Source organism: Fictibacillus sp. S7 (assembly GCF_004127935.1).
Classification (GTDB): Bacteria; Bacillota; Bacilli; order Bacillales; family Fictibacillaceae; genus Fictibacillus_C; species Fictibacillus_C enclensis.
In genome coordinates this window covers 1-57671 of sequence record NZ_QJKL01000001.1, presented here as the reverse complement: position 1 = coordinate 57671, position 57671 = coordinate 1, and the positions used below count along the sequence as shown (strand labels likewise).

The 57671-nt window shown below is 44.9% G+C and carries 56 protein-coding genes, 1 riboswitch and 3 other annotated features (1 of these 60 running past the window's edge); of the genes, 8 read left to right on the top strand and 48 right to left on the bottom strand.

Annotated elements, in window-relative coordinates; translation table 11 throughout:
• Positions 1-362, bottom strand: the 5' portion of a protein-coding gene (locus DMO16_RS00275) for a succinate dehydrogenase cytochrome b558 subunit (RefSeq protein WP_061972564.1). Its footprint begins 247 nt before the window's first position; the window shows 362 of its 609 coding nt (coding positions 1-362); the start codon lies at positions 360-362; the stop codon falls past the left edge of the window.
• A gap of 288 nt (positions 363-650) precedes the next feature.
• Here DMO16_RS00275 and DMO16_RS00270 point away from each other — a divergent pair, with 288 nt between their 5' ends.
• Complete coding sequence (locus tag DMO16_RS00270) at positions 651-1163, top strand: YslB family protein (RefSeq protein ID WP_241840399.1); 513 nt, start codon at positions 651-653, stop codon at positions 1161-1163.
• Between the two features lie 124 nt (positions 1164-1287).
• Positions 1288-2277 (top strand): biotin synthase BioB, encoded by a 990-nt coding sequence (gene bioB, locus DMO16_RS00265; RefSeq protein ID WP_129474686.1) that lies wholly within the window; start codon positions 1288-1290, stop codon positions 2275-2277.
• Positions 2278-2314: 37 nt separating this feature from the next.
• On the opposite strand, the gene DMO16_RS00260 is transcribed toward bioB, so the two are convergent.
• The 9 genes from DMO16_RS00260 to DMO16_RS00220 all read right to left on the bottom strand — a co-directional run bounded on the left by DMO16_RS00260 (position 2315) and on the right by DMO16_RS00220 (position 12067).
• Positions 2315-3550 carry an aspartate kinase gene (locus tag DMO16_RS00260; RefSeq protein WP_061972562.1) on the bottom strand — a complete coding sequence of 412 codons (1236 nt, stop codon included), beginning with the start codon at positions 3548-3550 and terminating at the stop codon, positions 2315-2317.
• 189 nt (positions 3551-3739) lie between these two features.
• Positions 3740-3930: riboswitch (Lysine riboswitch) on the bottom strand.
• A gap of 76 nt (positions 3931-4006) precedes the next feature.
• A complete protein-coding gene (gene uvrC / locus DMO16_RS00255) occupies positions 4007-5728 on the bottom strand; it encodes an excinuclease ABC subunit UvrC (RefSeq protein WP_241840644.1) in 1722 nt (573 codons plus the stop codon).
• A gap of 193 nt (positions 5729-5921) precedes the next feature.
• Entirely contained in the window at positions 5922-6233 is a 312-nt protein-coding gene (gene trxA, locus DMO16_RS00250) for a thioredoxin (protein WP_061972561.1), read from the bottom strand.
• A gap of 106 nt (positions 6234-6339) precedes the next feature.
• A complete protein-coding gene (locus DMO16_RS00245; RefSeq protein ID WP_164988824.1) occupies positions 6340-6939 on the bottom strand; it encodes a histidine phosphatase family protein in 600 nt (199 codons plus the stop codon).
• A gap of 90 nt (positions 6940-7029) precedes the next feature.
• Positions 7030-8007 (bottom strand): electron transfer flavoprotein subunit alpha/FixB family protein, encoded by a 978-nt coding sequence (locus tag DMO16_RS00240; RefSeq protein WP_129474680.1) that lies wholly within the window; start codon positions 8005-8007, stop codon positions 7030-7032.
• Between the two features lie 13 nt (positions 8008-8020).
• Positions 8021-8791 carry an electron transfer flavoprotein subunit beta/FixA family protein gene (locus DMO16_RS00235; protein ID WP_129474678.1) on the bottom strand — a complete coding sequence of 257 codons (771 nt, stop codon included), beginning with the start codon at positions 8789-8791 and terminating at the stop codon, positions 8021-8023.
• A gap of 21 nt (positions 8792-8812) precedes the next feature.
• Positions 8813-9583 (bottom strand): enoyl-CoA hydratase, encoded by a 771-nt coding sequence (locus DMO16_RS00230; protein ID WP_129474676.1) that lies wholly within the window; start codon positions 9581-9583, stop codon positions 8813-8815.
• 39 nt (positions 9584-9622) lie between these two features.
• Positions 9623-10216 carry a TetR/AcrR family transcriptional regulator gene (locus DMO16_RS00225; protein ID WP_061972556.1) on the bottom strand — a complete coding sequence of 198 codons (594 nt, stop codon included), beginning with the start codon at positions 10214-10216 and terminating at the stop codon, positions 9623-9625.
• A 144-nt stretch (positions 10217-10360) separates the two neighbouring features.
• Positions 10361-12067, bottom strand: a complete 1707-nt coding sequence (locus DMO16_RS00220) for a long-chain-fatty-acid--CoA ligase (protein ID WP_129474674.1) — start codon at positions 12065-12067, stop codon at positions 10361-10363.
• Between the two features lie 180 nt (positions 12068-12247).
• On the opposite strand from DMO16_RS00220, the gene DMO16_RS25305 reads away from it, so the two are divergent.
• Positions 12248-12415 (top strand): DUF6254 family protein, encoded by a 168-nt coding sequence (locus DMO16_RS25305; protein ID WP_164988823.1) that lies wholly within the window; start codon positions 12248-12250, stop codon positions 12413-12415.
• A gap of 672 nt (positions 12416-13087) precedes the next feature.
• Here DMO16_RS25305 and DMO16_RS00215 read toward each other — a convergent pair.
• From DMO16_RS00215 to zapA, 5 genes are all read right to left on the bottom strand, one after another.
• On the bottom strand, positions 13088-13492 hold the full coding sequence (locus DMO16_RS00215; RefSeq protein WP_061972553.1) for a DUF350 domain-containing protein: 405 nt from the start codon (positions 13490-13492) through the stop codon (positions 13088-13090).
• A gap of 12 nt (positions 13493-13504) precedes the next feature.
• The gene (locus DMO16_RS00210; RefSeq protein WP_129474672.1) at positions 13505-15874 is read right to left on the bottom strand and encodes an endonuclease MutS2; all 2370 of its coding nucleotides are present in this window, start codon (positions 15872-15874) and stop codon (positions 13505-13507) included.
• Positions 15875-15902: 28 nt separating this feature from the next.
• Complete coding sequence (gene polX, locus DMO16_RS00205; protein WP_129474669.1) at positions 15903-17624, bottom strand: DNA polymerase/3'-5' exonuclease PolX; 1722 nt, start codon at positions 17622-17624, stop codon at positions 15903-15905.
• A 66-nt stretch (positions 17625-17690) separates the two neighbouring features.
• Positions 17691-18230, bottom strand: a complete 540-nt coding sequence (locus DMO16_RS00200; protein ID WP_061972550.1) for a CvpA family protein — start codon at positions 18228-18230, stop codon at positions 17691-17693.
• Positions 18231-18512 (bottom strand): cell division protein ZapA, encoded by a 282-nt coding sequence (gene zapA / locus DMO16_RS00195; protein ID WP_061972549.1) that lies wholly within the window; start codon positions 18510-18512, stop codon positions 18231-18233.
• A 141-nt stretch (positions 18513-18653) separates the two neighbouring features.
• On the opposite strand from zapA, the gene rnhC reads away from it, so the two are divergent.
• Positions 18654-19598 (top strand): ribonuclease HIII, encoded by a 945-nt coding sequence (gene rnhC / locus DMO16_RS00190; protein ID WP_129474667.1) that lies wholly within the window; start codon positions 18654-18656, stop codon positions 19596-19598.
• Between the two features lie 56 nt (positions 19599-19654).
• Here the strand turns inward: rnhC and pheT are convergent, their stop codons facing one another.
• The 3 genes from pheT to DMO16_RS00175 all read right to left on the bottom strand — a co-directional run bounded on the left by pheT (position 19655) and on the right by DMO16_RS00175 (position 24247).
• The gene (pheT, locus tag DMO16_RS00185; protein WP_129474665.1) at positions 19655-22084 is read right to left on the bottom strand and encodes a phenylalanine--tRNA ligase subunit beta; all 2430 of its coding nucleotides are present in this window, start codon (positions 22082-22084) and stop codon (positions 19655-19657) included.
• 13 nt (positions 22085-22097) lie between these two features.
• On the bottom strand, positions 22098-23132 hold the full coding sequence (gene pheS / locus DMO16_RS00180; RefSeq protein WP_061972546.1) for a phenylalanine--tRNA ligase subunit alpha: 1035 nt from the start codon (positions 23130-23132) through the stop codon (positions 22098-22100).
• 39 nt (positions 23133-23171) lie between these two features.
• Positions 23172-23411 (bottom strand) — a binding site (T-box leader).
• A gap of 71 nt (positions 23412-23482) precedes the next feature.
• A complete protein-coding gene (locus tag DMO16_RS00175) occupies positions 23483-24247 on the bottom strand; it encodes a TrmH family RNA methyltransferase (protein WP_129474663.1) in 765 nt (254 codons plus the stop codon).
• A gap of 133 nt (positions 24248-24380) precedes the next feature.
• On the opposite strand from DMO16_RS00175, the gene sspI reads away from it, so the two are divergent.
• Positions 24381-24587: a small acid-soluble spore protein SspI gene (gene sspI / locus DMO16_RS00170; protein WP_061972544.1), complete on the top strand. Its 207-nt coding sequence runs from the start codon at positions 24381-24383 to the stop codon at positions 24585-24587.
• A 34-nt stretch (positions 24588-24621) separates the two neighbouring features.
• Here sspI and DMO16_RS00165 read toward each other — a convergent pair whose 3' ends face one another.
• Together DMO16_RS00165 and DMO16_RS00160 are read right to left on the bottom strand one after the other, a co-directional pair.
• A complete protein-coding gene (locus DMO16_RS00165) occupies positions 24622-25107 on the bottom strand; it encodes a dUTP diphosphatase (RefSeq protein ID WP_061972543.1) in 486 nt (161 codons plus the stop codon).
• A 99-nt stretch (positions 25108-25206) separates the two neighbouring features.
• On the bottom strand, positions 25207-25797 hold the full coding sequence (locus DMO16_RS00160) for a TVP38/TMEM64 family protein (protein ID WP_061972542.1): 591 nt from the start codon (positions 25795-25797) through the stop codon (positions 25207-25209).
• 158 nt (positions 25798-25955) lie between these two features.
• Between DMO16_RS00160 and DMO16_RS00155 the strand changes: the two genes are divergently transcribed.
• Together DMO16_RS00155 and DMO16_RS00150 are read left to right on the top strand one after the other, a co-directional pair.
• Positions 25956-27302 carry a cytochrome ubiquinol oxidase subunit I gene (locus DMO16_RS00155; protein WP_129474661.1) on the top strand — a complete coding sequence of 449 codons (1347 nt, stop codon included), beginning with the start codon at positions 25956-25958 and terminating at the stop codon, positions 27300-27302.
• Positions 27303-27322: 20 nt separating this feature from the next.
• Positions 27323-28348: a cytochrome d ubiquinol oxidase subunit II gene (locus tag DMO16_RS00150; protein ID WP_061972540.1), complete on the top strand. Its 1026-nt coding sequence runs from the start codon at positions 27323-27325 to the stop codon at positions 28346-28348.
• Positions 28349-28353: 5 nt separating this feature from the next.
• On the opposite strand, the gene DMO16_RS00145 is transcribed toward DMO16_RS00150, so the two are convergent.
• From DMO16_RS00145 to DMO16_RS00010, 28 genes are all read right to left on the bottom strand, one after another.
• Entirely contained in the window at positions 28354-28644 is a 291-nt protein-coding gene (locus DMO16_RS00145; RefSeq protein WP_241840397.1) for a DUF1294 domain-containing protein, read from the bottom strand.
• Positions 28645-28680: 36 nt separating this feature from the next.
• Positions 28681-29040, bottom strand: coding sequence for a 50S ribosomal protein L20 (gene rplT / locus DMO16_RS00140; RefSeq protein ID WP_061972538.1), 360 nt, complete (start codon positions 29038-29040; stop codon positions 28681-28683).
• 33 nt (positions 29041-29073) lie between these two features.
• The gene (gene rpmI / locus DMO16_RS00135) at positions 29074-29277 is read right to left on the bottom strand and encodes a 50S ribosomal protein L35 (protein WP_061972537.1); all 204 of its coding nucleotides are present in this window, start codon (positions 29275-29277) and stop codon (positions 29074-29076) included.
• Positions 29278-29302: 25 nt separating this feature from the next.
• Positions 29303-29806: a translation initiation factor IF-3 gene (infC, locus tag DMO16_RS00130; RefSeq protein ID WP_061972536.1), complete on the bottom strand. Its 504-nt coding sequence runs from the start codon at positions 29804-29806 to the stop codon at positions 29303-29305.
• 65 nt (positions 29807-29871) lie between these two features.
• Positions 29872-29994 (bottom strand) — a sequence feature (ribosomal protein L20 leader region).
• A 413-nt stretch (positions 29995-30407) separates the two neighbouring features.
• Positions 30408-32339, bottom strand: coding sequence for a threonine--tRNA ligase (thrS, locus tag DMO16_RS00125; protein ID WP_129474657.1), 1932 nt, complete (start codon positions 32337-32339; stop codon positions 30408-30410).
• Positions 32340-32414: 75 nt separating this feature from the next.
• Positions 32415-32640: a binding site (T-box leader), on the bottom strand.
• Between the two features lie 53 nt (positions 32641-32693).
• On the bottom strand, positions 32694-33533 hold the full coding sequence (gene ytxC / locus DMO16_RS00120) for a sporulation protein YtxC (protein WP_061972534.1): 840 nt from the start codon (positions 33531-33533) through the stop codon (positions 32694-32696).
• A gap of 108 nt (positions 33534-33641) precedes the next feature.
• Entirely contained in the window at positions 33642-34298 is a 657-nt protein-coding gene (locus DMO16_RS00115) for an amino acid ABC transporter permease (RefSeq protein ID WP_061972533.1), read from the bottom strand.
• Between the two features lie 26 nt (positions 34299-34324).
• Positions 34325-35086, bottom strand: a complete 762-nt coding sequence (locus DMO16_RS00110; protein WP_061973031.1) for a basic amino acid ABC transporter substrate-binding protein — start codon at positions 35084-35086, stop codon at positions 34325-34327.
• Between the two features lie 181 nt (positions 35087-35267).
• On the bottom strand, positions 35268-36374 hold the full coding sequence (gene mqnC, locus DMO16_RS00105) for a cyclic dehypoxanthinyl futalosine synthase (RefSeq protein WP_061972532.1): 1107 nt from the start codon (positions 36372-36374) through the stop codon (positions 35268-35270).
• A 149-nt stretch (positions 36375-36523) separates the two neighbouring features.
• Positions 36524-37312, bottom strand: a complete 789-nt coding sequence (locus DMO16_RS00100) for a glucose-1-dehydrogenase (protein WP_061972531.1) — start codon at positions 37310-37312, stop codon at positions 36524-36526.
• 15 nt (positions 37313-37327) lie between these two features.
• Positions 37328-38179: a GRP family sugar transporter gene (locus DMO16_RS00095; protein WP_061972530.1), complete on the bottom strand. Its 852-nt coding sequence runs from the start codon at positions 38177-38179 to the stop codon at positions 37328-37330.
• Between the two features lie 119 nt (positions 38180-38298).
• A complete protein-coding gene (gene dnaI, locus DMO16_RS00090) occupies positions 38299-39237 on the bottom strand; it encodes a primosomal protein DnaI (protein WP_061972529.1) in 939 nt (312 codons plus the stop codon).
• Between the two features lie 14 nt (positions 39238-39251).
• Positions 39252-40622 carry a replication initiation and membrane attachment family protein gene (locus DMO16_RS00085; protein WP_129474655.1) on the bottom strand — a complete coding sequence of 457 codons (1371 nt, stop codon included), beginning with the start codon at positions 40620-40622 and terminating at the stop codon, positions 39252-39254.
• 93 nt (positions 40623-40715) lie between these two features.
• Positions 40716-41177, bottom strand: coding sequence for a transcriptional regulator NrdR (gene nrdR, locus DMO16_RS00080; protein ID WP_061972527.1), 462 nt, complete (start codon positions 41175-41177; stop codon positions 40716-40718).
• Between the two features lie 75 nt (positions 41178-41252).
• Positions 41253-41648, bottom strand: coding sequence for a cytosolic protein (locus tag DMO16_RS00075; RefSeq protein ID WP_129474653.1), 396 nt, complete (start codon positions 41646-41648; stop codon positions 41253-41255).
• Positions 41649-41736: 88 nt separating this feature from the next.
• Positions 41737-42120, bottom strand: a complete 384-nt coding sequence (gene speD / locus DMO16_RS00070; protein ID WP_061972525.1) for an adenosylmethionine decarboxylase — start codon at positions 42118-42120, stop codon at positions 41737-41739.
• Positions 42121-42430: 310 nt separating this feature from the next.
• On the bottom strand, positions 42431-43468 hold the full coding sequence (locus tag DMO16_RS00065) for a glyceraldehyde-3-phosphate dehydrogenase (RefSeq protein ID WP_129474651.1): 1038 nt from the start codon (positions 43466-43468) through the stop codon (positions 42431-42433).
• A gap of 133 nt (positions 43469-43601) precedes the next feature.
• Entirely contained in the window at positions 43602-44192 is a 591-nt protein-coding gene (coaE, locus tag DMO16_RS00060) for a dephospho-CoA kinase (RefSeq protein ID WP_129474649.1), read from the bottom strand.
• A gap of 17 nt (positions 44193-44209) precedes the next feature.
• A complete protein-coding gene (gene ytaF, locus DMO16_RS00055; RefSeq protein WP_061972522.1) occupies positions 44210-44842 on the bottom strand; it encodes a sporulation membrane protein YtaF in 633 nt (210 codons plus the stop codon).
• A 59-nt stretch (positions 44843-44901) separates the two neighbouring features.
• Positions 44902-45723: a DNA-formamidopyrimidine glycosylase gene (gene mutM, locus DMO16_RS00050; RefSeq protein WP_129474647.1), complete on the bottom strand. Its 822-nt coding sequence runs from the start codon at positions 45721-45723 to the stop codon at positions 44902-44904.
• 60 nt (positions 45724-45783) lie between these two features.
• Positions 45784-48423 (bottom strand): DNA polymerase I, encoded by a 2640-nt coding sequence (polA, locus tag DMO16_RS00045; RefSeq protein ID WP_129474646.1) that lies wholly within the window; start codon positions 48421-48423, stop codon positions 45784-45786.
• A gap of 216 nt (positions 48424-48639) precedes the next feature.
• Complete coding sequence (pnpS, locus tag DMO16_RS00040; protein WP_129474645.1) at positions 48640-50379, bottom strand: two-component system histidine kinase PnpS; 1740 nt, start codon at positions 50377-50379, stop codon at positions 48640-48642.
• Positions 50379-51089 carry a response regulator transcription factor gene (locus DMO16_RS00035; RefSeq protein ID WP_061972518.1) on the bottom strand — a complete coding sequence of 237 codons (711 nt, stop codon included), beginning with the start codon at positions 51087-51089 and terminating at the stop codon, positions 50379-50381. Before DMO16_RS00035 ends, pnpS begins: the two co-directional genes overlap by 1 nt.
• A gap of 240 nt (positions 51090-51329) precedes the next feature.
• The gene (locus DMO16_RS00030; protein ID WP_061972517.1) at positions 51330-51806 is read right to left on the bottom strand and encodes a MaoC/PaaZ C-terminal domain-containing protein; all 477 of its coding nucleotides are present in this window, start codon (positions 51804-51806) and stop codon (positions 51330-51332) included.
• A gap of 87 nt (positions 51807-51893) precedes the next feature.
• Complete coding sequence (mdh, locus tag DMO16_RS00025) at positions 51894-52835, bottom strand: malate dehydrogenase (protein WP_061972516.1); 942 nt, start codon at positions 52833-52835, stop codon at positions 51894-51896.
• An 86-nt stretch (positions 52836-52921) separates the two neighbouring features.
• Positions 52922-54193 (bottom strand): NADP-dependent isocitrate dehydrogenase, encoded by a 1272-nt coding sequence (gene icd, locus DMO16_RS00020; protein ID WP_061972515.1) that lies wholly within the window; start codon positions 54191-54193, stop codon positions 52922-52924.
• 105 nt (positions 54194-54298) lie between these two features.
• Positions 54299-55414: a citrate synthase gene (gene citZ / locus DMO16_RS00015; RefSeq protein ID WP_061972514.1), complete on the bottom strand. Its 1116-nt coding sequence runs from the start codon at positions 55412-55414 to the stop codon at positions 54299-54301.
• A gap of 189 nt (positions 55415-55603) precedes the next feature.
• Positions 55604-56062 carry a DUF441 domain-containing protein gene (locus DMO16_RS00010; protein ID WP_129474644.1) on the bottom strand — a complete coding sequence of 153 codons (459 nt, stop codon included), beginning with the start codon at positions 56060-56062 and terminating at the stop codon, positions 55604-55606.
• Between the two features lie 48 nt (positions 56063-56110).
• Here DMO16_RS00010 and ytvI point away from each other — a divergent pair, with 48 nt between their 5' ends.
• A complete protein-coding gene (gene ytvI / locus DMO16_RS00005) occupies positions 56111-57223 on the top strand; it encodes a sporulation integral membrane protein YtvI (protein WP_061973028.1) in 1113 nt (370 codons plus the stop codon).
• Positions 57224-57671: the final 448 nt, after the last annotated feature.

The window sequence follows — 57671 nt, the reverse complement described above, 5'->3', positions numbered from 1 at the left end:
GCTGCAATTCGAGTTTCCCAAACATGCCAGGAAACGTAGATTAGAGTAATAACTCCAGTTACACGCTGTAAAAGATACATCCAGTTACGGAAATACCCATAACGGCTTGTGTTGTTCTTTGCCGTAAAAGTAATATAAAGACCGTAAATTGCATGGAAATAGAGAGGAATAAAAATAACAACCGCTTCCAGAATATAACGGAATGGTAAGTTGCCCATAAAATCTGCTGCATTATCAAACGATGCTGCCCCTTTTGTTGCAAAGTAGTTTACAACGAGATGCTCTAGTAGAAATAGTCCTACCGGGATTACACCGAGTAATGAGTGTAGCCTTCTTGTGTTAAAACTTCGACTGCCTGCCATTCAATTTGCCCCTTTCTAAATTACCTCTGTCTTTTTTGAAACCACTGGTTTCTCTCCGTCCCTTTTTGAAAGCTATTCCTCAGCGCTTGAAGTAAAAAAGATGATCGTTCATGCGTTAACTTAATAACATGTTTCATTTTACTCCCATCGTTTGACACCGTCAAGAAAACGTTAACATAAAAATTTCAAAAAAGTCTTGATTTAAAAGGGTTTTTTCAACGTTATCGCTCGCGGAAAATTCGACAAATATGTGACTTTTTATAGAGTTCTCGTATTATTCAGGCTATAATGGAAAACGTAGAAAGCGGGGAGATCGAAATGGAACAACATGAGAACATCCAGCAAAGCGAGGAAAAGGCAACAAAAGAAACTCCACCTGCTGGAGGTGTTCCGGTTTTCGGCTATGAACTTTTGAAAAACATTCTGCTGCCGGAATTGCTTGGTAAAGAAGAACGCAACATCCTGTATTGGGCCGGACGCAGCCTGGCAAGGAAGTTTCCTTTAAGCTCAACGGAAGAACTGGTTCACTTTTTTGCAGAAGCCGGTTGGGGAAGCTTGATTATTGCCGAAATGAACAAGAATGAGATGATATTGGAACTGTCTTCTCCACTCATTGACAAACGCTTTGAACTACAGGAAAACCCCACCTTCGGCCTGGAAGCAGGGTTTATTGCAGAACAAGTACAAAATCAGCGAAAGTGCATCTCGGAAACCTATGAAACGGTAAAGCGTAAAAATAAAATTCAATTTACTGTACAATGGGACCGAAAAGACGAAACATCCACCGAAAAACTAGCTTAAGTCCACTCACTATGAAACCGGCATGCCGGTTTTTTTTATTTTTACTTCCTAATTGACAACTTTATGGCCCGTCCCTTAATGTTAACTTGTAAATTATTTAAGTTGACAATCAGGAGGGAATTCTATGGACTGGACCCAGCTTGGAAAAGATGTGATCAACGGAAAAGTGCTTACCCATCAAGAAGCCATGAGCATTCTGAAGTCTTCGGATGATGAACTGCTTCCCCTTCTTCAAGGCTCATTTATCGTGAGAAAGCATTACTTTGGAAAGAAGGTAAAATTGAATAAAATCATCAATACAAAATCCGGCATGTGCCCCGAAGACTGCGGATATTGCTCGCAATCTTCTGTTTCATCTGCATCAATTGAAAAATACACAATGATGGATAAAGAAACCATTGTCGCCGGGGCAGAGAAAGCCTATCAGCAAAATGTCAGAACGTATTGTATTGTCTCAAGCGGGCGCGGACCACTCCAGAGAGACTTGACAACCGTGATCGAAGCCGTAAAGGAAATCAAATCCTCGTATACTATGAAAATATGCGCCTGCCTGGGCATTGTCAGTGAAACTCAAGCACAGCAGCTTAAGGAAGCAGGCGTAGAACGATACAACCATAACATCAACACATCGGAAGACCACCACAGTGTCATCACGAACACCCATACATATGCAGACAGGGTCTCCACCCTAGACAAAATAAAAGAAGCCGGCCTTTCACCTTGTTCGGGAGTCATCATCGGCATGGGAGAAAGCAACAAGGATATTATATCTATGGCCAAGTCGCTCCGGGAGATCGATGCGGATTCGATTCCCGTCAATTTCCTTCATGCCATTCCGGGCACTCCTCTTGAAAACATGGACAATCTGAATCCACGTTTCTGCTTAAAGGTACTGGCTTTGTTCAGGTATATGAACCCTGCGAAGGAAATCAGAATATCCGGCGGCAGGGAAGTTAATCTTCGCAGCCTTCAGCCGCTGGGGCTTTACGCGGCGAACTCCATTTTTGTCGGGGATTATCTGACGACAGGCGGACAGGAAACTACTGCAGATCATCAAATCCTTGAGGACCTCGGGTTTGAGATCGACTTTTTGAACGATAAGGCAAACGTATAGAAAAATAAAACGTCCGGGCAAAATGGCCCGGACGTTATTATGCGTGTTGAACTGGTACTCTCGCGTCCAGTTCAAATACATCATGAAGTGTCTCAATAGCATTAATCATATCCTGCTGCCCAACTACAGTGGATACTTTGATCTCTGAGGTACTTACCATTTTGATCATAATATTCTGATCAGATAAAGCCTTAAACATTTGTGCCGCGACACCAGGATTGGAGATCATCCCTGAGCCGACAATAGAAACCTTCGCCAGTCCATCTTCGTGGAGAATTTGGCTGAAACCAAGCTGTCCTTTGTTCTGCTCCAAAAGCTGGACCGTCTCATCAAAAATGGCACTGTCAATGGAGAAGGAAATGTTGGTTTTTTCCTGCTTGTTTACACTTTGAATAATAATATCAACATTAATGTTATTGTCCGCGAGCAAAGAAAATACAGACGAAAGTGTATTCAATCCGTTCGGGAGATTCTCAATTGTGATTTTGGTAACATTGCCTTCAAAAGCCAGTCCTCTTACCACTAGATTGTTTTCCATTTCTGCTTCCTCCTCAACGATTGTTCCACGTTCCTCTTCCATACTTGAACGAACTTCAAGCTTTACTCCGTAATTCTTGGCAAATTCAACAGCTCTTGGATGCAGGACCCCTGCCCCCAAATTGGCCAGCTCAAGCATTTCATCATAAGAAATGGCAGCCAGTTTCCGCGCATGCTTCACAACCCTGGGATCGGTGGTAAACACACCGGTCACATCCGTATAAATTTCGCACTTGTCCGCACGAAGGGCTGCAGCTATAGCAACAGCTGTTGTGTCCGAGCCTCCCCGACCTAGAGTCGTAATCCTTTGCGACGCTGTCCACCCTTGAAATCCGGCAACGACTGCTATTTTCCCTTCATTTAAGAGCGTTTCGATTCTTTTCGTATCAATGTCCAATATTCTCGCATTGCCATGAAGGCTCTCCGTTTGGATACCCGCCTGCCATCCGGTGAGAGATTCCGCCGGGTGACCGGCCTCCTCAAGAGCCATGGCTAACAATGATATGGTAATTTGTTCACCTGTGGTGAGCAGCATGTCCATTTCCCGTTTGGATGGTTTGCTTGTGATTTCTCCTGCCAGCTTTACCAAATCGTCGGTTGTCTTGCCCATGGCAGAAACAACCGCAATCACCTGATTTCCTTCATTTGCTGCCTGAATAATCCGTCTGGCCGCATTCCTGATTTTTTCGGGAGTACCTACACTTGTCCCTCCGAATTTTTGAACGATTAACGCCACAATGGTCCATCCTTTCTCATCCGCAAAAAGTTGTTATGCTAAAAAGACACCCAGATATGGCCAGCCAAGTCCTGGCTTCCACTTTTTCAACAGACTGTAAAACTGTTTATGAATACAAAAAAGCAGCAATAAGGAAAAGACCTTATTGCTGCTTGAATAGGCAACAGTAAGCCAGCATGTTTTCCCCTCATGTGAGATAGTCCTCCACACATCCTCCGGGCAAGGAATGTGTGACAGCCCTGCATTTATTCAATGCAGGTCCAGCCTTAAGAAAAAGGAAGTTTCCTAAAGCTTCGGCAAAAATCCCCTTTCAGCCACCGTCATAAGAGCTCCTTCTCTTCCGGTTGCCTACTATTGGTTTTTGCTCCTCTACCATCACTTCAAAAACTGAAGTATGGCGCTCTATTAAAATTTGTATTTAGTGTAGCAAAGCAGATTTTAAAAATCAACCCTTTTTTATGATGGATCCTTTTGCAGCGCCTGCATGATTTCTTCTGCTACCCCCATGGGGATGCCTGCTGCCCGGAAATCCTCCATAGTCGCCTCTTTCATCTTTTTTATGGATCCAAATTTTCTCAGCAGCAGTTTTTTTCTTTTTTCACCGACACCCGGGATATTATCAAGGCTGGAACGAAACATGCCCTTATCCCTGACCTGACGGTGGAACGTGATGGCAAAACGGTGCACCTCATCTTGTATGCGCTGCAGAAGATAAAACTCCTGGCTGTTTCTCGGCATTTCCATAATTTCCGGAGGGTCTCCCATTAACAATTGAGACGTGCGGTGTTTTTCATCCTTCGCTAATCCGCCCACCGGGATAAAGAGATTTAATTCATTTTCAAGAACATCCTGCGCTGCGGCAATCTGGCCTTTTCCGCCATCAATGATTATCAGATCCGGAAGCTGTCCATTTTCCTTCAGAATCCGTGAATACCTTCTCCGCACGACCTCTTTCATGGAAGCATAATCATCAGGACCGGTTACCGTTTTAATCTTGTATTTCCGGTACTCTTTTTTGTTTGGTTTACCATCCTCGAAAACAATCATCGCCGACACCGGGCTGGTGCCGTGGATATTTGAATTATCAAATGCTTCTATCCGGTAAGGGGCCGGGATGTTCAGCTGCTTTCCAAGGCTTTCGACCGCTTTGATTGTCCGTTCTTCATCACGCTCGATAAGTGCAAACTTTTCTTTCAGCGCATTTTGGGCATTCTTCGTGGCAAGATCAACAAATTCTTTCTTTTGCCTTTGTTTTGGCTGCGACACCTTCACCTGAAGCAGCTCGTTCACCATATCCCCGTTTACCTCTTGAGGCAAAATAATTTCTTTGGGGAGGATATGGCTTTTTTGCAGGTAAAACTGACCGATAAACGTTAAGAAATCCTCGGAGGCTTCTCCATAGAACGGAAAAAGGGAAACGTCTCTCTCGATCAGTTTGCCCTGCCTGATGAAGAAAACCTGAACACACATCCACCCTTTGTCGTAATGATAGCCAAACACGTCTTTGTCGGCCATATCAGCGGTCATCATTTTCTGCTTCTGCATAACGGCATCGATATGCTGGATCTGGTCCCTGAGTTCCTTTGCGCGTTCAAAATTAAGCTCTTCTGATGCCGCAAGCATTTTTTTCGTTAATTCTTCCCTAACTTCGGGAAAACCGCCATTTAAAAACTTCACGATCTCATCGACCATCTTTTTATTCTGTTCCTTCGTAATATCATACACACAAGGCCCCAGACATTGTCCGATGTGGTAGTACAGGCACACTTTATTTGGCATATGATCGCATTTGCGCAGCGGATACAAACGGTCCAGCAGCTTCTTGGTCTCCTGGGCGGCATAGGCATTGACAAAGGGCCCGAAATACTTGCCCTTATCTTTTTTTACCTTTCTGGTATATAACAGCCTTGGCTGTTCCTCTCCGGTTATTTTCAGATAAGGATAGGTTTTATCATCTTTCAGCATGACATTAAACTTCGGATCGTATTTTTTGATCAGGTTCATTTCAAGAAGGAGAGCCTCAAACTCCGAGGAGGTAATGATGTATTCGAAATCCGCAATGTTCGCGACCAGACGCTGAGTTTTCCCATCATGCGAACCTGAAAAATAAGACCTTACCCGGTTCTTAAGGACCTTTGCTTTACCAACATAGATAACCTTTCCGAACTGGTCTTTCATGAGGTAGCATCCTGGCTGATCGGGAAGTACTGCCAACTTTTCTCTTATAATATCCAACGTGCCTCTCCCCCCTTTTTCTATGTAATATCATAGCATGATACCCTTAATTTTGCAGTTCATAAGAACAGACGCTCTCTATAATTAATGCCAAGAAAAAGGCCAGCCATATCATGGCCAGCCCTTTCTTCGTTTTTTATTTGTGTTTGTTTAACAGTTCGCCCAGTGCTTCTTTCGGCTGGAAGCCTACAACCTGGTCAACGACCTCACCATTTTTGAAAACGATAAGAGTTGGAATGCTCATTACTCCATATTTTCCGGCTACTTCCTGGTTTTCGTCAACATCAAGTTTTACTACTTTTAGATCTTCGTTCTCGCTGGCAAGCTCTTCTAGAACCGGCGCGATCATTTTACAAGGTCCGCACCATGGTGCCCAAAAGTCTGCTAGCACTAAGCCTTCACTTGTTTCTTGGCTGAACGTCTGATCAGTTGCATTTACAATTGCCATATTAAAATTGCCTCCTTAATTTCAGCATGTAAACAGAGTATATCATCAAACCTAATTTACATCTATTTGTTTGCTCATGCTTTATCGTACCCAAATTGTGACAGAATCAAACCCTGCCATTCATTGGTGAGGGAACCTTGAGGTGAGCGTTACAATTAAACAACAGGCACTCCCATTGCTGCTCCCTATAGTTCAGGATACTCACTGATGTATTAAAGAGTGAAGCTTCATACTCCGCAGCTTTCATCATATCCCTGATCAGTGTACCGATAAATGCCCCATGGCTGATGACCATTACTTTTTTTCCTTCATGGTTTTCAGTCAGCTCCTGAAGAAACTGGTATCCTCTCTTCAGGACCTCTTCCTTCTTTTCAATTCCATGTTCAAGGTCGTTCCATTGCTCTCCCCATCGCTTGATCCGACCGGCTTCATCCGTTCCTTCCAGGCGCCCGAAATTCATTTCGCGTATCCGCGAATCCGTGGCCAGAGGCGCATGAAGGACTTCTGCAATGATACGCCCTGTCTCATGGGCACGAGAGAGTGAACTGGTCACAATGAGATCCCAATGTTCTCCCTCAAACCGCCCGGCCAAAGCACCCGCCTGAGCCCGTCCATCCGCATTGAGCGGAATATCTATGATTCCCTGAATTCTTCCCGCGGCATTCCAATCGGTCTGGCCATGTCTTACAAATGCTAGTGTCGTCAAGTTGCCCACTCATTTCTTCAGATTTGGACCCATTGTAACATTTATGGGGCTGTAAAAACAAAAAGCCGGCAGAGACCGCCGGCCCTTTGCTTATGATTTCACCAGAACATTCTTGAATTCTTCGGTTAACAGGGGAACGACTTCAAACAAATCCCCAACAATGCCATAATCGGCAACAGAGAAGATGCTCGCTTCCGGATCCTTGTTAATTGCGACGATAACCTTAGAATTGGACATGCCGGCCAGATGCTGAATCGCACCTGAAATTCCGCAAGCGATATACAAATCCGGTGTTACCACCTTGCCTGTCTGACCAATCTGCAGGGAGTAATCGCAATAGTCTGCATCACACGCTCCGCGGGAAGCACCTACCGCTGCCCCCAGTACATCTGCCAATTCCTGCAACGGCTTAAAGCCATCCTGGGATTTTACACCGCGCCCTCCTGCCACGATAATTTTCGCTTCGGAAAGGTCAACGCCTGTGGAAGCTTTTCTGACCACATCTTTAACAACCGTGCGTAAATCCTTTACATCAACCGCTAAAGCAGAAACATCTCCCGAGCGGCTTTCATCGATTTCAAGCGGCGTGATATTGTTCGGTCGGATGGTGACGAATACAAGTCCGTCTGTGATCACTTTTTTCTCGAACGCTTTTCCAGAGTAGATCGGACGGGTAAATACCACATTTTCTCCGGCTTGCTCAAGCGACGTCACATCGGAAATCAATCCGGATTTCAGGCGGGCTGCAAGTCTTGGAGAAAGGTCTTTCCCCAGCGCTGTGTGCCCAAGTACCAATCCATCGGGTTTTTCCTGGTCAATCACTTGCAAAAGCGCTTGAACGTATCCATCTGTTGAATAGTTGGATAACAAGCTGTGTTCAGCAAGTACCACGCGGTCGGCTCCATAGTGGATCAATGCTTTACCTGCTTCATTTAATCCTTCACCGCATAGGACAGCGATGACTTCTCCGCCTGAAGAAATTTCCTTTGCTGCAGCTACAGCCTCAAAGGATACATTTCTTAATTCTCCGTCACGAACTTCTCCGAGTACCAGAACCTTTTTAGACATGTTGTATTCCTCCTTATATTACTTTTGCTTCTGAGCGTAGTAATGAAACAAGTTCTTTAACTTGGTCGTTAAGTTCACCGCTTAAGATTTTTCCTGCTTCTTTCTTAGGCGGCATGAATACTTCCACCGTCTTTGTTTTGGCTTCTACATCTTCCTCATCGATGTCCAGATCATCGATTTCCAGCGTTTCAAGCGGCTTTTTCTTGGCCTTCATAATTCCCGGCAAAGAAGGATAGCGAGGTTCATTCAATCCCTGCTGAGCGGTTACCAATAGTGGAAGCGACGTTTCGATCTTTTCCACATCGCCTTCCACGTCACGTTCAATGAAGACATCCGTGCCGTTTATTTCGATCTTTGTAATCGTGGTGACCTGCGGAATTCCAAGAAGTTCAGCCAAACGCGGGCCGACTTGACCTGAACCATTATCAATCGCCACGTTTCCACCAAGAATTAAATCATATTCCTTATCTTTGAAAAACTCAGCCAGCACGGCAGACGTGGTGTACTGATCTGTGCTGTCAAGTTCCTCAGTATCGATCAAAACAGCTTTATCGGCACCCATGGCAAGTGCTGTGCGCAATTCTTTTTCGGATTCTTCTGTTCCGACCGTTACAACCGTAACTTCACCGCCATGGGCATCACGGAGTGTAATCGCTTCTTCAATTGCGTACTCATCGTACGGATTGATGATGTACTCGGCACTGTCATGGGAAATTTCCCCGTTGGAAATGCTGATTTTCTCTTCGGTATCGAACGTGCGTTTTAAAATCACATATAAATTCATGCGAAACCCTCCAATGGAAAATTAGTTTTTAAAGTTTGGCTTTCGTTTTTCGATAAATGCCTGAATCCCCTCTTGGCCATCTTCGGAGACAAACACTTTTCCGAAATACTGAGATTCCTTTTTGGCTCCTTCTGCGTATTGTCCTTTTGAAGCATACTGCAAAAGTTCGAGGGTATAACGGATGGAGAGAGAACTCTTGGCCGCTGCCTTTCCCGCAAGACTGTAAGCCTTTTCAAAAAGGTCTTCATCTCGATAAGCTGCTGTCGCCAATCCACACGCCACCGCTTCCTCTCCGGTTATCGGTTCCGAGGTGACGAGCATTTCAGCCGCTTTCGCCGCTCCTACATATTTCGGGAGCCTTTGTGTTCCTGCAAAACCGGGAATCAACCCAAGCTGCAACTCTGGCAAACCAAGCTTTGCTTCTTTTGAAACCAGACGGATATGGCATGCCATTGCAAGCTCCAGGCCACCACCAAGTGCGGCACCGTGTATGGCAGCTATAATCAGTTTCGGGTAATTCTCCATCCGGTCAAAAAGCTGCTGGCCAAACGCTCCAAGTTCCGCAAAATCGGCTTCATTCTGAATCGTTGTAAATTCCTTGATATCCGCCCCTGCAGAAAAAAATCTGCCCTCTCCTTTAATCACGATCACTTTTGCTTCACCATCATGCTCAAGTTCATCAAACACCTTGGACAATTCGCGGATCAGCTGGGTCGACAAGGCGTTCGCCGGGGGCCGGTTGAGCTGTATGGTGGCGATGCGATTCTCTTTATGAACCTGTAAGAACTCCATTCTCTCACACTCCTTATTTATCTGGTTGATGCAGGGGCGTCAGCTCCCTGCATTATTGCTTAATCCATTAACAAGCATTCGGTGTACTGGAAGAGCCAGGGAAGGCAGATCGTAACGGTGGTCGTTCATCACCCAGTTCGTCGCCGTTTCATCTATCGTCCCAAAAATCATCTGCCGTGCGAGCCGTGTATCCATTGTTCTGTCAAACACGTTTTCCTCCATCCCCTCTTTCAGGATGAGATCAATCAGTGACAGATACCGCTTTAAAACCTCACCAATTTTGGCACGAAGCGCCCGGTTGGTCTGGCGAAGCTCGAGTTGGGTGACAATGGACAGTTGATGATCCTCATTCAACAGATTGAAATGCATCTCGATCAGTGTTAACAGCTTTTCAACGGCCGACGATTTTCCTTTCAGCTCATTCCCCGTTTTTTCGATAAAGGTTCCCATTTTTTCGTTAAAAACAGAAACGAGCAGATCTTCTTTATTTTTAAAATAAAGATAGATCGTCCCATCTGCTACAGATGCCTGTTTTGCAATCTTGGACACTTGGGACTGATGATATCCATGAATTGCAATGACATTCACCGCGGCATCAATAATTTGGTCATACTTTGGGCCTTTACGTTTCACGATAATCTCCTCACTTCAAAACGAGCTGCTCTAAACTGAATGATTGTTCATTCATAAATTAATTGTAAAACAAGTCGTTTTTTTCTGTCAATTCTATTATTCAATTCTTTTGCTAAAAAAACAAGGACCTTTTTAAAAAGGCCCTTAAATCTCTTGTGCTTCCGGTGATTGTGTCTGCCGTTCTTTTGCTTTTTCTTCCTCCAGCAGAACACGCCGCAATATTTTTCCGACCATGGTTTTCGGAAGCTCGGCACGGAATTCATAAATCCTTGGCACTTTAAATGCCGCCATATGTTCGCGGCAAAATTGATTTAACTGCTCTTCTGTACAAGTCATGTTTTCTTTTAACACCACAAATGCTTTTACGGTTTCCCCCCGGTAAGGGTCAGGTACCCCGACCACTACTGCTTCTTTTACCGCTTCGTGCTCGTAAAGCACCTCTTCCACTTCCCGCGGGTAAATATTGTAGCCGCCGGCAATAATGAGATCTTTTTTCCGGTCTACGATATAGAAATATCCATCCTCATCCATATAGCCCATATCCCCGGTCATCAGCCAGCCGTCTTTTAGGACCGCCCCCGTTTCCTCGGGCTGGTTCCAGTACCCCTTCATCACTTGGGGACCGCGCACCATCAACTCGCCGACCTCGCCGACATGTGCCGGCTCATCCCGTTCCGTGGAATAGATGGCGGCTTCCGTATCTGGCCATGGAACACCAATACTGCCTTTTACCTTTTTGCCGTAAATAAAATTGCAATGGGTTACCGGAGAAGCCTCCGTCAGTCCGTAGCCCTCGACAATATTTCCCGATATTACATCCTGAAATTTTTGCTGGACCTCCAATGGAAGAGGAGCAGAGCCGCTGATGCAAGCCTTGATAGAGGAAAGATCATACTTCCCTAAATCAGGGTGGTTCAGCAAGGCAATGTACATGGTCGGTGCTCCGGGAAACAAAGTTGGACGCTGTTTATGAATCGTCTGGAGCACCTGCTTGGCATCAAAACGGGGCAGAATAATCAGCTTTGCCCGAGTCATGATCGCCTGGTTCATGACCACCGTCATGCCATACACATGGAAAAACGGAAGTGCCGCCAGCACGACTTCTTCCCCGACCTGATGTTTATAAATCCAGATGCTGCATTGCTTAGCGTTGACGGCGAGGTTGGAATGCGTAAGCATCACACCCTTTGAGGGCCCTGTCGTTCCGCCTGTATACTGCAGGAGCGCAATATCTTCCTTTGGATCAATTTCCAGGGGAATTCTTGACGTACTGCTGTTGTTCAGCATTTCTTTAAATGCATGAACACTTCCACCATACTGGACATCAACCAAAATATACGGCTTTTGCTTTTTCTGGATAAACGGATAAACCACGTTTTTCGGGAACGGCAAATAGTCCTTAATGCCTGTGACAACCACATGCCTTAGTGAAGTTTCCTCTTTGACCGCCGCTACTCTTGAAAACAACTGGTCCAGACAAACGATCGCCACAGCCCCGCTGTCTTCCAGCTGATGGCTTAGTTCTCTTTCTGTATAAAGAGGATTGGTTTGGACCACAATTCCACCGGCAAGGAGAATTCCGTAGTAGGCAATGACTGCCTGCGGGCAATTGGGCAGCATGATTGCCACCCGGTCCCCCTTCTCTATTCCCAGGGAAACCAATCCGTTGGCGAAGCGGAGCGCACTGTCATGCAGCTCCTGATACGATAATTCTTTTCCTAAAAAATGAAGAGCAGTTTTTTCTGGGTTTATATTAGCTGCTGCTTCCAGGTACGTGAATAAAGGCTTTTCATTGTAGTCAACCTCACTGGGGATTTCGGGTGGATAATGGTTTAGCCATCTTCTTTCCACTTTTATCTCCTCCTTAATTCACGCCTTTCTTTAAAATACTCTCTCATACAATATTATAGTGAAAACGCATTCAATTTAACATATATTTTTAAAATTTAAAAACTTTTTACCACTTTTTTTCGCGGATTGACTGTGTTTCTAGACCGCATACTAACAGTAAAGCGCAAAGGAGGAGAAAAAATGACCCATTCCAAAGCACGAAGAGAAGGGGAACAAAGAGCGGGAAAAGAAACCCAGCACCCCCATGGCAAAATTAAATCACAGCATGAACTCTCAAGCGAAATTGGCATGAAAAACAACAACGAGCTCACCACCCAGCCAGCCGACTATGACGAGATTGAGTATTAGTTGGAAAAGCTGAAGCAGGCGTTTAGAGCCGAAAGACGTTGGAACTCTTGCACAGCAACACGATTTTTGTGTTGAGGTGAGAGAGTGAAACGGCCGAGGCTTTGCCTGCTGAAGCTGGATCAAGAAAAGCTGAACCAGGCGTTCAGAGCCGAAAGACGTTGGAACTCTTGCACAGCAACACGATTTTTGTGTTGAGGTGAGAGAGTGAAACGGCCGAGGCTTTGCCTGCTGAAGCTGGATCAAGAAAAGCTGAACCAGGCGTTCAGAGCCGAAAGACGTTGGAACTCTTGCACAGCAACACGATTTTTGTGTTGAGGTGAGAGAGTGAAACGGCCGAGGCTTTGCCTGCTGAAGCTGGATCAAGAAAAGCTGAAGGGACCGTTTTGGTAGTTCACAGCCAGCAACACGCTTTTGTGTTGAAGGATGCGAGCGAATACCTCCGCCATGACAGACCCAAAAACCTCTATTTACTCAAAAAACCGGCCAAAATCAGGCCGGTTTCTTCTACTTCCGCTATAAAAACAACAAAAAAGCTGCAGCGCATCACAGTGCGCTGCAACCTTTTAAATAGTTACGTAAAAAAAAGCAAATAAACGATGCCGAACAGAATAAAAAGGCCGCTTACTACAAATAAAACTTTCCATAATGTGTCCATCGATGCTTCACTCTCTCCTAGTGGATCCCTGAACCGATAACAAAGGACAATCCGATGGAAATGATCATAGAGATCAGCCCCACTGCCCGGTTATCGTTTTCAATCTCTTCGTCTATATTAAATTTCGGGGTTAGAAATTCAAAGATAAAATACCCTACCAACAGCAGCACAAAGCCGAATAGCCCCCACCCCATCATCTGCGGCAAGGAGTCGTTCTGGGCTATGGAGTATCTAAAGATGTTGGCAATACCAAAAATCTTCCCACCAGTCGCCATGGCAACAGCCACGTTTCCGTTTTTTATTTCCACCCAGTTCTGATACCGGGTAACCAGCTCAAATATTGCAAGGAATATGACGAGAAAAAGGACGACTACACTGTAGTATGCTGCCGTTTGGATAAACGGACTCTGGGATACATCCATCTTAACCTCCGATTATTTTAGTAAAGCGACTGTAATTCCGCTTCCGCCTTCATTGGCTGCCCCCATCCGGGTCGATTTCACATTGGGATGGGACTTAAGAAGCTGCTGAACACCGGAACGAAGTGCACCCGTTCCTTTTCCGTGAATGATGGAAACTTGAGGATATCCTGCGAGCATCGCCTCATCCAGGTATTTATCCACTTCGATCATGGCATCCTCGTAACGCTTGCCCCTAAGATCGAGCTCCGGACGAACCGAGTCATCATTGCCCTGTACTTTGACAAAGGAACGCGGCTCGGACTTTTTCTCTTTCGTTTGCTTGATCGGTTCAAGATCACCGACACCTACATTCATTTTTAAAATACCAATTTGAACCTGATACTCTTTGTCGCTGACTTTGTTAATGATGTGCCCTTTTTGGCCAAAGCTCAGCACCTTGACTTCGTCACCCGGCTTGAAAGAAACGGTCTTAGGCTTGGCAGTACCTGTGGATTTCTTCTTTTTGGAGCGAAGGCTCGGTGTGGCGTTTTCCAGGCGTTTGCGCGCATCGATCAAACGGTGTTCCTTAACATTTCCTGCAGCCTCTTTCTGATATTCGCGAAGTTCTTTAATAACAGTTTCTGCAGTTTGTTTAGCATTGGCGACCGCTTCTTCCGCTTTTCGCTCTGCTTCTTCAAGCAAACGGTCTCGGTCCTGTTCGAGGTGGCGCAGTTCGGCTTCCAGATCCGCTTTAAGCTGTTCCGCTTCCTTCCGGATGGCAATCGCTTTTTCACGTTCTTCCTGGGCACGTTTCTGGTTATCCTCAAGAGAACGAATCATGTTGTCAATCTTGTTATCTTCATCACTGATTTGCGATTTTGCTTCGTCGATAATGGATGGCTTCAGACCAAGTCGCCTTGATATTTCGAACGCGTTGCTTCTGCCGGGTACGCCGATCAAAAGCTTATAGGTCGGCCGCAGTGTCTCCACGTTAAACTCGACACTTGCGTTGATCACCCCGTCACGGTTATACGCATACGCCTTTAGTTCGCTATAGTGAGTTGTTGCGATGACTTTCGCCCCGCGGGCATACACATAATCCAGGATGGAGATCGCCAGGGCTGCTCCTTCCTGTGGATCGGTGCCAGCGCCCAGTTCATCAAATAAAACCAGGCTTTTGAAGTTCACTTGTTTTAAAATGTCGACGATGTTGACCATATGTGAGGAGAACGTACTCAATGACTGTTCAATCGACTGTTCATCCCCGATATCAGCATAAATGGCTTCAAAAACGGTCATTTCGGATTCTTCTTCGGCTGGAATCTGAAGGCCGGACTGGGCCATCAATGACAACAGGCCGATGGTTTTGAGCGTAACGGTCTTACCGCCCGTGTTCGGTCCGGTAATAATCAGCGATTGAAACGCACCGCCAAGCTCCACATCAATGGGAACAACAGTATCCTGGTCGAGCAGTGGATGCCGTCCCTTATGAAGGGAAATGTATTCTCTGTCGTTCATGATCGGTTTTGTTGCTTTTATTTCCCGGCTGTACTGTGCTTTCGTGAAAATAAAGTCAATGTCCGCCAAAATGGCTACATTATGCGCAAGAAGTTCGGCTGATTCCCCAACAAGCACAGACAGCTCTCTCAGGATCTTTTCGATTTCTCTGGCTTCTTTGGCTTTCGCCTCTTTCAGCTGGTTGTTGATCGTAACCACGGCCTGCGGCTCGATAAACAGCGTTGCTCCAGATGCAGACTGGTCATGAACCATTCCGCCAAAATTGCCTCTGTATTCCTGTTTGACTGGGAGCACAAAACGTTCGTTCCGGATGGTGATGATTGCATCAGACAGCATTTTTTGGTAGCTGGAGGAGCGCACCATGCTCTCGAGCTTCTCCCGGACCCTGGATTCAAATGTGCGAAGCTGACCGCGAATCGTGCGAAGAGCTGGGCTCGCGCTGTCCATCACATGGCCGTTATCATCAATACAGGCTTTGATTTCCCGCTCAAGATCGGTAAGGGGTTCAATATCCGCCACCAGGCTATCAAGAATTGGCAGTTCTATTCCGTCTTCCACCATTCCTTCGGTAAACCGCTTGAAGCGTCTTCCGCCATAAATGGTGGTGGAGATATCCAAAAGCTCATCCGTATTCAGCACACCGCCAATCTGGGTACGCTTCAGGCTTGCCCGGATGTCCCGGATTCCCCCGAGTGGGGCCTGCCCTTTCAGACGAAGGACTTTTACGCCTTCATCCGTGCCGTTCTGCCAGTGCTTGATTTCCTCAAAATCAATGGATGGCTGCAGCTGTTCCGCCTTTTGTCGTCCCAGGCTTGAGCTGGCATGCTTTTTTAGCTGTTCAATAATTTTGGTGTATTCTAATACTCTCTGAACACGTTCTTGCAAAATGATTCCTCCTCCTTAGGAGCGTTCGCTATTCCTTATTGTCGTTTCGTTTTAAAAAGGAAGTCAGTTCTTCCAGTGTCATCGTGTTCAATACATTTTCAGGGCGTATATACCCTTTTCTTGCGACAGCGGTACCCACTTCCATAAAATCGAGTGTATCTTTATAATGGGCATCCGTGTTAATGGTAATTTTCACGCCTTTTTCCTGTGCCAGCTTCAGCCATTGCGGAGCTAGATCCAAACGGCTGGGATGGGCATTCAGTTCAAGAGCAGTATTTGTTTCTGCGGCAAGTTCAATCAGCAATTCCACATCCACGTCATAGCCTGGACGGCGTCCGATAATCCGGCCGGTCGGATGGGCAATAATATCCACATGATGGCTGGTTAGCGCTGTTTTCAACCGTTTCATGATCGTTTCCCTGTTTTGGGAAAATGAAGAGTGGATCGATGCAATCACAAGGTCCATCTCAGCCAGCATTTCATCATCATAATCGAGTGAGCCATCCGGAAGAATATCCATTTCTACACCAGCCAGAATTTTAAAATCGGTGTATTTTTCGTTCAAACGGTCAATTTCATGCCGCTGTTTGCGGAGGCGTTCCGGCGTCAGCCCATTGGCGACGACCAGGTACTTTGAATGGTCCGTAATGGCCATGTGTGTATATCCCATGGCCCTCACCGCCTCAGCCATTTCTTCAATGGTGTTGGCGCCGTCGCTCCAGGTGGAGTGCATATGGAGATCGCTTTTTATGTCACTTTCTTGAATGAGCCTTTGCGGTTCACGAAAAAGTTCCAGTTCATTTTCGCCTTCACGGACTTCCGGCGGGATGTATTGAAGGCCAAAGTGAGCATAAAAGTCTTCTTCAGAATCAAACGTCAACATTTCGCCGGTCTCTGAATTCTCTACGCCGTATTCACTAATCTTTTCATTTCGTTCCTTGGCCAGCTGTCTCATCTGCACATTATGCTCCATGGAGCCGGTGAAATGATGCAGCGCTGTGGCAAACTGCTCTTCGGCGACCAAACGGAAATCAACAGAAACCGGGTAATCATATTGGAGCACGACTGATACCTTCGTATCTCCTTTGGCGATGATTCCGGAAACGTCTTCAAGCTCTGTAAGCTTTTCCTTAATAACAGAAGGTTCGGACACGGCAAGAATAAAGTCTAAATCTTTAATGGTTTCACGGCAGCGTCGCAGGCTTCCCGCCCTGGAAAACCGCTCGACGCCATCGATTTGTGAAAGTTGCTTTTCTATTTTTTCGGCCACGGACAGCATGTAAGCAATGGGCAAACGGTCCGGACGCTTTCCAAGCTCTTCAATGGCCGCAAGAATTTTCTCCTCTGTTTTTGTTCCAAATCCGGCAAGGCCCCTGACTTTTTCCTGTTCACAGGCCTCTTTTAAACTATCAATATCCGTAACACCGAGTTCCTGATAAAGCTTTGATATTTTTTTGCCGCCAAGACCCTGAATTTTGAGCATGGTTAACAGGCCGGAAGGAAGCGTTGCCTGCAATTCTTCAAGTAAAGATGACCTTCCTGTTTCCATAAGTTCCGTGATTACGGAAGCGGTTCCTTTTCCAATCCCTTTTAATTTAGAAGGATCCTCAATCTGCTCCATGTTCCGGTCGTCTGTCTCCAGAGCCTGGGCTGCTTTTCTGTACGCTGAGGTTTTAAATGAGTTTTCCCCTTTGATTTCCATATAAACGGCTATTACTTCCAGCACATTAACAACTTCTTTTTTGTTCATCGGGAATTCCCTCCTTCAATTTGATCGACTCGTACGGTAAAAAAACTTCTCTGCTTGAGAGAAGTTTTATGCCATGTTTTTGCTCCACAAATCTTTTATCGTATCCGAGAAGACCGGGGTGTTTTTTACCATGCTCTGTCCGATGAAGGAATCCTGAAATGCGGTATGAATGGAACCCGATGGTACAAGGGAAGCCACATAAAGCAACAGAAATAAAATCAGGTAGACTTCAACAAATCCGAGAACGCCTCCAAGCCAGCGGTTCACGGTACGGAGCAGCGGCAATTCTGCAATGAAGCTGAGCATGTTGCCGACAATCTGAAGCAATATTTTGGTTGCAAAGAAAAGGAGCGCAAAGGCAATCGCCCGGTAATAAACGTCCTCGAGTGATATGCTGTTCAGGATGGATGACATTGGACTGTCATTTCCAACCGATGGATATGGAATCCAAAGTTTCAGATGCGGTGCCAGATCATCAAAGTACAGATACGCCACCACATATGCGGCAATAAAACCGACGAGGTGGACAACCTGCATGACAAGCCCGCGCTTCAGGCCGATAAAGAACCCTGCAATCAAAAGAACAATCAATATTAAATCTAACATTTATCTATCCTCTTTCCTAATCTGCTGTTGCAATTTTTCCAGCTCTTCTTTAGTCTTTAAGTATTCGTTCATGATGTTAACTGCAGTAAGGACGGCAAGCTGTTTCGTATCGAGCACAGCGTTATATTGCTGGATGTCCCTCATTTTTTCGTCAACCATTGCAGCGACTGAACGAATGTGGCTGGAAGTCTCAGTACCCATTACTGTATATTTTTGACCAAAGATCTCAACGATGGTCCGTTCTCTCATGTTTTCTTCCGCCACAAAATTACCTCCATTCATAGCTCACTTTCTTATAAAAGGATGAAACTCTATTCATTATCTTAACAGAAAGCGAACACTTATGAAAATATTTGTTGTATCATCTGTTAACATTAAAGCAAAATTTTGTAAAACAAATTTTAGTGAAAAGGAAAATAAAAAATGGCGAACACCGTATTGCAAGCAACTACACAGGAAATCCAGAAGATGAAAGAAGCCTACAAAGCATTCATTCCGGCCGCCTCACCGCCTGGCAGCATTTTTACCGCAAAGCCGCCGGGATGCACAATAACTGCCTATAAATCTGGAAAGGTATTATTTCAAGGAAAGAATGCGGAAGCGGAAGCCCTAAAATGGAACATCAAACCTGCTCCCTCAGGAAGCAAACCAAAGAAGGACAAACCAGCCCATGCCTACGCTCCTCCCGAAAATGTTGGCTCTTTATCCCTGATTGGCAGTGATGAAGTCGGAACCGGAGATTTTTTCGGCCCGATCACCGTGGTTGCATCGTATGTGCCGGAATCCAAGCTGGAACTCCTCAGGGAGCTCGGGGTCAAAGATTCAAAGTTTTTGAATGATCTCCAGATCGTTTCCATTGCCAAAGATCTCTTGCATACCATTCCCTATAGCCTGCTGGTGCTGAACAACCGAAAATATAACGAGTTGCAGGCCAAGGGAATGAGCCAGGGAAAAATGAAAGCTCTTTTGCATAATAAAGCGCTTCTTCATATGCTGGAAAAAACGAAGAATGAAAAAGTGGACGGTATCCTGGTGGATCAATTCTGTGAACCGGGCGTCTACTTCAACTACCTGTCACGGCAATCCTCGGTGGTAAAGGATCAATTGTACTTTGCCACCAAAGGCGAATCCCTGCATCTTTCAGTGGCAGCGTCCTCCATTCTCGCACGCTATGCTTTTATAAACGAAATGGATAAAATCAGTGCCAAAACAGGAATCGAAATTCCAAAGGGCGCGGGCAGCAAAGTGGATGTCAAGGCCGCCGAATTGATTCGCAAACATGGCCCGGATTTCTTGAACGATATCGCCAAGATTCATTTTGCCAACACGAAAAAGGCGATGAATCTGGCACACGGAAAGCGCAACTAGTCTCATTATACGAAAAAACCCGCTGTCTGGTTTCAGACAGCGGGTTTTTTGCAGCATTATTTACGCAATGAGGCACCAAATCGCTCTTCCAGGCTGCGCAGGATATTTTCATGAGCTTTCGTTACTTCTTCATCTGTTAACGTTCGTTCAGGATCGTAGTATTTAAGCGAGAACGCCAACGATTTCTTTCCTTCTTCCATCCGTTCTCCTTCATACAAATCAAACAGGCTGCTTTCCTTCAGCAACTCTCCTCCAGCTTCATGGATGACCGTGTTCAAATCGCCTGCCGGCAGATTTTGATCAACCACTACGGCAATATCCCGAGTGATGGAAGGGAAACGAGGAAGAGTTTGATAAACGGTCGGTTCGACACTTGCCCCAAGGAGCTGGTCAAGATCCAATTCAAACACATAGCTTTCATTCAAATCCCATTCCTTCTGGGTTCCAGGATGAATCTGCCCGATGAATCCAACGACAATGCTGTCGAGTTTCACTACGGCTGTACGGCCGGGATGCATGCCAGGAAGGCTCTCAATCTCAAATGTAATTCTGCTGTGCAAGCCAAGCTCTTTAAACAGCCCTTCAAGAATTCCCTTCACAACAAAGAAATCAATTTTCTTCTTCTCACCCTGCCAAGGATGAATACTCCATAACCCGGTCAAAGCCCCGGAAAGATACGTTTTCTCTTCCGGCAAAACGGACAGGGATTGCTCATGGGCAAAAAATACCGAACTGATTTCAAAGATTCCCACATCATCAATCGAACGGTGATGATTATGCTTTAACACTTCGAGAAGCTGAGGGATCAGCGTGCTTCTGAGCGTACTGCGCTCTTCACTCATCGGGTGAGAAACCTTGATGCTGTGCACGTTTTCCTGTTCCTCTGAAAACGTAAAGGCATTGGATTTTTCAGTCGTTGTGAGCGCATAGGTGACAGCCTGATACAAACCGGTTCCTTCCATATAGCGCATCACTTTCCGTCGTGCGGCCTGATATGGTGTAAGCCCGCCAGGACGCCCTTCGCTTAACAGGTAGGTGGTTGGAATTCGGTCATATCCATAAATTCGTCCGACCTCTTCCACAAGATCGGCATCAATCGTGATATCTGGTCTTCTCGTTGGAACTGTAACGATATAGTTTTCACCCTGAACGTCAAATTCAAAGCGAAGACGCTTTAAAATATCGCTGATCTGTTCACCTTCGATCTCGGTTCCGAGCAAGGTGTTAATCCGCGTTTGCGTCACTTCAGCTTTTCCTTCAGAAACCAAACGCTCTCCGGCTTCAACGACTCCTTGTGCCACTTCACCGCCTGCGTATTGGGCCATGAGAGAAGCTGCACGGTATGCCGCATCATATACACGGTTTCGGTCGATTCCTTTTTCATAGCGAGAGCTGGCTTCACTTCTCAGCCCAAGATCCTTGGAAGCCGCTCTTACACGGATGCCTTCAAAATAGGCAGCTTCCAGCAATACGGTTGTTGTGTCATCCTGCACCTCGGATGTGGCACCACCCATAACACCGGCAACAGCCACAGGCTCTTTACCATTGGTGATCACCAGGTGATTGGTGCCCAGCTTTCTCTTGGCATTATCAAGGGTAACCATCTCCTCACCGTCTTTTGCACGGCGGACAAGAATCTCCTTGGATCCAAGCCGGTCATAGTCAAATGCATGAAGCGGCTGGCCATACTCCAGCAACACGTAATTTGTAATATCCACCACGTTATTGATGGGACGAATTCCTGCTGCAATCAGGCGGTTTTGCATCCATAACGGCGAGGGAGCGATTGTGATATTCTTGATGATCATGGCACCGTAATACGGATTGTCTTCTTTTGCATCGACCGCAACGGATACATAGTCAGATGCTTTCTCTCCCGACGCTTCCACCTGGACTTCAGGAAGGCGAAGTTCTTCATTTAAGATAGCAGCTACTTCATAAGCGACTCCAAGCATATTCAGGCAGTCTGCACGGTTAGGCGTTAATCCAAGTTCCAGAACATAATCATCAAGATTCAGGTACGCCAATGCATCGCTTCCGATTTCCGCGTCGGATGGCATAACAAAGATCCCGCTGGAATATTCCTTTGGCACAAGTTTACCTTCAACGCCCAATTCAGTGAGAGAGCAGATCATTCCATTGGAGGCTTCTCCACGCAGCTTCGCTTTTTTTATTTTGAAGTTCCCAGGAAGTACTGCTCCCACTTTTGCGACCGGAACTTTCTGGCCGGCTGCCACGTTCGGTGCCCCGCATACGATTTGAACCGGTTCTTCTTCACCGAGGTCAACTTTACATACCCGCAATTTGTCCGCGTTTGGATGCTGTACGCATTCCAGCACGTGGCCAACCACTACACCGGTAATCCCTTTATTGAGGGATTCAACGATTTCTACTTCAATTCCGCTTTTTGTTATTTTATCAGCAAGCTCAGCTGCTGAAAGATCAAGGTCTACATAGTCTTTTAGCCAATTATAAGAAACTAACACAGCATTCCCCTCCTTATGCCTTTTTAAATTGTTTTAAGAAACGAAGATCATTTGTGTAAAAATGACGGATATCATCAATCCCATATTTCAGCATGGCAATACGCTCAGGACCCATGCCGAATGCAAATCCAGTATATTTTTTCGAATCAAAGCCTGCCATTTCAAGTACGTTCGGATGAACCATGCCTGCTCCAAGAATTTCAATCCAGCCTGTATGCTTACAGATGGAGCAGCCTTTTCCTCCGCATTTAAAACAGGAGATGTCCATTTCCACAGACGGTTCTGTAAACGGGAAGAAACTTGGACGTAAACGGATTTTGCGTTCTTCTCCGAACATTTTTTTCGCGAAGGTCTCCAAGACGCCCTTCAAGTCACTCAAGCGGACATTTTCATCAACAACCAGACCCTCGATCTGCATGAACTGATGGGAGTGTGTCGCATCATCATCGTCCCTGCGGTACACTTTACCGGGCGATATGATCTTAACCGGGCCTCTGCCGTGATGCTTTTCCATTGTTCTCGCCTGAACCGGTGAGGTTTGAGTTCGAAGCAGAATGTCCTCCGTGATAAAGAATGAGTCCTGCATGTCGCGTGCCGGATGGTCTTTCGGAAGGTTTAACGCTTCGAAATTATAATAATCCGTTTCCACCTCGGGTCCTTCAGCCACAGTAAAGCCCATCGTTAAGAAAAGGTCTTCAATTTCTTCAATAACTGCAGTTAACGGATGAGCGTTTCCTTTTCGGACCGGGCGTCCCGGAAGCGTGACATCAATGGATTCTTTTTTCAGCTTTTCTTCAATTACCGCTTGTTCCAGTTCGCTGATTTTTAATTCCAGCGCAGATGTGATGGCGTCTCGGACCTCGTTGGCATAAGCCCCTACGACCGGGCGCTCTTCGGGTGAAAGCTTGCCCATTCCTTTCAATACTTCAGTAATCGGGCCCTTCTTACCCAAATAGGATACTTTAATATCCTGCAATGCTTTTAAATCACTTGCCTGCTGAATTTTCAGCAGTGCTTCTTCTTTTAGTGCTTGTAATCGGTCCTGCATTTTTTCGGCCTCCTTTTGAAAATAAAAAAACCCCGTCCGAAAAGGGACGAGGATTCGCGGTACCACCCAAATTAATCAAGAGAAAAAGGCAAAGCGCCTCTTGTTCTTGTTCACTTCATTTCCATAACGGACTGGATCCGGTTCACCCTACTGACAATTCGTTCAGGCGACTGCTCAGGAGCGAATTCGATAAATTCAACCGTAGAAACACTTTCAGTCAAGATGCTTCCTCCCTTTACCGGCGAGCTTTTATGTACTACTCTCCATCATTGCATTTGGTTCATGCAGTTGTCTTCTTATTATAGTGGAACATTGAGGGCTGTGCAATTGAAATTACGTTTTCCATTCAATTATTGCCGGTTTCTCATGAGTTCATACAGCATGATTCCTGCGGCCACAGCCACGTTTAACGATTCAGCATTCCCAAACATGGGGATGTACACCAATTCGTCTGCCCCCTCTATGCTTTCAAGACGGACACCGCTGCCTTCGTTCCCGACCACAAGAGCGAACGATCCGGATGACTGTACCTCCTGAAGCGGTTTTGCCCCTTTCAGTGCAGACACAAACACTGGAACACCTGCCGTTTTGCAATCCGCGATCCATTCGTCCAGACTTCCTTTTACCACCGGCACATGAAACAGTGACCCTTGAGTGGACCGGAGCACTTTGCTGTTATATACATCAACGGTGCCTTCTCCCAGAATAACACCATCTATACCCTGTGCGTCTGCAGTCCTGATGATAGTTCCAAGGTTGCCCGGGTCCTGTACTCCGTCAATCAAAAGATACTTCCCATCTGGTCTCGCTTTTAGAGGCTGTTCATTCATCCGGCAAACCGCCAACACCCCTTGGGGATGCTCGGTGTCACTTAGCATTTTCATGATTTTCTTCGGCACCACCCATGGGTCCAGAGCAGATACATCCCAACTTTCGGGAAGGATATACGATTCTTCCACAATCAAATGGGCAATGGGAACATGATGACGAAGTGCTTCTTCAATCAAATGAGGGCCGTCTATGATAAATTGGCCCGATTTGTCCCGCTCCTTTTTCGTATAGAGCTTTTTCCATTGTTTAACCGATGCATTTTGTTCGGATTCAATCCGTTTCATTCCTCAACCATCCTTTATCACGTTCAACTTTTTTTATTATATCTTCAAAATGATACATAATCCATGAGCTCTTAATAAAAACTAGGAAATAGCAAAAACTTAAATGAACTAAATTGATCCTGAGGTGATAAATATGGATATCGATATCCGTAAGGCAGTTCTTGCAAATGTTTCCGGCAACAATAAAGACCAGCTCGAAAGCACGATTGTGGATGCCATCCAGAGCGGTGAGGAAAAAATGCTGCCAGGGCTTGGCGTATTATTCGAGGTCATCTGGAAAGAATCAGACCACCAGAAAAAAGAAGAATTGCTGTCCACGCTATCAAGCGGCTTAAAATAAACAACATCCCGGGAAATCTCCCGGGATGTTGTTTTTAATAGCCTTCATCCTGCCGTTGATGGTTAATTTGGTTTTTATCCTTGTATCCTTCAATAACCGTTTCTTCCGAAAAACCAAGCAGATCTCCCAGCCCGACGAATTCGGAAAAAAGCGACCGGAACAACGAGATATCTTTTTTCTTCTGAAGCTCTCCAATGTGTTGATAGAGTGACAAAAACTGATCGGTGAGATTATCCCTTTGTAGGGATTCAGCATCATCCATATCCTTTATGCCAAGATCAAGGCCGACAGAAAGAAGAAAATGAAGCCCGTCAACATACTCCTCGAGAATTACTTCAAAGGAGGAAGGAGGCTTTAAGCTCCAGTACTTAAAACAACGCGTTTCGTTTGCCAGCTCCCCCAGTTCAACAAGCAGAGCCAGCAGCCGTTTTTCATAAAGATCCTCATTATGTAACTGATGCTCGTCCACAATTCGCGCATTCAGTGTTTCCTGCATTTCAAATAGTTCTTTAAAACTCACTTGATCCCCTCCTATCGACCCATTATAGCAATCGTTCCTGCCAAATCACAAGGAAGCAAAATACCCGGCAGCCATGCTACCGGGACCCAAGCCTATCCATTATGCGCTTTTGGCATTTGATTTTTCTTTTTCGAAAAACTCTTCCCATTTTATGACCCATTCTTTTTTTCGGAGAAGATGGAATAAAACGAGCATGACAGCGGCAATTCCCATGCCCCATACAACAGAAATTTTAAAAATGTAATGCCCAAAGGTGGAATACATAAAAGCCAGAGGAACATTGGACACCGCACTCGCTTTTGTATACTCTTTAAAGCTCTTTGTTATTTCCAGAATCAACAGAGACAGCAGTTGAAAGTGAATGAAAGGCACGAGTTTCAAAATGGCGATCTGTCCAATCGAAAACGGCATGCGTTTCCCCACAACTTTGCGCTTGATCTTCAGGAATCGATTCAGCGTATTCGGCATTTTTTTCAGAAGGCCATAAAACAGCACACTGGACAAGGTAATGCCAATGATCGAATACAGTGTTCCGTACACGGAACCAAACAGAACACCTCCTGCCATACAGATCAAACCAACGGGAAGAAAAAGAAATTGTCTCATCAGATGAAGAAGAATAAAAAAGAGCGGAGCAAAAATACCGGCAAACTTCAGGATATCCAGAATCTCTGTAAGCTCATGCTGCATGATCCAACCCTCCTTATCGCCATCATATGACATAAGACGAGCTGTTATTCTTCGCAATTTCAGAGACCATGAATATTTCGATTTGGTTTATGACAGGTTAACAATAGAAAAGTTGGATTTCTTTAACAATGCGCCAATGAATGAGGAGTGGATGAAAAATGGATACGGTTGTACTTGCCCGGGCTTTCTTTGGAACCTCCCTGGCCTTTCATATTATATTTGCAACGCTCGGAGTGGGAATTCCCTTGATGATTGTCATCGCTGAAATTCTTCACCAAGTAAAAAACGACAATGATTATGCCATTATGGCCAAACGCTGGACAAAGGCTTTCGCTGTATTGCTTGGTGTTGCCATTCCATCCGGAACCATCGTAGGCGTCCAGTTGTCCTTACTGTGGCCCGGTTTCATGGAAATTGTGGGAAAGGTGATCTCCCTTCCCTTTCAGATCGAACTGTTTGCCTTTTTTATTGAAGCACTGTTCATGTCGATTTACGTTTATGCAGCGGACCGCTTGCCCAAGTTCTTTCGCATCATTTCTGTCATTCTCGTTGCGTTTGGTGCCGTAGCTTCAGCTATTTTAATCACGGCGGTCAACACTTGGATGAATACACCCGATGGATTCAAAATCGCAAAGGACGGGACCATTTTTGATGTGAATCCCTGGGATGCATTCTTTAATCCCAGCTTCATTTCTTCTGCCTTTCACGTATCGGTGACAGCCTATATGACAGGCGCATTTGCCGTCGCATCGGTCGGGGCCTATAAGCTCTTGAGAGGAAAGCTATCAAAAAATGAATCCGTGTACCATAAAAAAGGCTTTTTACTGGCGATGATTGTGGGATTGGTGTTTTCACTGGTTTCCAGCTTCTCCGGGCATCACTCCGCGCAAATTTTACACGAGCACTCACCCGAAAAACTGGCTGCGGCAGAAGGACTATTTGAAACCCAGCGGTATGCCCCTCTTGCGATCGGCGGATTTACAGATCCAAAAACAGAGGAAGTCAAATATGGAATCGAAATCCCCTGGATGCTGAGCTGGCTGGCAGCGGGAAAATTTGATACGAAGGTAAAAGGGCTATATGAATTTCCACGGGAAACCTGGCCGCCATTTTATGTACATACCCTGTTCAATGTCATGGTGGGAATTGGTTTTCTGTTGCTTGGATTGGCTGCTGTTGCTTTATTTTTCTGGTGGTATTACGGCAAAAGAAAGAAGAGGCCCTATCCAAGATGGCTTTTGTTTCTTTTAATTTTTTCAGGTCCGCTGTCCATGCTCGGTATTGAATTTGGATGGATCTTCAGCTGCAGCGGCAGGCAGCCTTGGACCATCTACAGAGTTCAGACGACCGCTGAAGCTGCCACTCAATCCCAGAACCTGGCCCCGCTTTTTTTATTGTTCATTGGCCTTTATGTGATGCTTGGCGTACTGACCATACTGATTCTTACAAGTTATTTCAAACGGAATCCTGTTTCCAAGGAATTTGAAAAATACTCCGGCTATTAACCGAAGAAAGAGGGATCACTATGAACGAAGAAGTCATTGCCATCCTCGTATTATGGACCTTTATATTCATCTACAGCATCTTCGGGTCCATCGATTTTGGATCAGGTTTTTGGGCCATGGTTTATCATGAGCACCGGACATCCGCGGGGAAAATTGCCAACCGGTTTCTTTCTCCTACATGGGAAATTACAAATGTGTTTCTCGTTTTGCTGGTCGTGGCCTTTGTCGGCTTTTTTCCAAAAGGAGCATTTACGCTGGGAACCGTGCTTCTTATTCCCGTCTCGCTGATCTTGTTTTTGCTGGCGATCCGCAGTGCATTCATGGTGTTCTCCTATTCGGTGCAAGGCTATCGAAAAACCATGTTCTTTATATCAGGAATCTGCGGTGTCTTAATCCCCGCACTGCTGATTACAGTTCTCCCCGTCAGCCAGGGTGGATATATTTCGGGATTTAACGGCAGAGATGTTCTCCTGATCGGGAAGCTGTTTACCAGTCCATCCCTCTATATGTATATTTTATTCGGGTTAACCTCTGAATTGTTTCTCTCCTCTCTTTTCCTTGCTGACTATTCCAAAGTATCCAAGCAGGAAGGAGCGTACAGGCTCTACAGAGGAAATGCACTGCTGCTTGGACCGTTGACGCTTATTGCCGCCATGGTTACATTAATGGTCCTACAGCCGGAAGCCAACTGGCTGATTGACAATTTGTACGACCAGCGTATGTGGTTTATTTTGTCTTTCCTTGCCTTTCTTGTTGGCTACGGTTGCTTGTGGTTGAAAAACAGCGAAATGGATACCGCCGGAAAGCCGAGGCTTGCACTTCTGGCCATAGTTGCACAGTATGGTTTTGCAAGCTATGGTTATGGAATGGCACACCTGCCCTATATTGTCTATCCCGGACTTACGATTTATGATGCCTTTACAGCTAAGGAAACCTTCTACTCTCTTATGATTATGTATGCTGTCGGACTTGCCATCCTCACACCTGGCTTTTATGTGTTCTGGAGATTGTTCTTAAAAGACAAGCGCTACCTCCAGCAGGAGTAGCGCTCTCATCCGATCAAATATTTTGCCACAATAAATACGTCAACCAGCACGAGCAGAGGGACACCGATCTGGAAGCTCGTGTGTTTTGTTTTATGGCGAAACTGAATCATGCCTGCCCAGATGCCCGCCGCTCCACCGATGATGGCAAACAGCCACAGGCGCTTTTCAGGAGTGCGCCACTTTCTCGCTTTTGCCGCTTCTTTATCATGATGCATCAGCCAGAAAGCGAGCACATTGACCACTATCAAGTAAATATAAATCATGGAATAAATCCTTTCTGTTACAGCAAAAGCCATTTTCTAGGTTTAGAAAATGGCTTTTGGGTGCTTAACTTATGCGTTTAGGCTGTCTTTTGCTTTAGAAGCAAGTTCAGCGAATGCTTTTTCGTCTGTAACTGCGATTTCTGCAAGCATTTTACGGTTGATATCGATGCCTGCAACTTTAAGACCGTGCATTAAACGGCTGTAAGAAAGACCGTTTGTACGAGCTGCCGCGTTGATACGAGTGATCCAAAGTTTACGGAAATCACGTTTCTTTTGACGGCGGTCGCGGTATGCATACATAAGAGATTTGAAAACTTGCTGTTGAGCAACTTTAAATAACTTATGTTTGGATCCGAAATAACCTTTAGCTAATTTTAATACTTTTTTACGACGACGACGTGACACATAGCCACCTTTTACTCTTGGCATTTTAAAACCCTCCTAGATATATACGATCAGTTATTATTTTTTTTTGTAAGTCAATAGTGTACGGATACGTTTGTAGTCTCCGCTTGTAACAATCTTCGCTTTACGAAGTTTACGTTTCGCTTTTGTAGATTTGTTAGCGAATAAGTGGCTTGTGTACGCGCGTCCACGCTTAAGTTTACCTGTTCCAGTCTTTCTGAAGCGCTTTGCAGCACCTCTATGTGTTTTCATTTTAGGCATGATTGGATTCCTCCCTGGTAAGTAATTATTTTTCGGTTGTTGGTGCTAAAATGAGGAACATGCTTCGGCCTTCCATTTTAGGTCGGACTTCAATCGTAGCAACGTCTTCACATTCTTTAGCAAGTTTTTCAAGCACAGTTTTACCGATAGAGGAATGCGTAATCGCACGGCCCCTGAAACGAATGCTTGCCTTCACTTTATCGCCTTTTTCAAGGAACTTACGCGCATTTTTCAGCTTCGTATTAAAATCATGCTCCTCAATCGTTGGGCTCAAGCGAATTTCTTTGGTCGTAACAATCTTTTGATTCTTACGGGCTTCTCTTTCTTTCTTCTGCTGTTCAAACTTAAACTTGCCATAGTCCATAATTCGGCATACTGGCGGTTTTGCAGTTGGAGCAACAAGCACAAGATCAAGATTAGCGTTTGCCGCAATATCAAGAGCTTCATGACGTGTTTTAATCCCTAGCTGGCTGCCATCAGCCCCGATAAGTCTTACTTCACGAGCACGGATGCCCTCATTGACAGACATGTCCTTACTAATAGTAAGTCACCTCCAAGAATTTGTGTGAGTCAGTTCCACTCAGCGTTTTGTAAACAAATAAAAAAGCGTCGGCGCATACTGCACCCACACTACCTCAATCATCTCTGAAAGTTCGGTTGACCAGCCAACTGCATTTGCGTTGAACAGGTGAGAAGCGGGTGCTTCTGCTTTGTTTCGAAACTCAACTATTTAATTACCTAAGTTAATATACCATTGACAAGCACCACTTGTCAACTGACGATCTTGTTTTTAACAACAAAAATTATTTTACAGCATATCGGAGAGTTTGGCAAGGAGTATCTTTTTAAAAAGCTGCACAGCCATCGAGGGGGTTGATCTTCGTTACAGGTGACTCGCTTTCCGCGGGTGGGCGCTGAGCCTTACCGGCGTAAACGCCTACTTTCTCGTCGCAAGCTCCTGCGGTAACGGCGCGAGCGCCTCCTTGGTCTCATCTGTCCCGCTTATCCCGCTGGAGTCTCGCCACCTTGCACTTCGATCAACTAATCAATGAGGCACTTAAAAAATTCCTCACGCCAGTAAATTTAGAAGGACAAAAAAGAACTGCGAATCACTTCGCAGTTCTTTTTTGTTAACCTCTTTTGTTTACTTGTTGAAGGATGCTTTCTTTGAATGTTTCAAAAGCTACGGTTTCGGACTTTTGCTCTCCGTATTTACGCACGTTCACGGTCTGGTCGGAAATCTCCTGATCACCGAGTACGAGCATGTACGGGATTTTCTGCATTTGAGCTTCACGGATCTTGTAGCCGAGTTTCTCATCACGGTTGTCCACTTCCACACGGATACCTTCTTCAAGCAGCTCTTCGCTCACCTTTTTCGCATATTCTTCGTGTACAGAAGAAACCGGAATAATTTGAACCTGTACCGGAGCCAGCCATACAGGGAATGCTCCCTTGTATTCTTCAATCAAGAAGGCAACAAAACGTTCCATCGTGGAAACGACACCGCGGTGAATAACGACTGGGCGGTGATCCTTACCGTCACGACCTTTATACGTGAGGTCAAAACGCTCAGGCAAATGGAAATCAAGCTGTACAGTGGACAGCGTTTCATCTTTTCCAAGCGCTGTTTTCACCTGTACATCGAGTTTCGGGCCATAGAACGCCGCTTCGCCTTCCGCTTCAACATAATCAAGATTCATGTCTTCCATTGTTTCTTTGAGAAGCGCCTGAGCTTTTTCCCACATCTCGTCATTGTCCACATATTTCTCTTTGTCTTCAGGATCGCGGTAGGACAGACGGAACTTGTAATCCGTAATGCCAAAATCCTTGTATACTCGCTGAATAAGTTTTACCACACGGATGAACTCATCCTTCAATTGGTCCGGGCGGGCAAAGATATGAGCATCATTCAGTGTCATGGAACGGACACGCTGAAGGCCAGCCAGTGCTCCGGACATTTCATGGCGGTGCATGGTTCCGAGTTCTGCGATACGAATTGGCAGATCGCGGTAGCTGTGCATGCTGTTCTTAAACACCATCATATGGTGCGGGCAGTTCATCGGACGAAGCACGAGCTGTTCGTTATCCATTTCAATCGCAGGATACATATCTTCCTGATAATGATCCCAGTGGCCGGAAGTTTTATAAAGCTCTACGCTTCCAAGGTGAGGAGTGTACACATGGTCATAACCAAGCTTAACTTCAGTATCCACGATATAGCGCTCAATGATGCGGCGAATGGTTGCTCCCTTAGGCAGCCATACTGGAAGACCTTGTCCGATTTTTTGAGAAATCGTAAAGAGATCCAGCTCTTTCCCAAGCTTACGGTGATCACGCTCTTTTGCTTCCTGAAGATAAACCAGGTGCTGATCGAGCTCTTTTTGAGTTAAAAAGGCTGCGCCATAGATACGCTGCAGCATTTGATTGTTGCTGTCTCCACGCCAGTAGGCACCTGAAATGCTCATCAGCTTGAACGCCTTGATTTTTCCTGTGGACGGCACATGCGGTCCGCGGCAAAGATCAAAGAATTCACCCTGTTCATAAATGGTAATGACTGCATCTTCCGGAAGATCACGGATCAGCTCCAGCTTCAGGTGATCATCCAACTTTTCATAGATGGCCAAGGCTTCTTCCCTGCTGACTTCCTTACGGACGATCGGTAGGTTTTCGCTGACAATCTTTTTCATTTCTTTCTCAATTTTCTGAAGGTCTTCCGGAGTTAAAGCTTCCGGCATATCGATGTCATAATAAAATCCATTTTCGATCACGGGACCAATGCCGAGTCTCACGTCTTTGTACAGCCGTTTGATCGCCTGAGCCATTAGGTGGGCCGTGCTGTGCCTGGTCATTTCAAGTCCCTCAGGGGAATCCTGGGGAACGATTTCAATCGATGCATCTTGTTCAATCGGACGGGTAAAATCATATATTACTCCGTTGACTTTTCCTGCTACTGATTTTTTCTTCAGGCTTGAACTGATGGAATCAGCCACTTGCTCGGAAGTAGTTCCTTTCGGATACTCACGAACAGAACCATCTGGAAATGTCAGTTTAATGTCTGCCATGGTTAATCTCTCCTTTTTTTACAATACAGTATGCACGCTAATGATTAATTAAAATACAAAAAACACCCGTCCACAAAAAGGGACGAGTGTTGTACTCGTGGTTCCACCCTTGTTCCGCGGCAAAATATGCGGCGGCACTCGGTCAAGATTTAACGGCTTTGGGCCGTCAGCGACTACTCCTGTTTTTCACCGCTGAAGTTCAAAGGGGGTACAACATTTTTCCGTGTTGGAATGCTTTCAGCCTGGGCATTCCTCTCTATAAACCGTAAAAAATATCACATGTCCTTATCTTTACTCATTTTGGTATCCAATTGATACCTCCATTATAGGCAAGCAGCTCCTCAAAATCAAGAGCTAACTTTGTCGGTTGATCCTGCCATAAAAGGCATGAAGCGGTTTTTTAATCAATCGTTCCTGGAAAATATTCTGCAAGGTATGTACCATGCCATGATTTTCATCTTCCAGATACAAATGAAGGATTTCCGGAGCAAGACCGATACTCGGTCCCAGAACTTCTTGATCCAGGTCTAATTCCTGTGTCAGAACAAGGGCTCTTTCATGCATAAGCTCCAGCATTTTTTTGCTGTACAGCCGGTAATGATTGTCATACAGCTTGAATTCACCGTCATAAGCGACATGAATCTCATCCGTAAGATACGGCTGACTCGCCGCACATTTTCGCAGCTGCTCAACAAATGCCTGATAATCCAGCTCCAGCTTGTATTCATCGATCGCACATTCCACATACACCTGGAGCAATTCGAAGTAATCCTTTAGCCGGAATTGCAAAAAAGACTCGAACGTGAACGACAGCTCTTTCTCTGACAGAATTTTTCTCCAGGCATCCCTCATATGGTAATCACAGGTGTCCAGCTCCCTGACCGCCGGCACATCTTCCCGCTCCTGTTCAATAAACTCTTTAACGATTGCTGCAATTTCCCGCTGCTCCTGAGCGTCGGTAAAATAAAAAAAATGCTCGATAAAAAAAAGGATACGGGATTCCTCCACTTTTTTTCGGGTATATGCGGCCATGACATCTGCGGCGCTTTCCAAATCATATGTTGTGTCCAGCACCAAGGAGTGGTTTCTGCATTCTACAAAGGAAGGTTGAATGTTAAGTGATTTCGCCATCTGCTGCAGTTCCTTTTGTAATTGGTAACACGTTTTTTGATCTGCAAAAATAAGTTCTGCCAACCCTGTCCCTCCCCTAAACACTCGATAATACACTATATGGGACAACGTCGTGAAAAATGAACCCTTTTCAAAGAATATTAAAAAACAGCAGGGTTCCCTGCTGTTTTTTTAGTCAATAGCAAATTTCCGTTCAATAAAGTTCAACAAATGGGTCAGCGTCAACGTAAGGATTAAATAAATAAAGGCAACCGTTAAGAAAGGCTCCCATGGACGGTAGTATTCCCCCATCATCGCTCTTCCCCAATACATCAGCTCTTCTGTTGCAATGATCGCCGCAAGGGACGAATCCTTAATCAGAACAATGAATTCATTGCCAAGCGGAGGAATCATGCGTTTGGACGCCTGGGGTATGATAATATGTCTCATCGTCTGCCGGTGGGTCATACCCAAAGAACGAGCCGCTTCTGTCTGTCCTTTATCAATCGATTGAATCCCCGCCCTGAAAATTTCTGCAATATAGGCGGCTGCATTAAGGGAAAGAGCGGTAATCGCAGAAATAAGAGCAACCGGGGGCTTCATAAACAACGGCATAACCGCAAAGTGAATAAGCAATATTTGTACAAGCAGAGGAGTTCCCCGGAAAAAATTAATGTACCAGATAAATGGCTGGCGGAGAAAGGCGTTGGAAGACATTTTTCCAAGAGCGATCAATAGCCCCATAATGGTTCCAATCACGATGCTCGCTGCCGAAATTTCTATGGTAATCAATGTGCCTTTCAGAAACAAAGGCATGTATTTTTCAATCAGATCAAATTTAAAATCCATCTGTGCCTCCGGTCATTGTGTCAGGTTTATTTTTTCAATGCATCCAGGTTCGGTTCTACTTTAAACCATTTTTTATAGACCTTGGAGTAGGTTCCATTATCAATGACCGTTTTTAATGCTTTATCGATTTTTTTCTTATTCTCGCTTCCTTTCGGGAAAGCAATGCCATAGTATTCAGACTCAAAGTTGGTTTTGTCATCCACCACTGTCAGTTTTTTGTCCGGATTATTTTTGGCGTATTCATCTACCACGGTGTTGTCTGCCACCACAGCATCCACTTCTCCGTTCAACAGGGCCTGGATAGCCAATACGTTGGTTTCATATTTTTTCACATTGGCGTCGCCCTTGCCGAATTTCTTTTCAAGCGCGTCCTGTCCGGTCGTTCCGTTTTGAACACTGACTTTCTTTCCTTTCAGGTCATCCACGCCCTTAATGGGGGAACCTTCTTTGACCAGGATTTTGTTGATGGATTCAAAATATGGAGAGGAGAAATCATAGGTTTGTTTTCGTTTGTCATTGATTGTGATGGCGGAGATGCCAGCCTGTACCTGTTCACTCTTGAGAGAAGCAAACAATGGCTCCCAGCCTGTATTTTTCAATTCGTATTTCAGCTTTGCTTCTTTCATGACGGCTTTAAGCAAGTCTGCGTCAAACCCGACGATTTTCCCGTCTTTCAAATACTCAAACGGTGCATAAGCTGCATCTGTCCCCACCACCAGTTTTTCGTTTTTGCTTCCGCCTTCGGATCCGGATGTTGACTGGCTTCCACAGGCAGCCAAAGCGAGCATACTCAACAATAATAAAAATAAAATGACTTTTTTCAATCTTTTTCCCCCTTAATATATGTATTCTCTTCTATTATAACAAAATTATTAAAAATGAGAATATTCCCATAATTATTTAGGTAAATATGTCGTTTACAAACAAAAAAGCCCGGCCCCTTTGCTAAAAGGCCAGGCTTTTGGTTCATTAGTTTTGCATCACAAAATCTTTTTCGGCGGTTTCTTCTCCATCAAACACACGCAAGGTTTCGTACTTCGTATTGCGCTGGGCCGGAATCTTGCCGGCTTCACGAATTAAACGCAGGGTCAGGTTCGTATTTACTTTATGAGTGGTCCCCGCTGCAGATACCACGTTTTCCTCCATCATCGTGCTTCCGAAATCGTTGCAGCCGTAATGAAGGGACTTCTTGCCCACTTCAGGTCCCATCGTAACCCAGGAAGACTGGAAGTTAGCAATGTTATCGAGGAACAGGCGGGAGATAGCCACGTTTTTCAGATACTCTCTTGGTGACGTCTTTTCCCCTTTTAAGTTGGTATTATCCGGCTGGAACGTCCATGAAATAAAGGCAAGGAAGCAATTGGTTTCATCCTGCGCATCACGGACCCGCTGCAAGTGCATCGCCCGTTCTTCAAAGGTTTCACCAAAGCCAATAACCATGGTAGCCGTGGAATGAAGGCCGACTTTTTTTGCCGTTTTCATGCACTCCATCCATTCTGTCCAGGACCCTTTCAACCGGCTGATTTTTTTTCTCGTCCGGTCATCCAGTATTTCTGCTCCTCCACCCGGAAGGGAATCGAGCCCTGCGTCTTTCAGCTCTTTCAGCACTTCCTCAAGAGTTAGGCCGGAAACTTCAACCATCTTCCAGATTTCTGCCGGTGAAAAAGAGTGCATTGTAATATCAAAGCGCTTCTTAATATTGCGAAGCAGGTCAGTATAATAAGAGAATGGAAGGTTCGGATTGGTTCCTCCCTGCATCAGGATTTCTGTACCACCGACATCAATGGTTTCCTGAATCTTTTGGAAGATCACTTCATCATCCAATACATAGCCTTCTTCGCTTCCCGGCGGGCGGTAAAACGCGCAGAAACGGCAGTATGTATCACAAAAATTCGTGTAATTGACGTTTCTCCCGATTACAAAAGTCGTAATGGGTTCCGGGTGCCAGCGCTTCATGATCACGTCGGCCGCTTCTCCCATCTTTTCCACTTCATCACTTTCATACAGAGCAACCGCATCTTCGACGGTCAAACGTTTGCCATCCAGTGCTTTTTGCAAAATCGCATCAATGCTCATCTATATTACCTCCAGTTACGGAACATCTTATGTAGCATTCTATAATCCTATCATAGTTTTATGAAATTTGTGAAGCAAACAAACAGGCTCGTACCTACACAAAATAAGAGCTCCCTGATCAAGGGAGCCCCATTTACTTCTTATGTGGATTATCCTCTTCCTGCCTGGAAGGAAGGATACAGTGTCATTCCGCCGTCGGCAACAAGCGTATGGCCCGTAACATATTTGGATTCTTTTGAAGCGAGCCAGACAGCTACAGAAGCGATTTCCTCAGGTTCTCCGATATAACCCATTGGAATCAGTTTTTCCACATCCGCCTTTTTTCCAGGATCCGCGAATTTTTCTGCGTTGATCGGTGTATTGATGGCACCCGGCCCTATCGCATTTACTCTGATTTTCTTTGGCGCATATTCCATGGCAAGGGTTTGGGTCATTAATTTTACGCCGCCCTTGCTAGCTGCATAGTGGACAAAATGCGGCCATGGAATGATTTCATGGACACTTGACATGTTTATAATATTACCCTCGATGTTATGTTTCAGAAAGTAATCAATGGCTTCACGGCAGCCGAGAAACTGTCCTGTAAGGTTGGTGGAAATGACTTTATTCCAGTCTTCCAGTGAAAGTTCGTGTGACGGAACCTCATTTTCAATTCCCGCATTATTGATAAATATATCCAGGGTGCCAAACGTCTTCACGGTTTCCTGAACCATTCGCTTAACATCTTCCTCTTTTGTTACATCGGCCTGAACCCCAATCGCATCTCCGCCAAGATCTCTTAGTTCCTGAAGAAGCTCTTCCAGGTCGTTTCCTTTTTCACTCCGGTAATTGATGACTACTTTCGCTTTTTCTTTTGCGAACCTCTGCGCGCATGCTTTTCCGATGCCAGTGGTTGAACCAGTAATAATAACAACTTTTCCTTCTAAATCTGTAAACATATCTTCATCCGCTCCTTAAGATTTTGTAAATCCGAGCATAACGCCGCCCGCAATAATGAGTAAACATCCTGCAATAACAAATATGACCTGCCGCTTCGACTTCTTCTCCTTCAGGATAAAAATCCCGCCTAGAGTAGAAATAATGATCCCCGTCTGGGATAGCGAGAAGCTTGTCGCCACTCCGATTTTGGGCAGTGACAGCAGCAAAGTAATATTTCCTGTGCTCCAAATCAGCCCCGTAATAATGTTTCTTATCGCAAATTTATTAAACGGTTTCCCTGTGAACGTCAGAAGTAAACCACCTACAAACATACCTGCCGCCTGAGGAAGTATGGCTTCCCAGCCTCCGATTTTAAACCAGTTGACTATCACCACATAGCCAACATAGCCTGCTGTTGAAAGCAGGAGAATAAGCAAGCCTTTTTTGGTGTTGCCCCCGCCGGTTTCATTGCTTTTATCCTTAATGGAAGTAAAAACAGCCCCCAATATAATAACCACAATCGCAATAATGCCAACAATGATTTCAGTTTTTGTTTTCCACTCATGAAAAACGAGCACCCCAAAAAGGGTGGTTCCAAACAACTGCATCCCGGTAGAAAGAGGAACAGCTTTGGATACACCGAGGTGATCCACACTTGCAAATTGGAAGCGCTGGCCGACAACCCATAAAGCACCGGATATCACGCCAATTGTTAAGACAAGTGTATTTATTTCGGGAGAGACGATAAAAAATGTAACGATGGAGAAGACCAGGGCGCCGATTGTCATGCCCAGGGTCTGGCTGTATGAATCTCCCCCCAGTTTTTGGCTCACCAGCACAATGCTTCCCCAGCAAACCGCTGTAACTACTGCTAAAAGTATTCCCATATTCATTGATTTCCTTTCTTTCTGCTGATTCTATAGGTAGTAGTATTAGCATCTTCCCGAAGAATCATCAGTTCAAACAAAAAACCTTTGCCAATGATTGACAAAGGTTTGCTTGCTCTTTATTGTAAGGATCTAAAGTTTTTGTCTCCGCCAATAAAAATTGGAACAGTAAGATGGCGGATCCGTTCCATGATTCGTTTTCCCTTTGCCTCCTCGAGGCCCCCTTTTTGAGAGTAGGAAAAATGCTCTTCCAGCATCGAAAAATCATAATTAGAAGAATATAAGGTCGGCAGACGTTCCATCATGCGGTATTGCAAAATCACTCCGATAATTTCGTCTCTGACCCAATTGGTCATGTTTTCGGCCCCGATATCATCCAGCATCAATACAGGAACGGTTTTCAACAGCTCCATTTTCTCATTGAATGATCCATCCGAGAGACTGTTTTTCATCTCCCGAAGAAATTCGGGTGTATGCACCAATAGCGAAGGAATCTGACGCTCTGCCAGCCGGTTTGCGATCGCACCGAGAAGATACGTTTTTCCGACGCCAAATTTACCGTAAAAATAAATGCCTTTGCATTCCTCGCCAGCCGCCACTTTTTTTACAAATTCAGCAGCTGCCCCAATTGCTTCTTTCCGATCCTGATCAATACTGTGCAGGCGGTCGAATGAAGCTTTGAGAATATCCTTTGGAATAAAATAACTTTTAATTAATGCTGTCATCGATTTTTGCTTTTCATCCTGCTTTTTCAGAAAGCATTTCTCATAAAAGATATCAATCTGATTTTTCTCCGCAGTCAGCACAGGCTGGTAGCCCTGCATCAAATTCGGGCAACGTTCCAGGCCCGGGCAGTTGGCGCATTGATGCCTTTCTTTGGAGTACTCATACAGCTTGGTGAGCCCTTTTTCCAGGTTAACTTCATTGATGCCAGGGTTCGCTTCCATAAAAGAAGCGACATACGGATCTTGGAGTACCTGCTGCTTAATACGGTCAAGCTGTCTTCTAAGCTGGTCGTAACCTTCCATCTTTTTTACAGCGTCAGTAATGGATTCCAATGTTGATCCCCCCTTTAAATATCTTTAAGCAAGTTTTCCAGCCATTGCTGATTTTGTTCTTCTTCTTCGTTGATGTTCGGACTGGATTTCTCTGCCGGCACATTCTCGTCCTTAAGCCAGTCTGGCAGCCTCGGTGCCTTTCTTTGTGAGGTATTTCGTTGAAAGGACGTATTTTTCCGTTCCTGCCAGTCTTTGTATTTCTTTTGCTCGGAACGGGCCAGCGCCATGGCTTCAGGAACAGTTTTCACTTTTTTTCTCGCCCAATGGCTGGCGATTTTTTCGACAAATGACCGGGTCAGCTTAAGATCGTTGGTTTTTAATACATAATCGATCAATACGTTCACAACACCCGGTGTCAACTTTTGCTCGAGAATCAGGTAGCTGACAATATTCAAGTCGGCTTCGGCCGGCCTTGTTCCTGATTGATGCTCGAGGAGCTGATAAGGAGAAACCTCTTCAAAGTATTTTATCATTTTCTCTTCTTCCGAAACAGGCTCGCCACTGACGGTTTTCAAACCTTGCGGCTGAGTCCGGAGGGCCATTTGCGGAAGCTGGTTATTGTTTTCAATCCGGTACCATTTCTGAACCTCTTTCCGAAGGTTTTCTTCGGTCAGCTCTCCGTGGATATGGTAGGCACTCTGAATTTGCCGGCTCATTTCCAGTGGCTCCATCTGGTACACATAGGCCAGCTTCACAATCGCTTCCCGGATCGCAGGCGTAATCACCTCTTTTGGAAGTATAAAGCTGGAAATGCTGGAAACCAGTAAATCAAAATCAAATTCCTCTGCCGAAATCTCCAACGTTCTGCCAGGCCTTCGGTCTGCCAGCCTGCCGTTGGCGCCTTCTTGTATTTCCGAATAGGTGCCGGCGGTCATCTCCGAAGGATGAAGGGAGGCAAATATGTCGCTGAACGATGCGGTAACCTCTTGATATTCATCCACTTCTGTTTCTTCCTGCAGAAAATGATCTCTCATCTCGCAATACTTCGTTTTCCCCAGCCGGTTGTACAAATATATATTCAGCACTCCGTCGTTGAAAAAAGCAGCCGGAGAAAGCGGAGTCTGCAATTCATACAGAAAAAACTTTGATTCATTTTCTTCTCTTTTATATGTTTTCAGCAAGCCGATGGCTTCGAGCTTCTTGCGTGCTGCTATAATGTCTTTCAATGAAAACTGGGTGACATTCATCAGACGCTGATGGGTTTGGGGGTTCTCAACCTCCATCTCCGCATCGCACCAGAATGTCATATATAAACTATAGGCAAAAGCCCCTATTAACGGCTGGTACAGCATGGTCAATACTTTGCGGTCTACATCATGAAGATAGCCGCTAAATTGAACCTCATATGTATCCACCGGGACAATTTCTTTCCAGTGTACACTCATGGTTCTCACCTTTCAAAAAGAATTTCTGTTGTTGCAGAGGATTTAGGACCTTTCGATAAAAAAAAGCGTAAAACCGGTTCTGTCTTACGCAGGTTAATGCTCGTCTTTTTTTATTAGGTCCTTTAGTTCCTGAATAAATACATTAATGTCCTTGAATTGCCGGTAAACGGAAGCAAATCGGACATATGCTACTTCGTCCGTGTCTGCCAAATAATCCATGACTTTTTCACCGACTTCCTGGCTGTTTATTTCAGATGCCCCCTGGTTCCGGAGATCTTTTTCTATATTATCCACAATATTTTCAAGTACCTCCAAGGGAACAGGACGCTTTTCACACGCTTTAATGAGTCCGCGGAGAATTTTTTCCCGGCTAAACTCCTCCCTGGTACCATCTTTTTTTACAACTATGAGCGGTATTTCTTCAACGGTTTCAAATGTGGTAAATCGATAGTTGCATGATTCGCATTCACGTCGACGGCGAATCGATCTTCCTGAATGAACGGGTCGGGAATCAAGCACTTTTGTACCGTTATATTGACAGGACGGACAACGCAATGCAGATCAACTCCAAAAATTAATGTTCCTCTACTATAATTCTATCTTAGACAAAAGGAAGGCGGGTGACAAGAATTAATTGTTTTCCATTAAAGATGTTCCGATATATTCGAGCTTTCCTTTTAGTTCTTCGGTTACATTGGCAATGACTTTTTTGCTGTATCCAAAGTCGACGGGAAGGGCAGATTCGGTGGACACATTGAAGTCAATGGCTGTGCGGTATGGTCTTAGCGTGGTTGCGGTTACAACAACGAACGCTTTTCGGGGAGAGGTCACTTGAAAGGAAAATTCGCCTCTTTCCTTGGATGAACCGAGCAGCTTATAATTCTGTTTCTGACGGACTAATTCTTCCAACGCATCCATGACGCTATTGCGGTTTGCCTTAAAATACGGCGTTCTGAGCAAGGGGTCATAATGTTTTTCAGAAGTTTCTGAATTATTTTTCAAAATGTTTTGCAATCGTCGCAGCATGGTCTTCCTCCTCAGTGTTGTTACTTATAGAATAACATGTAAAAAAAGAGGTGCAAATTACACACCTCTTTTTCATTTAACTTTTTTATTATTGATTTGCGGCAACTTTATTTTTAACTTTGACAGGACCCATTCCACGCGGAACCTCTAAATTTTCACGGCTGTTTGCTTCCAATGCCTGTGAAATATAATCAGCAGCCACATTTGGATCAATTCGATCCCCACAAGTGTATACATCAATGCTTGCATAACCATGCTCTGGAAAACTGTGGATTGTCAGATGAGATTCTGAAATAATAACAACTCCGCTAACGCCGTGCGGTGCAAATTTATGAAAAGCCACCTCACGCACCTCTGCGCCTGCTCTTAAAGCAGCGTCAACAAATGTTTCTTCAATAAATTTCATGTCATTCAGCTTTTCACTGTTGCAACCCCATAGTTCGGCAATTACGTGTCTTCCCATTGTATCCATATTAGCATAGTCCCCCTTAAAAAATTTTCATGCCTTCAAGCATGCGGTATTGAACATCTACCACGGGGGAAAGTTAGTCCTAAGAGGTCCTAACCCTTTAAGTAGAATCCAACGCCTTGGTTTGCTTTATTTGAAGTTCACGAATCATAGTATACTTGTTTTATATTTCATTTGCAATAACCTGATTCAATTTTTCCTCTGAATATTTTATATGAAAAGTATTCGCATACCTTAGACAAATTAAGTACCAGACCACACAAAAAAGAACAGCACCAAATGTGTCGGTGCTGTCAAAGAGACTCCCCTGTGATCAGGAAGGTATCTTGATGTTTTCTTCTTGTTTAAGTCCTGCGGCAACCAAGCCCGCAAGATCGACGACACGGCAGGAATACCCCCATTCGTTATCATACCATGCCAGTACTTTTACTTTTCTATTCTCAATGACCATCGTGGACAATCCGTCAATTATCGATGAATTTTCGTTTCCATTGTAATCTACGGAAACAAGCGGTTCATCACTATAGCCCAGAATCCCCTTCATGGATCCGTTCGCAGCCGACTTCAGTACCTCATTGATCCTCTCTTCTGTTACCTCTGTTTTTAGATCAGCCACGAAATCCACCAGTGACACATTTGGCGTAGGCACTCGAAGCGCCATCCCATTAAGCTTGCCTGAAAGATGAGGAAGCACCTTGGCAATCGCTTTGGCAGCCCCTGTCGAAGTCGGGATAATTGATTGTCCGCACGCCCGCGCACGGCGAAGATCTTTATGCGGGTTGTCAATATTCTTTTGGTCATTTGTATAAGCATGTACCGTTGTCATCATACCTGATTCAATGCCAAAATGGTCATCCAGTACTTTTACTACTGGGGCCAGGCAATTGGTTGTACAAGATGCGTTAGAAATAATATGGTGTTTATCCGGATTGTAATCGCTCTCATTCACTCCCATAACGATGGTTACATCCTCATCTTTTCCGGGAGCGGTAATAATCACTTTTTTAGCGCCGGCCTGCAAATGATAGCCTGCAGTTTCCTGACATTTAAATTTTCCAGTTGCTTCGATCACAAGATCAATCCCAAGTCCTTTCCAAGGCAGTTCCCTTGGATCACGGGAATTGAGCAGCAGAACCTTTTGCCCATTCACCATTAAGTATCCCTCATGGGCAGTGACTTCACCTTTATAAGCTCCATGGATGGAGTCATACTTTATCATATGTGCCAGCGTTTCTGGAGGATAACTGGCATTGATTGCCACCACTTCAAATTCATTGTTTTCCTCCATCATTTTTCGAAAAACCATTCTTCCGATTCGCCCGAGTCCATTAATCGCTACTTTTGCTTTCATGGTATGCTCCCTCCAAATATGTGTTATACTTTTATCTCTCTTTTGCTATGATTAGTATAGCATAATTGATCAAAAAAAGAACACTATTTTATAAAAACGGGCGAAAAAATAACCCTCTGCCTATAACAGAGGGTTAAATGATGTTCCATTCGTGAAGCTGGATCTCCACTTTCTCTTTTAATTCTTCCAATGAACCATTGTTCATGATTACTGCATCGGCAAGCTGCACTTTATCCTTTAGCGGCATTTGCGCCGCGATTCTGCTCTTTGCCTCTGCTTCTGTATAGCCGTCTCGTTCCATCAGCCGGCTTAATTGGGTTTCCTCATCCACAAAGACAAGAAGGGTCCGGTCTACCATATGCGTTAATTCGCTTTCAAATAACAGAGGAATATCCATAACGACACATGGGCTCTCCTTTAAATGAGCTGCCGCCTCATTTTTCATTTCCAGCCGAACAGCTGGATGAACAATCCTGTTAAGCATCAGTCGCTTTTCTTCATTAGTAAAAACAATACTTCCCAGCTTTTTTCTGTCGATGTTTTGGGCTTCATCCAGAATATGTTTTCCAAAGTACTCCACGATTTTTTCATAGGCAGGATGGCCCTTCTCCACAACCTGACGCGCAATAACATCTGCATCAACAACTGGCAGTCCATAGCTTCGCAAAAAATTGGAAACTGTGCTTTTTCCACTCGCAATTCCGCCGGTCAGGCCAATAATCATTTGTTAACATCCCTTCACTACAATTTCATCAAACCAATAATAATCAACAGAATTCCCGGAAGAAACGTCAGTTTTTTCATCCAGGTAACTTTGGAGACCGCAAAACCCAGTTTTATGCCGGCAAGCACAAAAATGGAACTCATTGCTGCCACCGTGAAAGCCGTTGTAATCGGCGGCATATCAATCATGGCCGCCCCAATCCCTGCACCAAACGCATCCAGCGAAAGGGCAACACCGAGAAGCACCGCCTCCCAGCCATTAATGGATCCCGATTTATCCAAATCCGCAATGGTCGGCTTTTTTAAGATCTGTATCATAATTCCGAGCGATTTTATTTCTAATTTTACAATAGTCTTCTCTTCGGGTACAGTTTCAGCCTTTTTGTCAGGCTTGGCAACTTGAAACAAGAAATATGAACCAAGACCCAGCAATATAAGCCCCCCGGCCATTTGACCGGCTTGCGGAGACAAGAAACGTTCGAGGAAATGGCCGAACCCCATGGCCATGAAAAAAGTAATGGCGGAACAAGAGGAAATAATCAGTACCGATTTGATAGGTATTTTGATTTCCTTCATTCCGTAGGTCAACCCCGTACCAAAGCTGTCAAGGCTGACAGCAAACGCCAGCAAGAGCATCGAAAAGGATACCATGACTCTAAAAGCTCCTTTCATACCACGTATTGCAGTATATGAAAGGAGCCTGGCAAGTGTTATTTCTGGCACTTTGAGCAAAAATGGGTGCCCCGCCCGGCTACGACGGACCGGTCGATTTCGGATCCGCACGTTTTGCATGGCTCTCCTTTCTTTCCGTAAACAAACAGTTCAAGCTGAAAGTTTCCGGTTTTCCCCTCTGAATTGGTATAGGAGCGGATGGTGCTGCCGCCTTTTTCAACAGAGTTTTTCAGGATGGATACCATATGTTCGTGAAGCTTCTGCAATCGCGGAAGCGACACTTCATTCGCTTTCCTTTCTGGATGAATTCCGGATGCAAACAAGATTTCATCCACGTAAATATTGCCAAGTCCCGTGATCAGTGATTGGTCCAAAAGCACAGCTTTAATGCTCCTGCTGGTCTTGGAAAACATCTTTTTCATAACAGAAGGAGTCAATTCCGCAGAAAAAGGCTCATATCCGAGCTTTGATAGCGGCTGCTCCTGCTCTTCTTTTCCGATGGGATAAAGATGCATGGTGCCAAATTTCCTTACGTCCCGATACCGCAATTGTGTTCCATCTGTAAATGAGAAAAGCACATGGGTATGTTTGTCCGAGGGATCCTCCAGCTGATTCAGCCCGTATTTTCCTTCCATCCGCAAATGGGACACCAGCACATCATGATCCAGGAAAATTTTCAGAAATTTACCCCGGCGTTCCACATTCTGAATCGTCTGTCCCTTAAGCCGGAGTTTAAACTCATCCAGCTCCGGATGCTTGATAATGTTGCTCCATAGCACACTGACTTCTTTAATGGTTTTTCCCCCAACCAGCCGGTTCAGTGTATTCTTTACATTTTCTACCTCAGGTAGCTCTGGCATTTGTTTCACCTCTAATCAAACGGAAAACAGCCCGGCCGCTGTTTTCCGTTTTTCTTTCTGTCATTTTGCGTCGTACCATGTATCTCCGTAATTCAAGTCCACTTTTAATGGAACGTCAAGGCCAAGGGCCGATTCCATGACTTGAGGAACCAATTTTAAAAGTTTTTCAATTTCGTGTTCAGGTGCTTCAAAGATCAATTCATCATGCACCTGAAGCAGCATCAAGGCTTCAAGCTTTTCTTCTTTTAACACGCGTTCCATTTCTACCATGGCTTTCTTGATAATATCAGCTGCAGTCCCCTGAATCGGGGTATTCATTGCGGTGCGTTCAGCGAAGCTTCTGAGATTAAAGTTTCGGCTCGTAATTTCCGGAAGATACCGGCGACGGTTCATCAGCGTGGACACATATCCATCCTGTTTAGCCTGTCGGACTATGGATTCCATATATTCCTTGACACCCGGAAACGTCTTTAAATACTGCTCGATAAATTCTCCCGCTTCTTTTCTTGTGATATTCAAGCTTTGAGACAATCCGTAGTCACTGATTCCGTATACAATCCCGAAGTTTACGGCTTTCGCGTGCCTTCTCATTTCCGAAGTAACATCCTCCATATCAACATGGAACACGTCCATCGCTGTTTTCGTATGAACATCCATTTCCTTCTTAAAGGCTTCCATCAGATTTTCATCCTGAGAAATGTGGGCTAGTACACGGAGCTCAATCTGAGAATAATCGGCAGACAGGATTTTCCACCCTGAAGTAGCTGGAACAAAGGCTTGTCTGATCTTCCTTCCTGCTTCAAGCCGGATCGGAATATTCTGCAGATTGGGCTCTGTTGAGCTTAAGCGTCCGGTTTGAGTAAGAGCCTGATTAAAACGAGTATGAATCTTGTCGGTCTGTTGATCTACCACTTTCAGGAGACCTTCGATATAGGTTGAGCTCAGCTTGCCCAACTGCCGGTAAACAAGAATTTTCCGGATGATTTCATGCTTGCCTTCCAGCTTCTCCAACACATCCACCGAGGTGCTGTAGCCGGTCTTTGTTTTTTTGATGGGAGGAAGATTGAGCTTTTCAAACAAGATTTCACCAAGCTGTTTGGGTGAATTAATATTAAAGGCGATCCCGGCAAGTTCATGGATGTCCGCTTCGAGTGCATTCAACTGCTCCGTCAGCTCCTGTCCCATGGACTGCAGTCTGCCTACATCTACCTTAACGCCAGTCGTTTCCATTTCACCAAGCACCAGCGATAGTGGTAGTTCCAGATCCGAAAACAGCTCATATTGTTCATTCTTTTTCAGTTCATTCGTCAGCTTTTCCTGAAGCACATAAATGCTGTTGGCTTTACGTACCATATGCTCGGAAAGAACGTTTTCTTCTGGTACCTTTCGCCTGGCTCCCTTTCCATAAACCGCCTCTTCACTATCGGTATCATGGATGCCATAGCGCTTGGCAATCACTGCCACATCATCCCCCGAATCCGAGGGGTTCAGCAAATATGAGGCGATCATCAGGTCAAACGTCACTCCCTGAAGTGAAATATTATTCCAGTCCAGTGCGACGTACGCTCTTTTCGCATCGAATACAAACTTTTCTTTGCTTGTATCCTCCGCCCATTGCTTGAATTCGGGAGAAGACAGGGCAAGGTCTGCTGGAATGTAATACCTTCCGTTTTCATTAACGATCGCCAGGCCGTTTACCGGCGCCCGGTGATAGGTTTCCGGTGTGGTTTCTACGATCAAGGCTGCAGGAGAAGATAAAATTTCACCATTTAACGCTTCCGCTTTTTCAAAATTGATCTCCTCTTTTTCTTCTTCACTCACCATTGCTTGCTCGCTGTCCCCTCCAATCCGTTCAAGCAGGGAGTTAAATCCGAGGTCCTTGAACAGCGGGAGGAGCCGTTCTGCCTCATACCCCTGGTATACGGCATCCTTCAAAGAAACCTCAATAGGAGCTTCGTGCGTAATGGTTGCCAATTCCTTGCTCATCAATGCCTGATCTCTGTTGTCACTCAACTTTTCTTTAAGCTTTGCTCCAGACACCTGATCAATGGAATCCAGTGTTTGTTCCAGAGAACCGAATTGTTTAATCAGTTTGATGGCTGTTTTCTCCCCGACTCCGGGAACTCCCGGAATATTATCGGAAGGATCGCCCATCAGGCCTTTCATATCGATGATCTGATGTGGTGTTAAGCCATATTTCTCTTCCACCTGCTTGAGATCGTAGGCTTCAACTTCAGATATGCCTTTTCTTGTGAGTGTAACCTTCACATTCTCCGTTACGAGCTGAAGTAAATCCTTATCTCCTGTATAGACATTCACATCCCAATCACCTTCTGCGGCCTGTTTGGAAAGGGTGCCAATGATATCATCCGCTTCATAGCTTTCAAGCTCGTACCGCTTGATTCCAAAACCGTCCAGAAGCTGCCGAATCAGCGGGAATTGTTCTGAAAGCTCGGAAGGCGTCTTTTGACGGCCTCCTTTATAGTCTTCAAATGTTTTATGCCTGAACGTCGTCTTGCCTGCATCAAAAGCTACAAGAACATGACTTGGTTTTTCGTCTTCCAATATGCGAAGAAGCATAGTCGTGAATCCATAAACGGCATTCGTGTAAACACCTTTGTCGTTATTGAGCAGAGGAAGTGCAAAGAACGCCCGGTAGGCGATACTGTTTCCGTCAATCAATACTAGTTTATTTGCCAAAATGATACCCCCTGATCAGTTTTTCTGACTATATTGTACCATCGGTTTCCCCGAAAACAAAATAACGGCCGCCTTGCTCTGCCTGCTGGTGAGCAAAAACAAAAAAAGAGAGAACCCGGAATCGGATTCTCTTAAAGGGGGTACTGAAAAAGGATACTTTCATATTACATGGAGACTGTTAAGCTGAAACAAACCCAGTGTTAATAGTTTGTAAATTCACTCAACAAATTCTTTTCTAAAAACAAGTGTGAATGTCGAACCTTCACCTGGTTTGCTTTTAACATGAATTCTTCCATGATGGGCCTCAATCAAATGCTTTACGATGGCAAGGCCAAGCCCTGTGCCTCCGGAATTACGGCTTCTTGCTTTGTCCACCCGGTAGAAACGCTCAAAAATACGGGAGATTTCTTCCTTCTGAATGCCAATTCCGGTATCCGACACACTGAACGTTACCTTCTCACTGCTCTCCTTAAGCCTGATGGTGACCCGGCCGCCTTTAGGCGTGTAATTCAGACTGTTGTTGATAAGATTGATAAATACTTGCTTTAAACGCGGAGCATCGCCTTCAATGGCGGTGTCCCCTTCGACCGAGTACTTCAGTGTGATCTCTTTCTCCTTAGCCTTCGTTTCAAGCATGACGATCACTTCTTCAACAATGGCAGACAGATTGACTTTCTGCAGGTTTAACGAAAACCCTTGTTCCACTTTGGAAAGATCCAACAGGTCCTGAATCAGATGCTGCAGCCGGTCACTCTCCTTCCATATGATCGTTAAAAACTTTTTGCGGATTTCCGGGTTTCCGTCCGCCCCATCCAGCAATGTTTCAGCAAAGCCTTTTAACGAAGTAACAGGCGTTTTCAATTCATGAGAAACGTTGGCAACAAAATCTTTTCTCATTTGTTCGAGCTTTTTCAATTCGGTAATATCATGGAAAACCAGGACCATACCCCGCAGTTTTCCAAGACTGTTTAAAACGGGTGCGCTGTATACATCAAAGTTTTTTCTTTCAATATGAATCGGCAGAACCACCTGCTTGCGGATATTGGTTTCCATAATAAAGGTGTCTTCCACAATTTCCTTGATTTCCTTGTAAGGAAAAACCTCATGAAACAAATGCCCGCTCCAGGAATCGGTATATTCTCTAAAAATCTCTTTAAATGCTTTATTGACGATATTGATGTATCCATCGGAATCAATCAGGATCAGACCGCTGCCCATGTTTTCAATCAGAGTTTTCAAACGGTCCTGCTGTGACTCGTACGATTTTGTCATTTTTTCCAGGTTTCTTGCCAGTACATTTAATGAAAAGTTCAGTTCTCCTACATCACCTTTATACTCATAGGTTCTGGCTTTAAAATTCCCCCGGGCCAATTCTTTCGCCGTGCTGGTCGCTTCTTCCACCGGTTTCACAATGCGGTCCAGCACCCGGATTGAGATAAATAGAACGATCACAAGGCTGAGCAAAAAGCCAAGTGAAAGGCTGAGCCATACGGTTCGTTCTGTTTGGTTGGCCACTTGTTCCGGGATAATCAGCTGTACATAGCCACGGAGATTACCGGAGGAGTCTTCTTTTACAGGGAGAGTGTACAAAAGGCGGTCCATATATTTGGCGGAAACCAGTACATCTTTTTTATAACCGTCCAAGCCCTGTAATGGCTGCCGGGGAACCGGCTGTTCTTCTCTGTCGGTTTGGGCAAGCACCTTGCCTTCAGGGGAAAGATAGACAAGTTTACCATGTAAATCCTTTTCTGCCATATTCAGCTGCTTTTTAAGCAATTCCTGATCATTGCCTCTGACAGCAACCGCCACCAGCTCAAGATCATGCTGATAGGATTGCACCCGCTTCTCCTTGATGGTGTAATGTACCAGCCCTCCCACAATTAAAGCAAGCAAAATAAAAACAAGCATAATGCCAACCAGGAAAAAAGAAAGTACCCGGTTTTTAAAATCCGGCATTACTGAGGAACCTCTAATTTATAGCCCATTCCCCGTATGGTTTTAATATAGATGGGCTTGCGTGTATTTTCTTCGATTTTTTCCCGGAGGTGGCTGATATGAACATCAACTATTCGTGTATCACCGACAAAATCATAATTCCAAACAGCTGACAGAAGCTGCTCACGGGTTAATACTCTGTTTTTATTTTTTGACAGATAAACGAGAAGTTCAAATTCTTTTGGTGTTAATTCCAGTGCCGTTCCTTTATAAAAGGCCTCATAATTTTCCGGGTATACCTCAACCTCGCCGATCGTCAGTTTTTCTGCTTCTTCCTCAGGAGCAGTTTCTTCCACGGCCATCTGCTTTGTCCGTCTTAAGATCGCCTTAACACGGGCCACCACTTCTCTCGGACTAAATGGCTTTGTCATATAGTCGTCAGCCCCAAGCTCCAGCCCCAGGACTTTATCAAACTCATCATCTTTTGCAGTCAGCATGAGAATGGGAATAAAAATCTGCTTTTGCCGCAGGTTTTTGCAAACCTCAAGGCCATCCATCTCAGGAAGCATAAGATCGAGAACCATTAAATCCGGTTTTTCCATCTCTGCCAATTCCAGGCCCTTGCGTCCGTCCATAGCAGTGATCACTTCAAAACCAGCTTGTTCTAAATTAAATTGCAATAATGTTGAGATCGATAATTCGTCCTCGACTACCATAATCTTCTGGCTCATCTTTTCCCACCCTTTTATAGTTACGTTTCACTTGATTCATTACAATCATACTATTTTTTTCTTCAATGCACAAAAGGGTCAGAATAAAGATTTCGTAAAGTTTGTAAAATTTTTATTGAGAGTGGTGCTCATTCTTGACGGGTATTTCCAAATGAAAAAAGACCAGCTCTGCAGCCGGTCTTAGAAATCCCCCTAAAAATTTTCTTAGAAATTTCCTCAGAAATTTCCCTAGAAATTTCCTCAGAAATTTTCCAAGGTATGGGAAGTAATCGATTTTGGAGCATAGGGAGGACAAACTTCAAGTTCTCCTTCAAGCACCTTTTCGTTCTTTTCATTTTTGCCCTCCACCGACATGGTAATAGAATGGGCTGCCTCGTTGATGCCGGTCACCTGGAAAAGAAAATGTACTTTTCCATAATGGTGAACGGGTTTAATGAAGGTAAGGGATTGTTTTTTAATACTGCTTCCTGGTCCCGGCAAATATTTTGATATGGCCGAGGTTACCATTCCCGTCAGCATGATTTGTGGAACAATTGGCTTTTTGAAAGGCGTCATCGATGCATAGTCATGCTGGATGAATAAAGGATTATTATCGTTGGTAAGTCCAAGATATAACAGGAGATCTTTATCTTCTATCGCTTCAGACAACTCAAGCTTCTCACCTGTTTTGATTTCTTCTAATTTTCTGCCCAGTTTTCGTTTTTTTCCAAGCAGCATATAGAACACCCCTTCCCCGAATCAAAAAGTAAACGCTTACATTTTTGATGCTAGAAAAAGATTCGGGAAGTCCCGAATCTTCTATCATTATGCAAGCACGTTCATGACTGCTTTTACAGACTCAGCCGAACGGTCAAGAGCGGCTTTTTCATCTGCTGTAAGTTCCAGCTCAATGATTTCTTCCAGTCCGTTTCCTCCAATAATGGTCGGTACTCCAAGACAGATTCCTTGATAGCCGTACTCACCTTCAAGGTAAGCGATTGATGGAAGAACACGCCTTTGGTCTTTAAGAACAGCTTCCACCATTTCAACCATAGATGCCGCTGGTGCATAATAGGCACTGCCATTTCCAAGCAAATTAACAATTTCTCCTCCGCCTTTGCGTGTACGTTCCACGATGGCATCCAGACGCTCCTGAGGAATCAGTTTTTCAAGCGGAATACCGCCTGCGTAAGAGTATCGAACGAGCGGAACCATGTCATCTCCATGTCCGCCAAGGACAAACCCGGTAATGTCTTTTACAGACAAGTTAAGCTCTTGTGAGATAAAGGTACGGAAGCGGGCGCTGTCAAGGATACCAGACTGCCCGATCACACGGCTTTTCGGGAAACCGGATTCCTTCAATACGGTATAGGTCATGGCATCCACCGGATTGGTTAAAACAATGATAACGGCATTAGGTGAATGCTTCACAATCTCTTGTGTAACACTTTTCATGACGTTTGCATTCGTGTTGACAAGATCATCTCTGCTCATGCCGGGCTTGCGTGCAATACCGGCTGTGATGACCACCACATCGGAATCTTTTGTATCTTCATAGTTGGAAGTACCGATAATGTTGGCATCAAACCCCTGTACCGGACTTGCTTCAAGCATATCCAGCGCTTTGCCTTTCGTAGGGTTTTCAGCTTGTGGGATGTCAACAAGAACCACATCGCCAAGTTCTTTTTGTGCTGCGATAAATGCAGTAGTTGCTCCTGTAAATCCTCCACCGATGACCGAAATCTTTTTGCGCGAATTCACTGCCATTCTATTATCCCTCCAAGGTATTCAGGTTTCTGTCCTGCAGTTCGTTAAATTTTACAAAAGGCCCCGGAAGTCGGGGCCTTTTGTTATTATTTCATCTTGCTGATCAATGCGTCAGCAAACTCGGAACATTTTACTTCTGTAGCACCGTCCATCAGACGAGCGAAGTCATAAGTTACCACTTTTTCTGCAATGGATTTTTCCATAGCATTCGTGATAAGTTTAGCTGCTTCATGCCATCCAAGGTGTTCAAGCATGAGCACACCAGAAAGGATAACAGAAGATGGGTTAACTTTATCCAAACCAGCATATTTAGGAGCTGTACCATGAGTTGCTTCGAAGATCGCATGTCCAGTTTCATAGTTGATGTTCGCTCCAGGAGCGATTCCGATTCCGCCTACTTGTGCAGCCAGTGCATCGGAAATGTAGTCACCGTTCAGGTTCATTGTTGCTACAACATCGAATTCTGCCGGACGAGTAAGGATTTGCTGAAGGAAGATATCAGCGATTGAGTCTTTAACGATAATCTTTCCTGCAGCTTCTGCATCAGCCTGTGCTTTGTTCGCTGCCTCTTTTCCTTGCTCTTCTACAATGCGGTCGTATTGAGCCCAAGTGAATACTTTATCGCCAAACTCTTGTTCAGCAAGCTCGTAACCCCAGTTTTTGAAAGCACCTTCTGTAAATTTCATGATGTTTCCTTTGTGAACGAGCGTTAAGCTCTTGCGGCCTTCAGTGATTGCATATTGAAGAGCAGCACGCACAAGACGCTTTGTACCTTCTGAAGAAACTGGTTTGATTCCGATTCCAGAAGTTTCTGGGAAACGAATTTTGTTAACTCCCATTTCGTTTTGAAGGAAAGAGATTACTTTCTTCACTTCATCAGAACCACTTGCATACTCGATACCAGCGTAAATATCTTCAGTGTTCTCACGGAAGATAACCATATCTGTGTCTTCTGGCCGTTTAACCGGTGAAGGAACACCTTTGAAATAACGAACCGGACGAAGACATGTAAACAAGTCAAGCTCTTGGCGAAGTGCTACGTTCAATGAACGGATTCCGCCGCCAACCGGTGTAGTTAAAGGTCCTTTAATAGCGATTATGTAATCGCGGATCACATCAAGTGTTTCAGCTGGAAGCCATTCCCCAGTTTCGTTGAATGCTTTTTCTCCGGCAAGAACTTCTTTCCAGACAATTTTCTTCTCACCGTTATATGCTTTATCTACTGCTGCTTCCAATACACGAGATGCAGCCGCCCAAATGTCAGGGCCTGTCCCGTCTCCCTCAATAAAAGGAATAATTGCATGGTTTGGTACATTTAATACCCCGTTATCTACTGTAATACGCTCTCCGTTTGACATGTTGCTTGTCCTCCTATCTGTAATCTATCCAAAAACTCTTACTTTTCTATCCTACTAAAATACCGTTCAAATGAGAAGAGGAAGCCCTCTTCTCACCATCTTTTTTTAACGCTCGGCAAGCGGTGTGTATTTCTGCATGGAAGGCCCGGTGTAATCTGCACGCGGACGGATCAGGCGGTTATTCTCATATTGCTCAAGAATGTGAGCAATCCAACCGGATACACGGCTTACTGCAAAAATCGGTGTGAAGATATCATGCGGAATTCCAAGGCTGTGATATACACTTGCTGAATAGAAGTCAACATTTGGAAGAAGGCCTTTTTCTTCTTTCAACAATCCTTCAAGCTTCACAGACATGTTATACCATTTTTCTTCGCCTGTTGTTGTCGTTAACTGCTTGCTCATCTCACGAAGATGCTTGGCGCGCGGGTCACCACTCTTATATACACGGTGTCCGAAGCCCATGATCTTCTGTTTGTTGTCAATTGCGTTTCTTAAATAGCTTTCAACGTTTTCTTCTTCTTTAATTTCGCTGAGCATTTTCATAACCTGCTCGTTGGCACCGCCGTGCAATGGTCCCTTAAGGGCGCTGATTGCAGCAGTAACACCAGAATAAATATCAGAAAGCGTGGCAACCGCTACACGTGCTGTAAACGTGGATGCATTCAGTTCATGGTCTGCATGAAGAACAAGCGCTTTATTAAACGCTTCCACTGCCACTTCATCCGGCTCATTGCCAGTCAGCATGTACAGGAAGTTTGCGGCGAAGCCTAGATCCTTGCGCGGAGCAACAGGGTCTTTGCCTTCCCTTATTCTTGCAAACGCTGTAACCACAGTTGAAATCTGCGCTTGAAGTTTTACCGCTTTTTTGTAGTTTCCTTTTGTTGACATATCTTCCGCTTCGTCGTCATACATGCCTAGCATAGAGACAGCTGTACGCAGAATCGCCATCGGATGTACCCCTTTTAGCGGAAGCGATTTCAATTGGTTGATTAAATTTTCAGATACAGTCGCTTGTTCTGCAAGCTCTGCTTTAAACTGTTCAAGTTCTCTTTCGTTAGGAAGTTTGCCATTCCATAATAAATACACTACTTCCTCAAATGTTGCATGGTCTGCGAGATCATCGATGCTGTACCCTCTGTATGTCAGTACATCATCAATGATTGAGCTGACAGATGAGGTGGTAGCTACTACACCTTCTAATCCTCTTGTTGCTGTCATGGTTATCTCTCCCTTTCTAGAATCTCTTTCTCCTTTAATAGAAAAGCACAATACCAAAAAACTCTTATAAGTAAGAGCTTACATTTCTGGCCTATTAAGAAATGTAGACTATTTAAAGGAATTGGTACATATAAGTCAATTATAAACAATAAATAGTACTTTGTGAATGCTTAAGCCCTTTTTCCTTCTTTATGCAGTGAAATATTCGACAATCTTCATGGCGAAATAAGCAATTCCTGCTCCGATAAGCGGACCTACGGCAACGCCGTTCAGGAATGCTACAGCGAGGATAGTGCCGAAAACAAGAGCTGCTGTGATATGCGGATCCTCCTGGAGAAGGATGATTCCTTTAGAAGCAATAAGTGCGACAAATATTCCCGAAAGTAAGGCAATCCAGGCGAAGGAAGACTTCATTGCCTCCTGAAGCTGCCTGAATCCGATATCGCCGGTTGCAATAGGAACAAGAACAGCAATGGTTATGATCGTGACTCCCCAGTTTATTCCCTTTTGTTGAATCAGCGGGAAAACCTTGTCTCCAATCCCGGTGAATTTCAGGACAAGCAATACCGCCAGCGCTACAATCAGCGACTGGTTCTTCGCGATTACTCCTATGATGAGCAAAATAACCAAAAATATAGTGGACTGCATAATATACCTTCTTTCGTAGTAAGCAATGGACAGGAAGTGGTGGAAATGGTGAACAATGATTATCTGCACCGTATATTTCGTTTCTTTCTCATAGTATGTTTATTTGCCCTCGTCTTAGTAGGCTGTTTTTTTCTCTCCAAAGTAACCTATCCTTTTATCCTGGGGGGAATCATCGCCATGGTGATTAATCCGTTTGTTAACTTTTTGGAGGAAAAGGGGAAAATGCCGAGGGCGCTGGCTGTCTTTGCGGCGTTGCTGCTCCTGATTGGAGCGGCAGCCGGCATCATCCTGCTGCTCGTCCGTGAAATTTTCACCGGGTTGGCTTACCTGGCCCATGTTCTTCCCGATTACAGCAAGGAACTTGTGCAGTATATGGAGATCTGCTTCAAAACAAAAATTTTGCCCTTTTATAATGATATTAACGCCATGTTCAACAACCTTGAAGACGACCATCAGCAAACGATCATGAAGAATATTGACGCCATCGGTACCCACATTACCACAACGGTTTCCAAGCTCGCACAAGAAGCCGTGAATATCGTCTCCGCCCTGGTCGTCAGCCTTCCCACGTTTGTGACCGTTTTTGTTTTTTCCATACTGGCTGCCTTTTTTATATGCAAGGACTGGTACCGCTTTTCCCGGTATTTGCGAAAAATCTCTTCGGACAAGTGGATGGCGAGCACACGGACCGTCTATCTGGAGCTCAGAAAGGCGTTGTTCGGTTTTGCAAAGGCCCAGTTTACACTGATTTCAATGACAGCCTGTATTGTTCTAATCGGTCTGCTTTTGCTGCGGATTGAATACGCCATTACCATTTCACTTTTGATTGGTGCCGTTGACCTTCTTCCCTACCTCGGAACGGGAGCGGTTTTTATGCCTTGGATTGCGTATACCTTCGTATCAGGCGACTATCCTTTGACTGTGGGGCTTTCCATCCTGTATGGGGTTGTGATCATTCAGCGCCAGCTGGCAGAACCCAAAATTCTGTCCTCCACGATCGGACTCGATCCTCTCGCTACCCTGATTGCCCTCTTTGCCGGATACCAGTGGTTTGGCTTTCTTGGGCTGTTAATTGGACCTGCCTTTCTCGTCATCATCCGCGCCCTCCATCAAGCCCAGTTTTTCCACGAAATCTATGCGTTTATCAAAGGGAAAAGCTGACATGCCCGATTAGAGACGAAAAGCATTGGAGGACTTTTCCATAAAACGCTTTTTGTTTTCTGGAAAAGGCTGAAATGATCGAGTCTCTGGGCGTGGAAGCTGGATCAGGAAAAGCTGACATGCCCGATTAGAGACGAAAAGCATTGGAGGACTTTTCCTTAAAACGCTTTTTGTTTTCTGGCAAAGGCTGAAATGATCGAGTCTCTGGGCGTGGAAGCTGGATCAGGAAAAGCTGACATGCCCGATTAGAGACGAAAAGCATTGGAGGACTTTTCCATAAAACGCTTTTTGTTTTCTGGAAAAGGCTGAAATGATCGAGTCTCTGGGCGTGGAAGCTGGATCAGGAAAAGCTGACATGCCCGATTAGAGACGAAAAGCATTGGAGGACTTTTCCATAAAACGCTTTTTGTTTTCTGGAAAAGGCTGAAATGATCGAGTCTCTGGGCGT

What these genes read in the sequence shown, in the direction of transcription:
- DMO16_RS00030 (WP_061972517.1), bottom strand. Translation starts at nt 51,806, where the DNA reads ATGCTGCTTGGAAAAAAACGAAAACTGGGCAGAAAATTAGAAGAAATC.
- DMO16_RS00095 (WP_061972530.1), bottom strand. Translation starts at nt 38,179, where the DNA reads ATGGGAATACTTTTAGCAGTAGTTACAGCGGTTTGCTGGGGAAGCATT.
- DMO16_RS00035 (WP_061972518.1), bottom strand. Translation starts at nt 51,089, where the DNA reads ATGAGCCAGAAGATTATGGTAGTCGAGGACGAATTATCGATCTCAACA.
- DMO16_RS00155 (WP_129474661.1), top strand. Translation starts at nt 25,956, where the DNA reads ATGGATACGGTTGTACTTGCCCGGGCTTTCTTTGGAACCTCCCTGGCC.
- DMO16_RS00270 (WP_241840399.1), top strand. Translation starts at nt 651, where the DNA reads ATGGAAAACGTAGAAAGCGGGGAGATCGAAATGGAACAACATGAGAAC.
- DMO16_RS00150 (WP_061972540.1), top strand. Translation starts at nt 27,323, where the DNA reads ATGAACGAAGAAGTCATTGCCATCCTCGTATTATGGACCTTTATATTC.
- mutM (WP_129474647.1), bottom strand. Translation starts at nt 45,723, where the DNA reads ATGCCAGAGCTACCTGAGGTAGAAAATGTAAAGAATACACTGAACCGG.
- DMO16_RS00010 (WP_129474644.1), bottom strand. Translation starts at nt 56,062, where the DNA reads ATGCAGTCCACTATATTTTTGGTTATTTTGCTCATCATAGGAGTAATC.
- DMO16_RS00065 (WP_129474651.1), bottom strand. Translation starts at nt 43,468, where the DNA reads ATGAAAGCAAAAGTAGCGATTAATGGACTCGGGCGAATCGGAAGAATG.
- DMO16_RS00175 (WP_129474663.1), bottom strand. Translation starts at nt 24,247, where the DNA reads ATGAAACGGATTGAATCCGAACAAAATGCATCGGTTAAACAATGGAAA.
- pheS (WP_061972546.1), bottom strand. Translation starts at nt 23,132, where the DNA reads ATGCAGGACCGATTACAAGCACTAAAAGAAGAAGCACTGCTGAAAATT.
- rnhC (WP_129474667.1), top strand. Translation starts at nt 18,654, where the DNA reads ATGGCGAACACCGTATTGCAAGCAACTACACAGGAAATCCAGAAGATG.
- icd (WP_061972515.1), bottom strand. Translation starts at nt 54,193, where the DNA reads ATGTCAAACGGAGAGCGTATTACAGTAGATAACGGGGTATTAAATGTA.
- DMO16_RS00075 (WP_129474653.1), bottom strand. Translation starts at nt 41,648, where the DNA reads ATGCTGCGACGATTGCAAAACATTTTGAAAAATAATTCAGAAACTTCT.
- polX (WP_129474669.1), bottom strand. Translation starts at nt 17,624, where the DNA reads ATGAACAAAAAAGAAGTTGTTAATGTGCTGGAAGTAATAGCCGTTTAT.
- coaE (WP_129474649.1), bottom strand. Translation starts at nt 44,192, where the DNA reads ATGATTATTGGCCTGACCGGCGGAATTGCGAGTGGAAAAAGCACAGTT.
- DMO16_RS00200 (WP_061972550.1), bottom strand. Translation starts at nt 18,230, where the DNA reads ATGTTAGATTTAATATTGATTGTTCTTTTGATTGCAGGGTTCTTTATC.
- DMO16_RS00085 (WP_129474655.1), bottom strand. Translation starts at nt 40,622, where the DNA reads ATGAGTGTACACTGGAAAGAAATTGTCCCGGTGGATACATATGAGGTT.
- mqnC (WP_061972532.1), bottom strand. Translation starts at nt 36,374, where the DNA reads ATGAGCATTGATGCGATTTTGCAAAAAGCACTGGATGGCAAACGTTTG.
- DMO16_RS00215 (WP_061972553.1), bottom strand. Translation starts at nt 13,492, where the DNA reads ATGGATGTATCCCAGAGTCCGTTTATCCAAACGGCAGCATACTACAGT.
- mdh (WP_061972516.1), bottom strand. Translation starts at nt 52,835, where the DNA reads ATGGCAGTGAATTCGCGCAAAAAGATTTCGGTCATCGGTGGAGGATTT.
- DMO16_RS00160 (WP_061972542.1), bottom strand. Translation starts at nt 25,797, where the DNA reads ATGCAGCATGAGCTTACAGAGATTCTGGATATCCTGAAGTTTGCCGGT.
- DMO16_RS00145 (WP_241840397.1), bottom strand. Translation starts at nt 28,644, where the DNA reads ATGGCTTTTGCTGTAACAGAAAGGATTTATTCCATGATTTATATTTAC.
- rplT (WP_061972538.1), bottom strand. Translation starts at nt 29,040, where the DNA reads ATGCCAAGAGTAAAAGGTGGCTATGTGTCACGTCGTCGTCGTAAAAAA.
- uvrC (WP_241840644.1), bottom strand. Translation starts at nt 5,728, where the DNA reads ATGAAAGACCAGTTCGGAAAGGTTATCTATGTTGGTAAAGCAAAGGTC.
- sspI (WP_061972544.1), top strand. Translation starts at nt 24,381, where the DNA reads ATGGATATCGATATCCGTAAGGCAGTTCTTGCAAATGTTTCCGGCAAC.
- trxA (WP_061972561.1), bottom strand. Translation starts at nt 6,233, where the DNA reads ATGGCAATTGTAAATGCAACTGATCAGACGTTCAGCCAAGAAACAAGT.
- thrS (WP_129474657.1), bottom strand. Translation starts at nt 32,339, where the DNA reads ATGGCAGACATTAAACTGACATTTCCAGATGGTTCTGTTCGTGAGTAT.
- pnpS (WP_129474645.1), bottom strand. Translation starts at nt 50,379, where the DNA reads ATGCCGGATTTTAAAAACCGGGTACTTTCTTTTTTCCTGGTTGGCATT.
- bioB (WP_129474686.1), top strand. Translation starts at nt 1,288, where the DNA reads ATGGACTGGACCCAGCTTGGAAAAGATGTGATCAACGGAAAAGTGCTT.
- DMO16_RS00240 (WP_129474680.1), bottom strand. Translation starts at nt 8,007, where the DNA reads ATGTCTAAAAAGGTTCTGGTACTCGGAGAAGTTCGTGACGGAGAATTA.
- DMO16_RS00100 (WP_061972531.1), bottom strand. Translation starts at nt 37,312, where the DNA reads ATGTTTACAGATTTAGAAGGAAAAGTTGTTATTATTACTGGTTCAACC.
- infC (WP_061972536.1), bottom strand. Translation starts at nt 29,806, where the DNA reads ATGTCTGTCAATGAGGGCATCCGTGCTCGTGAAGTAAGACTTATCGGG.
- DMO16_RS00110 (WP_061973031.1), bottom strand. Translation starts at nt 35,086, where the DNA reads ATGCTCGCTTTGGCTGCCTGTGGAAGCCAGTCAACATCCGGATCCGAA.
- citZ (WP_061972514.1), bottom strand. Translation starts at nt 55,414, where the DNA reads ATGACAGCAACAAGAGGATTAGAAGGTGTAGTAGCTACCACCTCATCT.
- speD (WP_061972525.1), bottom strand. Translation starts at nt 42,120, where the DNA reads ATGGATACAATGGGAAGACACGTAATTGCCGAACTATGGGGTTGCAAC.
- rpmI (WP_061972537.1), bottom strand. Translation starts at nt 29,277, where the DNA reads ATGCCTAAAATGAAAACACATAGAGGTGCTGCAAAGCGCTTCAGAAAG.
- ytaF (WP_061972522.1), bottom strand. Translation starts at nt 44,842, where the DNA reads ATGGTATCCTTTTCGATGCTCTTGCTGGCGTTTGCTGTCAGCCTTGAC.
- zapA (WP_061972549.1), bottom strand. Translation starts at nt 18,512, where the DNA reads ATGAATGGAGGTAATTTTGTGGCGGAAGAAAACATGAGAGAACGGACC.
- DMO16_RS00115 (WP_061972533.1), bottom strand. Translation starts at nt 34,298, where the DNA reads ATGGATTTTAAATTTGATCTGATTGAAAAATACATGCCTTTGTTTCTG.
- DMO16_RS25305 (WP_164988823.1), top strand. Translation starts at nt 12,248, where the DNA reads ATGACCCATTCCAAAGCACGAAGAGAAGGGGAACAAAGAGCGGGAAAA.
- DMO16_RS00230 (WP_129474676.1), bottom strand. Translation starts at nt 9,583, where the DNA reads ATGGAGTTCTTACAGGTTCATAAAGAGAATCGCATCGCCACCATACAG.
- DMO16_RS00235 (WP_129474678.1), bottom strand. Translation starts at nt 8,791, where the DNA reads ATGAATTTATATGTGATTTTAAAACGCACGTTCGATACCGAAGAGAAA.